Below are 57,671 nucleotides of genomic sequence, written 5' to 3'. Positions count from 1 at the left end.
CCGCATCGACGCGGATCTGCGCCTCGGCCGCCATGTCGAGGTCATCGCCGAACTCACCGATCTGATCGCCCGTCACCCGCAGCACGAGGGGCTGCACTCGCAGGCCATGGTGGCGCTCTACCGCTCCGGCCGGCAGGCGGCGGCGCTCGGCATCTATCACCGGCTGCGCGGCCGGCTCATCGAGGAGCTCGGTGTCGAACCCGCGCCGCAGCTCCAGCGCCTGCACCACGCGATGCTCGCCGTCGACCCGAAGCTCGACGTCATCTGCGGGCCCCGCCGCTCCTCCACGTTCGACCTGTACGCCGCCTGACGGCCGCTGCGGTGCGGGTGGGCGGCCGGTTCAAGTCGTTCTCCAGGCCGGTCGGCGAGGCTCGGGTCCCATGGACGTAAGGCTGTACTGCTTCGCGCACGCCGGCGCCGGGGTGACGAGCTTCGGCCGCTGGCAGCAACGCTGCGGGCCGGGCATCGACATCGTCCCCATGCTGCTCCCGGGGCGTGAGGCCCGGCGCCGCGAGCCGCGACCGACGGACCGCGACGCTCTGCTCGACGATCTGTTCGGCCCGCTCGCCGCCGCCGCCGAAGAAGGCCCGTACGCGCTGTACGGGCACAGCCTCGGCGGCATGGTCGCCCACACCCTCACCCGCGCCCTCCTCGACGCCGGCCTGCCCGGACCCCAGCTGCTGGCCGTCGGTGCCTGCCCCGCCCCGCACACCGTCGCGCCCGCCGCCGACCCGGGCGACATCACCGACGAGCAACTGCTGCGCTTCGTCGGGGACCTGGGTTCCGCGCCGGACGGAGCGCTCGCCGAGCGGGGCAGCGTCTGGCACCGCACCGTCCTGCCCGTGCTGCGGGACGACCTCAAACTGGCCCGCGCGCTGCGCGCCGCCGCCATGGACGACGTCGCCAAGGGCCCCCTGCCGGTGCCCGTGCTCGCCGTCGGCGGCCGCGAGGACCCCGTGGTCGGGCCGGCCGCACTGGCCGGCTGGCAGCGCTGGACCAGCAGTCGCTTCGTGCGCCGCACGGTGCCCGGCGACCACTTCTTCGTACGCGGCCCGGAACTGCCCCCGCTCATCGGGCGTGCCTGCCGCGTGGCGCGCCGCACCGCGCTCGTACCCGGACCTGCTGGAGGACAACTGTGAGGGGATACCGATGAGACGCGCCGTCATCACCGGCATCGGAGTCGTCGCCCCCGGCGGCGTGGGCACCGACAACTACTGGCAGACGCTCACGGCGGGCCGCACGGCCACCCGCGGCATCACCCTGTTCGACGCGTCCTCGTTCCGCTCGCGCATCGCCGCCGAGGCCGACTTCGACGCGGCCGCCCACGGGTTCACGCCCGGCGAGGCCGCCCGCCTCGACCGGGCCGCCCAGTTCGCGCTGACCAGCGCCCGCGAGGCCGTCGCCGACGCGGGCCTCGGCCACGAGCTCGACCCGGTGCGTACGGGCGTCACGCTCGGCAGCGCGCTCGGCTGCACCACCGGCCTCGACAACGAGTACGGAGTGGTCAGCGAGAACGGCTCCCGGTGGGAGGTCGACCACACCAAGGCCGTCGCCCACCTCTTCGACTACTTCGTGCCCAGCTCCATGGCCGCCGAAGTGGCCCTGGCCACCGGCGCCCAGGGCCCCGTCTCGCTGGTGTCCACCGGCTGTACCTCCGGCCTCGACTCCATCGGCCACGCCGTCGACCTGATCCGCGAGGGCAGCGCCGACGTCATGATCGCCGGGGCCACCGAGGCGCCGATCTCCCCGATCAGCGTGGCCTGCTTCGACGCCATCAAGGCGACCAGTTCCCGCAACGACGACCCGGCGACCGCCTCACGCCCCTTCGACCGCACCCGCAACGGGTTCGTGCTCGGCGAGGGCTCCGCCGTTCTGGTCCTGGAGGAGTTCGAGCACGCCCGCAGTCGCGGCGCCCACGTGTACGCGGAGATCGCCGGATTCGCCGGGCGCTCCAACGCGTACCACATGACCGGACTGAGGTCCGACGGTGAGGAGATGGCCGAGGCCATCAGGGCCGCGCTCGACGAGGCGCGCCTGAACCCGGCAGCCGTCGACTACATCAACGCCCACGGCTCCGGCACCAAGCAGAACGACCGCCACGAGACCGCCGCGTTCAAGCGCAGCCTCGGCGACCACGCGTACCGGACGCCCGTCAGCTCGATCAAGTCGATGATCGGGCACTCCCTCGGTGCGATCGGAGCCCTCGAGGTCGCCGCGAGCGCCCTCGCCATCGAGCACAACACCGTGCCGCCGACGGCGAACCTGCACGAGGCCGACCCGGCCTGCGACCTCGACTACACCCCGCTCACGGCACGCGAACAGCGCACCGACACGGTGCTCAGCGTGGGAAGCGGCTTCGGCGGCTTCCAGAGCGCCATCGTCCTGACCCGGCCGCGACTGCAGGAGGCAGCATGAGCACAGCGACCATGGAAGCGCCGGCTGCGCCGGCCCTCGCCCCGTCCACCACGGGCACCGTCGTCACCGGCATCGGCGTCGCCGCCCCCAACGGCCTGGGCGCCGAGGCCTGGTGGGCCGCCGTGCTGCGCGGCGAGAGCGGGATCCGCCGCCTGACCCGCTTCGACGCGAGCGGCTACCCGGTGCGCATCGCGGGCGAGGTCAACGGCTTCCTCGACGAGGAACATCTGCCCAGCCGGCTCCTGAGGCAGACCGACCGGGTCACCCGACTGTCGCTGGTCGCCGCCAAGGAGGCCCTGGACGACTCCGGAACCGATCCCGCCGACCTGCCCGCCTACAGCGCGGGCGTGGTCACCGCCAGTTCCGCGGGCGGCTTCGAGTTCGGCCAGCGGGAGCTTCAAGAGCTGTGGAGCAAGGGCGGTCAGTACGTCAGCGCCTACCAGTCCTTCGCCTGGTTCTACGCCGTCAACACCGGCCAGATCTCCATCCGGCACGGACTGCGCGGCTCCAGCGGAGTCGTCGTGTCCGAACAGGCGGGCGGCCTCGACGCGGTCGCGCACGCCCGCCGCCAGATCCGCAAGGGCGCCCGCGTGATGATCACCGGCGGGGTCGACTCCGGCCTGTGCCCGTGGGGCTGGGCCGCCCATCTGGCCGGCGGTGGCCTGAGCACAGTCGAGGACCCGGCCGCCGCGTATCTGCCGTTCGCCGCCGAGGCCACCGGACACGTCGTCGGCGAGGGCGGGGCGCTGTTCGTCCTGGAGGACGCCGCGGCCGCCCACGCGCGCGGCGCCGCCGCGTACGGCACCATCGCCGGATACGCCGCCACGTTCGACGGCCCCGGCACGCCCCGCCTCGTGGACGCCGCGCGGATCGCGCTCGCCGACGCCGGCGTGCGGCCAGACGAGATCGACGTCGTGTTCGCCGACGCGGCCGGCGAGCGGGACGCGGACCGGGCCGAAGCGGCCGCGCTCACCGAGGTGTTCGGCGCCTGCGGCGTACCGGTCACCGCCCCCAAGTCGATGACCGGCCGTCTCCTTGCGGGCGGCGCCTCGCTCGACCTGGCAGCCGCCCTGTTCGCCGTGCGCGACCAGGTGATCCCGCCGACCACCGGCACGGCGCGGCCCGCGGACGACTGCCCCGTCGACCTGGTCACCGTCACCCGCACCGGGATCCGGCTGCGGCACGCGCTGGTCCTCGCGCGCGGCCGTGGCGGGTTCAACTCGGCGGCCGTCGTCAGCGCCCCCGCGTAGGGCCCGTCCGGCCTCGCACCCCGCCCGACCCGCAGCTTCGCGACCCGAACGGAGAGACCATGGACCGCCTCGAACTGAGCGACCTGAAGACCCTGCTGCGCGAGTGCGCCGGCGAGGAGGAGGGCGTCGACCTGGACGGCGACGTCATCGACGTCACGTTCATGGAACTCGGCTACGACTCGCTCGCACTCCTGCAGACCACCGGACGCATCGAGCGCGAATACGGGATCAGCCTGGACGAGGACGGCCTCGACGAGGCCGAGACCCCGCGCGCCCTCCTCGCCCTGGTCGACCGGGCGCTGGCTGCCGCCAGGGCCGTGGCCTGAGCATGTCCGGGCAGACGGGGCGAGCCGCGCAGACGGAGCAGGCGGAGCCCACCACCCCCGCCACGCACCGCACCGATGTCTGCGTCGTCGGCGCGGGCCCGGCCGGCCTCGCCCTGAGCCTGATGCTGCTGCGCTCCGGTGTGCGCGTCACGCTCCTGGAGAAGTCGCGGGCCTTCGCACGCGACTTCCACGGCGAGATACTCCAGCCCGGTGGCCAGCGGATCCTGGACGAACTCGGGGTGCTGGCCGCCGCGCGCTCCCGCGGGGACCGCACCCTGCGCGGCTTCCAGGTCCTCGAGCGCGACCGCCTGCTGCTCGACATCGACTACCGGCGCCTGGACGCACCGTACGACCGGCTCCTGGCGCTGCCGCAGCGCCACCTGCTCGACGCCCTGCTCGCGGCCTGCCGCCGGCTGCCCGGTTTCACCTGTCTCGACGGGCACCGGGTCAAGGAGCTGCTCCAGGAGCGCGGCCGGTACGCGGGGGCGGTGGCGAGCGGACCGGGCGGGCGCCGGGTGGCTGTGCCCGCCCGGGTGGTCGTCGCCGCCGACGGGAGGTTCTCCAAGACCCGCGCGCTGGCCGGGATCGACGCCGGGCGCACCGAGGCGTTCGACCAGGACGTGGTGTGGTTCTCGCTGCCCGCGCCCGGCCGGGCCACCGGGCTCGTGCGCATCCACCGCGCGGCCGGCACGGCTGTCCTCGTCCACGACACCTACCCCGACCGGATCCGTGTGGGCTGGACGCTGCCGCACCGCGCCTGGCCCGAGGTCGCCGACGCCGGTCTCACCGCGATCAAGAACCAACTGGCCGTCGCCGTACCGCAGTTCGCCGACCTCATCGACCGGCACCTGACGAGCCGGGCGGATCTGAAGCTGCTCGACGTGTTCGCGGCGCGTGCCCCGTCGTGGGCCGACGACGGGCTCGTCCTGGTCGGGGACAGCGCGCACACCCACGGGCCCCTCGGCGCCCAGGGCATCAACCTCGCGCTGCAGGACGCCGCCGTGCTCCACCCCGTTCTCGTCGAGGCGCTGCGCGCGGGCGACGTGAGCCGCGCACGCCTCGCCCGTTTCCAGGAACTGCGTGCGCCCGCCGCCGACGCGGTGACCCGAGTCCAGCGCCTGCAGGCCAAGGCGTTCCTGGGCACCTCCGGACGCGTCGCGACGCTCGCCAGGGCGGGCGCCGCGAAGCTGGTCACCCGGACTCCGATCGGCCCGCGCATCACGTCCCGTATCGCCCACGGCCGAGTCCCCGTCCACGTACGAACGGATCTCTTCGACCGGCCCTAGCGCGTGTCCGGCGGCACCGGACCGGCTGCGGCAGCACGTCAGCGGGTCTCCAACTCCCGTATCAGGGCCAGCTCCAGCGACGTCAGCGGCACGTCCGGGCGCAGCCGCTCGGGATGGCCGGCGGGAGGCTGCGCCAGGAGTACGCGCGGTGTGCGCGAGCGGCTCGTCTCACCGGTCACGTACACCGCGCCGAGGGCGACTAGCCCGGACCAGACCTCCCGCAACAGTAGGGACGACCATCGACGCCGCTCGGCCATGCTGGCTCCCTCGCTCGGTGGACCCGTAGGCCGCAACGGTCCGGGGAAACGGTCGACGACCGCTCGAGACCGGCTCGCGCCGGGCCCGGCCCCGTCGCGCAGCCTTTGGTGCGGCCCGCTGTCCACCGCGATGCGAGGCGTGCGCAGCACGCTCGGTGGGACCGAGAACTGTGTGAGGAGACCGGCCGTGCAGCCCACTACCACCGTCCGTCCCCCGGTGACCGCCGTCGCTCCGTTCGGCCGGGCCGTCGAGGTCGGCGAAGGTGTCCACGCGTATCTCCAGCCGCCCGGCGGGTGGTGCCTGAACAACGCGGGCATCATCGTGTCCGGCGGCAAGAGCGCCCTCGTCGACACCACGGCGACCGAGGCCCGGGCCCGTCATCTGCGGTCCACCGCACTGGAGTTGAACCCCGCGGCGCCGCGCGCCGTCGTCACCACGCACTTCCACGGCGACCACGCCTTCGGCAACTTCGTCTTCCCCGAGGCCGTCGTCATCGGCCACGAGCGCACGCGTACGGAGATGATGGCGGCCGGGCTGCACCTGACGGGCCTGTGGCCGGACGTGGTGTGGGGCGGCATCGAGCTCGCGCCGCCCACCGTGACCTACCGCGACCGCCTCACCCTGCACGTCGGCACGATCCGTGCCGAGCTGGAACACACAGGGCCCGCCCACACCTCGAACGACACCGTGGTCTGGCTGCCCGGGCAGCGGGTCCTGTTCACCGGCGATCTCGTCATGAACGGCGTGACGCCCTTCTGCCTGATGGGCTCGATCGCCGGATCGCTGGCGGCGCTGGGGCGGCTGCGCGCGTTCGGTGCCACCACCGTCGTACCCGGACACGGACCGGTCGGCGGCCCCGAGACCTTCGACGCCGTCGAGGGCTATCTGCGCCTGGTGCAGCGGCTCGCACAGGAGGGCCTGCGGGCCGGCCTGACACCGATCCAGACGGCGCGCGGCGCACACCTGGGGCGCTACGCGGACCTCCTCGACCCGGAGCGGCTGGCCCCCAACCTCCGCCGCGCGTACGCGGAGCTGGAGGGCCTGCCCGCCGACGCCCCGCTGCCCATGTCCGAAAGGCAGGCCGCACTGGGCGAGATGATCGAGTTCAACGGCGGACCGCCCTGCTGCCTCGCCTGAACCGGCACCACCGGGACGACCCGGCTCACCCGAGGTCGTCGCGGGTGACCTTGCGCGTCGCCACGAGCAACCGCCCGTCCGCGCCGCGCACCAGCACGTCCTCGCACACGCACACCCGGTGCACGCGGGAGACGCCGCCGATCACCGAGGCGTAGACGGTCGTGTACGACCGCACGTCCAGGGCGCCGTCCGGGCGCTCCACCACATCGAACATGCCCATGAAGTGCCGGTGCCGCTCGCCCGCCTCCGCGAGCCGCGCCGCGGCGCCGCGGTTGGCCGCGACCAGACCGGGACGGCCGCGCACGGGCTCCGCGAGTGTCGGCACGTCGAAGACGGCGTCCTCGGTGAAGGTGTCCGCCCACCGCTGTGACTCGGCGCCGTCGAGGAGCTGCATCTGGTGCGCGTAGAACTGCTGCACCTGCGCGTACAGGGCGCCGAACGCCGTTGAGTGCGGGGCGGTTTCGAGCTGCGCGGTCATGGCCACTCCGTTCGGTGCGGCGGTGGACTCCGCCGGGTCCCCCCACCTTCTGAGGCCGGGGTTGAGCGGCTTTCGAACATTTCTCGAGCCCACGCGCCGAGCGTGGTGCGCAACCGCACGCACACAGCACGTCAACCAGTCAGCCCGTCGAAGGGGGCCGCACGCCGTGCCGCACTTCACGTACCCGGAACTGCCACTGGACGGCCTTCTGCGTCGCGCCGCCGCACGCGACCCCCACGCGCCCGCCCTCACCACCGGGCGAGGCACCGTCACCTACGGGCAGCTCGACGCCCACGCCGACCGGATCGCCCGCTTCCTCGCGCGCGCCGTCGGCCGCCGGGGCGCCGTGGTCGGCGTGGCCAACACGCTCGATCCGGTCTTCCCCGCCGCCTACTACGGCACCAGCCGCAGCGGCAACACCGTCGCGCTGATCAATCCGCTGGTGAACGAGCACGCGCTGCACCACGTCTGTGCCGCCGCCGGCGTCGAGATCGCCCTGGTGCCGGCAGCCACCGGCGAGCAGCTGATGAAGATGCGCGACCGGCTGCCCCTGCTGCACACCATCGTCGTCACCGACGCCGACCACGCGGTGGTCCCCGGTGACACCGTCCCCCTGCACGTGGCCCTCGACGAGACACCCGACGGGCCGTACGAGCGGGACGAACCGGCGGCCGTCGATCCGTCCTCGGTGGTGTGCATCCAGTTCACGACCGGGACCACCGGACGCCCCAAGGGCGTCCGCCTCACCCACCGCAACCTCGTCGCCAACGCCACGCAGACCGCCCTGGCCCAAAGCCTCGGCTGCGGTTCGGTCACCCTCAACCACCTGCCGCTGTTCCATGTGATGCACCTCAACTCGGCGGTGTGCGCGGGCGCTTCACAGGTCCTGTGCCACGACCCGGACCCGGTGGCCTCGCTCGCCCTGGCCGCCCGCGAAGGCGCCACCCACTACTACGGGCTGCCCGCCCGGCTGCACCGGCTCGCGGACGACCCGCGGCTGACCACCGCCTGTGAGGGTGTTCCGGCGGGCCCGCGGCTGACCGCGGTCATGTCCGGCGGCACCGCTCTGGCGCCGACGGCCGCCCGCCGCCTGCGGCAGGCGCTCGGTGTGCCCGTCGTCCAGGGGTACGGCCTCGCCGAACTCTCCCCGCTCTCCCACATGCAGCGCCCGGCCGACCCCGCGGTGCGCGGCGCCGTCGGCCCGCCCCTGCCCGGTACCGAATGCCGTGTCGTGGACCTCGGCTCGCGGGAGCCCGTCGCCGTGTGGGCCACCGGTGAGGTGCAGGTGCGCGGGCCGCAGGTGATGGCCGGATACCTGAACGACGACGAGCCGTCCCGGATCGACGCCGACGGCTGGTTCTCCACCGGTGACGCCGGCTGGCTCGACGAGGACGGCCGCCTGTTCCTGGTGGACCGGCTCGGCGATGTCTTCAAGTACGACAACGAACTCGTGTCACCGACCGGCGTCGAGCGGATCATCGCCGAGGACCCGAGGGTCGCCGAATGCGTCGTCGTCGGCTGGCCGGACGCGGTGCACGGAGCCGTCGTCTGGGCGGGCATCGTCCTGCGTGACCCGACCGGCACCGCGCGCCGCGCCGCGTACACCGGCCTCGACACGCTGGACGCGCTGGACGCGGTCGCCGAGGAGGCCAACCGGCGGCTCGCCCCCTTCGAGCGCATCCGCAGGGTCGAGGCCCTCGACGCCGTGCCCCGCACCCCCACGGGCAAACCCGAACGGCAGGCGCTCCGGCAGAAGGTGCGCGCCCTCGCCGCCGCCGAAGCCGCCGCCTGAACCCAACCACCCACCACGCACCCCCGGACAGGAGACCCGCCATGGTGACCTTTGTGAACAAGCTGACCGTCCACGGTGATGTCGAGGAGTTCCTCGCCGCCAAGGACCGTGTCACCGCCTACATGAGCGCCCAGCCCGGATACCTCGGCCACCGGACGCTGCGTCTGGCCGGCGGCGAGCCGGTGTTCCTGGAGCTCGCCGACTGGCAGGACGCCGCGGCCCACCGCGCCGCTGTCACGAGCCCGGCCTTCGGGGCGCTCGTCGGCGGCCTGAAGCAACTGGCCACTCCGGAGCCCGCCCTGTACGAGACCGTGCCCGAGCGCAGCGCCGGCACGGCCGCCGTGCCGATCGCGTCCGGTCTGTGATGAGCACCGGGCCCGCGGCACCCGGCCCGGCGGTCCTCGTCGTCGGCGCCGGTCCGGTCGGCCTGACCGCCGCCCACGAACTGGCTCGCAGGGGCCTGCGCGTCCGGCTCGTCGACGCGGCGTCCGGGCCCTCCCGCACCAGTCGCGCCGTCGCCGTCCACCCGCGCACCCTGGAGACCTTCGACCAGATGGGAACGGTCGACGGCATCCTTCGGCACGGCCGCAGGAACAGGGCGTTCACCATGTACGCCGGTGGCCGCCGCCTGGTCCGCCTCGACGCCGACTACACGTCGATGCCCACCCGCCACCCCTACAGCGTCATCATCGAGCAGACCCGCACCGAAGCCGTGCTGCGCGAGGCCGTGGCCCGGCTCGGTGTGGAGGTCGAGTGGGGCGTCCGGCTGGCCGGGTTCGAGCAGGACGGGACCGGCGTACGAGCGCGGCTGACCCGCGCCGACGGCACCGGAGAGACGGGGCAGACGGAGCAGACGGAGCAGAGGGGGGAGAGGGGCGAGACCGGGGAGACCGAGGAGATCTGCACGGTGCCCTGGCTCGTGGGCTGCGACGGCGGCCACAGCACCGTGCGCAAGGCCCTCGGCCTGCCACTGCTCGGCGAGAGCCGCGACACCTGGATGCTCGCCGACGCCCCCGTCAGCACCGACCTGCCGCCCGACAGCATCTACTGGGTCCACACCGGCGGCCAGGCCCTGATGATGGTCCCCTACGCCCGCGAGGGCCACTGGCGCCTGCTCGACACGGCCCCGGACAGGCCCGACGCGACCGGCGCCGCCGAGCGGTTCACCGCGAAGCTCTCCCGGGGCCTCGGCAGCGCCGTACGGGTCGGCGACCCCGAGTGGACGTCCGTGTTCACCTTCCAGCAGCGCATGGTTCCGCGGATGCACGAGGGCCGCGTGTTCGTCGCGGGGGACGCCGCCCACGTGCACAGCCCGGCCTCCGGGCAGGGCATGAACACCGGCGTCCAGGAGGCGTACAACCTCGCCTGGAAGCTCGCCATGGTCCACCGGGGCTACGCGGAGCGGCCGTTGCTCGACACGTACGGGGAGGAGCGTGTCCCGGTCGGCAAAGCCCTGCTCGGCTCGACCCGCACCGCCACGTCGCTGGTCCAGTTCAAGAACGCCCTGGCCGCGGTGGCCCTGCCCGTCGTCTTCTCCGTGGTACGCAACCTGCCCCCGCTGCGGCGCGCCATCCAGCGCAAGGTCCTCGGCGGTATGTCGGGGCTGCGCCTCGGCTACGCCCGGTCCTCCCTGACCACCGGCGGCGGGCCCGAACCCGTGCCCATCGTGACGCCCGTCGCCTCGCCCGTCATGGTCCCGCGGCGGGGGCACGTGCCGGCGCCCGGCGAGCGCGTGTCCGGGGCGGCGACGGTCAGCGACGCGCTGGTGCGTGAACTGCGCGACGTGCGCTGGACCCTGCTCGTCGCCCCCGGCGGCCACGACGCCGACGGCGTCCCCGTGCGCGCGGCCCGCGACGCGGCCGGGCAGCACGGCGCGTGGCTGTCCGTGCGCTCCGTCGGCGGCAGCGGCGCGGGGCCGCGGCCGCTGCCCGACCCGGACGGCGCCCTGTGTGCCGCCCTGGGCCTGGCGGCGGGCTCCTGGGCGCTCGTCCGGCCCGACGGCTACCTCGCCGCGCGCGGCGACTTCCTGACCGCCGGCGCGCTCGCCGAGGCGCTCGCCCCCGTACGTCCCCGTGCCGGTGATCGTGCAGCACCTATCAAGCGCCGCTCAGGTGGCTTTCGAGCCGTTCAGGACACGGTCGAGACCGAGACCATCACCGGCGCCATGGAAATGGAGAGCACACCATGACGAGGACGACGACGCAGGAGTCACCGCCGTCACCGCCGTCGCCCGCGAAGCCGGTCGCCCTCGTCACGGGCGCCACGAGCGGCATCGGCCTGGCCGTCGCCCGTGAACTGGGCCGTCGCGGCCACCGCGTCTTCATCTGCGCGCGGACCGCCCAGCAGGTCAAGCAGACCGTGGAGGACCTGCGCGAGGAGGGCCTGGAGGTCGACGGCACCGCCGCCGACGTGCGTTCCGCCGAGTCCATGGCAGCCCTGGTCCGCTCCGCGGTCGACGCGTTCGGCCCGATCACCGTCCTCGTCAACAACGCCGGGCGCAGCGGCGGCGGCCCGACCGCCGGCATCACCGACGACCTCTGGTACGACGTCATCGACACCAACCTCAACGGAGTCTTCCTGCTGACGCGCGAGGTGCTCAACAACGGCGGCCTGGCCGACGCCCAGGGCGGCCGCATCATCAACATCGCCTCGACCGCCGGCAAGCAGGGCGTCCCCCTCGGTGCCCCCTACTCCGCCTCCAAGCACGGCGTCGTCGGCTTCACCAAGGCGCTCGGCAAGGAGCTCGCCCCCCGGGGTGTCACCGTCAACGCGGTCTGCCCCGGCTACGTCGAGACGCCCATGGCCGAGCGGGTCCGCCAGGGCTACGCAGACGCCTGGGGCACCACGGAGGACCACGTGCAGGAACAGTTCGAGGCGAAGATCCCGCTCGGCCGTTACTCCACACCGCAGGAGGTCGCGGGACTCGTCGGCTACCTGACCACCGAGCACGCCGCGTCCATCACCGCACAGGCGCTCAACGTCTGCGGTGGCCTCGGCAACTTCTGACCGCCCCCCAAGCCGCCTCCTGATCCGGAAGTGAGGAACTGGACATGTCCGCTGAGCGAGTGCACCGCACGACGCACGAGGTGAACGTGGGCGCGCCCGCGGGCGTGGTCTACGGCCTGATCGCCGACGCGGTCAAGTGGCCGCTGTACTTTCCGCCCAGCGTGCACGTGGAGCAGCTCGAGTTCGACGGTGGACACGAGCGGCTGCGCATGTGGGCGACCGCCAACGACCAGGTCAAGTCGTGGACATCGCGCCGCACTCTGGACCCCGAGCGGCGCCGCGTCGAGTTCCGCCAGGAGCTGCCCGCCGCCCCCGTCCAGTCCATGGGTGGCACCTGGATCGTCGACTCGCTCGGGGCCGACCGGTCGCGGCTGACGCTGCTGCACGACTTCACGGTCGCCGACGACGACCCGGACGAAGTGGCGTGGGTCGAGCGGGCCACCGCCACCAACAGCCGTGCCGAGCTGGACAATCTGAGCCGGCTCGCCGAGCGCTGGGCCCGGCTCGACGAGCTGGTCCTGTCGTTCGAGGACTCGGTGCGTGTCCACGGTCCCGCCGAGCTGGTCTACGACTTCCTCTACCGGATCGGCGACTGGCCGGAGCTGGTGCCCCACGTCTCCCGGCTCGACTTCACCGAGGACGAGCCGGGCGTACAGGTCATGTCGATGGACACCCGTACCGCCGACGGCTCGTCGCACACGACCGAGTCCGTCCGGGTGTGCTTCCCGCACGCCGGTCGCATCGTCTACAAGCAGACGGCCACGCCGGCGCTGATGGCGGCGCACACCGGTGAGTGGTCCGTGGTGCCCGACGAGACGGGCACCACGGTCATCTCGCAGCACAGCGTGGTGCTGCGCGAGGAGAACATCGCGAAGGTGCTCGGCGAGGACGCGGACATCGCGCGGGCCCGCCGCTACGTCCGCGACGCCCTGGGCCGCAACAGCACGGCGACGCTCAACCTGGCCAAGAAGCACGCGGAGAGCGCGGTCACTGTCCTGTGACCGGGACGCTGACGCCACGGGCACCCGCGGCCGCCGGTGCCGGCCCGCCCGCCCCGCCCCGGACCGCGGCCGACGAAGCGCCGCTGGACGGCGCCGAGCGCGCCGCCTGGATCGAGGCTCTCCTCGGCGACCCCGACGATCCGCACAACCCGCACGGCTACCGCTGTCTGCTCGACGCCGACGACCGGCGCCGCGTACCGGAAGCCACCGAGGAGCTGCTCACCGACGCCCGTCTCACCGCCGAGTTCGTCCCCCGGGAGCTCGGCGGCCGGCTCGCCCGCCCGGACGTGCTCGCCCGCGTCCTGCGGCCGGTGTTCCGGCGCGACGTGGCCCTCGGCTTCGGCTACGGGATCACGTCCCTGTTCGGCGCGTCCGCCGTCTGGGCGGCGGGCGACGACCGACAGCGCGCCCGTACGGCCGCGTTGCTGCTCGACGGGGGCGGTGGCCGCGTCACGATCCTGCACCACGAACTCGCCCACGCGAACGCCATCCTGCGGGACGAGTTCACCGCGCGCTCAGCGCCCGGCGGCTTCGTTCTCGGCGGCCGCAAGGACGTCGTCATCAACGCCGACCGGGCGGACGCGTTCGTCATGTACGCCCGCACGGCGACCACGGCAGGCCCAAGAAGCCACTCCGTGCTGCTGCTCGATCCCGAGCGGCTCCCGCCGGGCGGTCTGCGCCGGCTGCAGCGCGTTCCCACCCCCGGAATGCGCGGCAGCCGGTTCGCGGGACTGGAGTTCACCGACAGCCGCGTTCGGGCCGACACCCTCGTCGGCGAGGTCGGCGACGGGGTGTCCCTCGCCCTGCGCACCTTCATGGTCAACCGGTGCCTGATCCCCGGCACCGTCGTCGCCGGGGTGGACAGCGCGCTGCGGTTCGCGGTGCGGGCCGCCACCGCGGGTCGCCCCGCCGGGCAGCCGGCGCGCCGTCACCACACGGTGCTCGCCGGTGTCTTCGCGGATCTGCTGGCCTGCGACAGCATGGCCGTCACCGGGCTGCGCGCGCTGAGCCTGCTGCCCGACAGCGCCCACCTGATGGCCGCCGCCGTCAAGCTGACCATGCCGGACCTGCTGCGCGAGGACCTGGAGGAACTCGCCACCGTGCTCGGCTTCCACGGCTATGACCGGGGCCCGCTCTACGGCGGCTTCCAGAAACTCGTACGGGACCTGCCTGTCGCCGGACTCGGTCACGCCGGGAGCGCGGCCTGCCAGGCCGTGCTGATACCCCAACTGCGCACGCTCGCCCGGACGTCGTGGTTCCGCACCGAGGAGCCCACCGCGCGGCTCTTCCTGCTGTCCGCGCCCGTCCCGGCCCTCGACTACCGCAAGCTGACCCTGTCGGGCAGCGACGACGTGCTGACCGCGACCCTGGTCGGGGCCGGCGAGCGGCTCGGCGCGCTGCGCCCGGCCGGGCCCCAGTGGGCGGCACTCGCCGACCTCGCGGACGCGTTCGTCCAGGAGATGCGGGCACTGCGCGAACAGTGCGCCGCGCTCCCGGAGTCCGTGCGTGCCACGCTCGCCGACCCGCGCGCCTGCGCGCTCGCCGACCGGTACGCCCTGGTACTCGCCGCCGCCGCGTGCCTCGGGGTGTGGCAGGGCCAGGACGGCACCGACTCGTTCCTCTCGCAGCCCGCCTGGGCGGTTCTCGCCCTGTCCCGGATCGGCCGCAGGCTCGGCGTTCCCGTCCCCGAACTGCCCGACGGGGTGACGGAGTCGGTCCTGTCGGAGGTGCTCCTGCGGTTCCGCGAGGGCCGCAGTCTCGACGTGTACGACACACGGATCGCGGGCTAGAGGGAGGGGGAGACACCATGGACCATCCGGGGATCGGCGCACCCATCCATGTCCTGCCCAGCGGGCCGTGGCGGAAGGTGCACGAGAATCTGACGGAGTACGGCAACGCGGTGGCGTTCACGACCTGGGGCGAATGGCTGCCCACCGCCCTCACCCACACCCGGCTGCGCCATCTCCTCGGCCGGGACTGGACGCGCTACCGCCGCATGACCGACCCGACGGTCCGCTACCGCTTCGTCGCCTCGCGGCTGCTGATGAAGTACACGGCGGCCGCCGCGCTGCGCACGGAGGCGGAGTCGCTGGATCTGTCCTACCGCCTTGGCGGACGCCCGTATCTGCGCGGCTTCGACCAGATCGACGTGAGCCTCACGCACACCGGTGACCTGATGGCGGTCGGGCTCAGCAGGGACGGCCGGATCGGTGTCGACGCGGAGCCCGCCGACCGCCGCATGCGCTTCGACCTGCTGCAGGCCCAGATGTGCACGCCGACGGAGGCGGCGGAGCTGGCCCCGCTGCCGGAGGTCGAACAGACCGCACAGACACTGAGGCTGTGGACGCTGAAGGAGGCCTACACCAAGGCGCTCGGCCAGGGGATGCGGCTGGGATTCACGGAGTTCGGGTTCGGTCTTGACACGGGCCGTCTCCTCGCCCCCGACGGCACCTTCGCCTCGCGTGACGAGTGGACCTTCGCCACGCACCGGGCGCTCGGCCGCTATCTCCTCAGCACCGCCTGCCACGACACGGGACTCGACGCGGCGAACGACACCTCGGCGCGCACCATGCTCGACCCGGGCTTCGCGGCGGCCATGGCGGACCCCGTGCCGGAGCCCGGGTAAGGCCGGCGCGCGGCGTGCCCGGCTCCGGAAGCACTTGCCGGGCCCTTGAATCCGGCTGGAGAGAGGGCGGCAGCGTGCCGCGCGCCGGATAGCGTGCTCGGCGTCCACGAGTGCGTGAGGGGGCGCGTCATGCCGGAAGCGGGAATCGACTTCGTACCGTCCGCCAAGCTGCGGGTGCTGCCCGGCGGTGCCGCGGCGTCCGCGCCCGGCGGGGTGCGGCTCTTTCTCGTGGGCGGCGACGCCCTCGCGCGGGCGGGGGTGAGGTCGCTGCTCGACAGCCATGACGACATCACGTTCGTCGGCGACGACGAACCGGGGCCCCGTGCCGTGGCGTCGCTGCGCGCGCACCGCCCCGATGTGCTCGTGCTGCACGGCCTGCGGGAACCCCGCGAGGTCGCCGCGGTCCTCGAGGACGTCGACCCGGCGCTGCCCGTCCTCACGGTCGGCGGCTGCGAACCCGACGCGCGCACCGCGCCCGCCCTGCACGGCCACCTGCCCGCCACGACCACGGCGCGGCAGCTCGCCGCCGCCGTGTCCCTGGCCGCGGCCGGCTATGCCCTGGCCCGCGGTCCGCTGCCGGCCGCGGCGGGCGCTCCCGCCCGACCGCGGGGCACCACCTCCGTCTCCGACGTGCCGCCGGACGCGCTGACCGGCCGCGAGGGACAGGTGCTCGACCTGGTCTCGCGGGGGCTGTCCAACACGGAGATAGCGCAGTCACTGACGCTGTCCGAGCACACGGTCAAGACCCATGTGCAGAACCTGCTGCACAAGCTCCACCTGCGCAACCGCGTCCATGTGGCGATCTACGCCTTCGAGGCCGGCCTGCGCTGACGCGCCCCGCATCAGGTCCGGGTCAGCGTGCCGTCAACCCGCCGCGTGAGGCTGGACCGGTACTGCGCCGACCAGCAGCGGACGGCCCGGACTTTGGGGGAAGAGTGTCTGTTCCCGTTCCTGACGGCACGCGTCTGCCACTGACGGCGGCCCAGCTCGGCATCTGGTTCGCCCAGGCCCGGGACCCGCACAGCCCCGTCTACAACACCGGCGAGTACGTCGAACTCACCGGCCCGCTGGACGCGGACCGCTTCGAGAGGGCGCTGCGCGACGTCATCGCCCGCACCGACGCGCTACGGCTGCGCTTCCACCCCGAAGCCGACGGGACCGTCACACAGAGCGCCGACGCGGACCCCTCCTTCACGGTCCACCGGATCGACGTCAGCGCCTCGCCCGACCCGGCGGCCGCCGCCGACGCCTGGATGCGGGACGTCATCGCGCGCCCCCTCGACGCCGCCGGCGGCGGGCCCCTGTTCACCCAGGCGCTGTTCAAACTGGGGGAGGGGTCCCACCGCTGGTTCAGCCACGTCCACCACCTCCTCATCGACGGCTACGGGTTCCGGCTCGTCGCCGAACGCGTCGCCCGCGCCTACACCGGTGCCGCCGCCGGACCCGACTGCTCCGCACGCGAGCTGACCGACGCCGAGGCCGCGTGGCGCGACTCGCCCGCCCACGACCGGGACCGCGCACACTGGCTCGCCGCCCCGCGCCGCACTCCCGTCACTCTCGCCGGGTCCACCGCGCCCGCCGCGCCGCACGCCCGGCGGCACACCGCCTTCGTGGGCCGTGACGTGCTGGCGGGTCTCACCGCCGTCGCCGCCGCCGCCGAGACCGGCTGGCAGGTCGTCGCGCCGGCCGCTGTCGCCGCGTACGTCCAGTGGCTGACAGGAGAGCCGGGCATCACCCTGGGAATGCCGGTCACCGCGCGCCTCACCCCTGCCGCCCGCCGCACCCCCGGCATGGTCGCCAACGTCCTCCCGCTGTACGTCGCACCGCGCCCCGCCGCCCCGCTTACCGAGCTGGTCGCCGACGTCCGTGACGCCCTCGTCCCCGTGCTGCGGCACCAGCGCTACCCGTACGAGGAGGCGCGCCGCGACCTCGGTCTGGTCGGTGAGCGCGGCTACGGGCCCGTCGTCAACGTGATGCCCTATCAGCGGGCCCTGGACTTCGGCGAGGCGGCCGCCTCCGTGCACCCGGTGTCCACGGGACCCGTCGACGACCTGAAGTTCTCCGTGTACGAGGAGCCGGGCGACACCGGGCTGCGCATCGATGTCGAGGCCAACCCGGACCTGTACGGCGAGGCGGAGACCGCGGCGCACCTGGAGCGCTTCACCCGCTTCCTGCGCGCCCTCGCCGCCGCGGACCCCGACACGCCCCTGGCCCGCCTGCACGCCGGGGAGACGCCGGCCGACGGCGACCCGCAGGAGGCGGCCGCCACCGGCACCCTGCACGCACGGTTCGCGGCCCGCGCCGCCGCCACCCCCGACGCGGTCGCCGTCAGCCACGAGGGCGACCACCTCACGTACGCCGAACTCGATGCCCGCGCCAACCGCCTGGCCCACCGCCTCGTCGCGGCCGGCGCCGGACCCGAGCGGCTCGTCGCCCTCACCCTGCCGCGCTCGCCCGACCTGGTCGTCGCCCTGCTCGCCGTCCTGAAGTCCGGCGCCGCCTACCTGCCGCTGGACCCCGACTACCCCGCGGACCGGCGCACCTGGATGCTCGAGGACGCGCGGCCCGTCCTCGTGCTCGACCCCGAGGCGATGCGCCAGGACCTGAGTGCGTACCCGGACACCGACCCGGGGGTCCGGGCGGACGCCTCGCACCCCGCGTACGTCATCTACACCTCCGGCTCGACCGGCCGGCCCAAGGGTGTCGTGATCCCGCACGCCAACGTGCTGCGGCTGTTCTCCGCCACCGGCCGCTGGTTCGACTTCGGCGCCGACGACGTGTGGACCCTGTTCCACTCCTACGCCTTCGACTTCTCCGTCTGGGAGATCTGGGGAGCGCTGCTCCACGGGGGTCGTCTCGTCGTCGTGCCGTACACGGTCAGCCGCTCGCCCGACCGCTTCCTCGACCTGCTCGCCCGCGAACGGGTCACCGTCCTCAGCCAGACCCCGACCGCCTTCCACCAGCTCGACACCGCCGACCGTGAACGCGGCGCCGACGCCCCCGAACTCGCCCTGCGCCAGGTGGTGTTCGGCGGCGAGGCACTGGAGCCCGCGCGGCTGGCGAACTGGTACGCGCGGCGCGGCGCCGACGCGGCCCGGCTGGTCAACATGTACGGCATCACCGAGACGACCGTGCACGTCACCTGCGCGCCCCTCGGCCCGGAACACGCCGTGCCCGGCGCCCGGTCCTTCGTCGGCGGCCCCCTCACCGACCTGCGCACCCGCGTCCTCGACGCCGCGCTGCGCCCCGTTCCCGCCGGATTCACGGGCGAGTTGTACGTGTCCGGCCCCGGCCTCGCCCGCGGCTACCTGGGCCGCCCCGACCTGACCGCCGACCGTTTCGTCGCCGACCCCTACGGCCCGCCCGGCACCCGCATGTACCGCACCGGTGACCTGGTGCGGCTCCTGGACGACGGCACCTTCGACTATCTGGGCCGCGGCGACCACCAGGTGAAGATCCGCGGGTTCCGCATCGAACTCGGCGAGATCGAGTCCGCGCTCGTCGCGCACCCCGGCGTCGCCGAGGCCGCGGTCGTGGTCCGGGAGGACCGGCCGGGCGACAAGCGGCTCGCCGCCTACGCGGTGCCCGCCACCGGACACACCCCCGACCCTGCCGACTGGCGCCGCCTGCTCGCCGCGACGCTGCCCGCACACTGCGTGCCCGCCTCCTTCACCCCGCTCGACGCGCTGCCGCTGACCGCCAACGGCAAACTCGACCGGGCCGTGCTGCCAGCGCCCGCCGCTCCCGACGAGCCCCGCGAGGCCGCCGCGCCCGCCGCAGGACCCGAGGAGGAGGCACTGCGCCGGATCTTCGCCGACGTCCTGGGCGTCGGCGACACCGCCCGGGTCGGCGGCGACAGCGACTTCTTCACCCTCGGCGGCCACTCCCTGCTCGCCGGGCGGCTCATCGGCGCCGTGCGCGAGGCGCTCGGCGCCGAGATCACCATCCAGGACCTCTTCGAGGCGCCGACGCCGGCCGGCCTGGCCGCACGCGTGGCCGGGGCAGCGAGGGCCGCCCGGCCCCCGCTGCGCCCCGCGGCGCACGGTGACGAGCCCCCCATGTCGTACGCCCAGCACCGCATGTGGGTCCTGCGCGAGGTGGAGGGGGCCGCGCCCACCTACAACATGCCGATCGCCCTGCGGATCACCGGCGCCCTCAACCGGATCGCCCTGCGCGAAGCCCTGCACGACCTGGTCACCCGCCACGAGAGCCTGCGTACGGTCTACCCCCGCGGGGAGCGTGGCGCCGCCCCGCGGCTGCTGCCGCCCGAGGAGGCCAGGCCCTGGGTGATCGAGTCCCGGATCGAGCCCGAGAGGCTGCCGGACGAGCTCACCGCCGCGGCCCGCACCCCGTTCAACCTCGACTGCCAACTCCCCATCCGGGCCTACCTGTTCACGCTGCCCGACGGGGACAACGTACTGCTGCTGCTGATGCACCACGTGGCCGGCGACGGCTGGTCGCTGCGCCCCCTGCTCGGCGACCTGTCCGCCGCGTACGCGTCCCGGCTGGCCGGGCACGCGCCCGGCCTCCCGCCGCTGCCGGTCAGCTACGCCGACTTCGCCCTGTGGCAGCGCGACCTGCTCGGCGACGAGCGGGACCCGGGCAGCCTCGCCGGACGCCAGCTCGCCTACTGGGAGCGGAACCTGGCCGGCGCGCCCGACCAGCTGGAACTGCTCGCCGACCGGCCCCGCCCGCCGGTGGCCGAGCACCGCGGCGGCTCCGTCCCCCTCGACATCGCACCCGCACTGCACGCCCGCATCGACGCGTTCGCCCGCACCCACGGATCCACCTGCCACATGGTGCTCCAGGCCACGCTGACCGCGCTGCTCAGCCGCCTGGGCGCGGGCACCGACATCTCCATCGGCTGCCCCACCGCCTCACGCCCCGACAGCGCCCTCGACGCCCTCGTGGGCTTCTTCGTCAACCCCGTCGTGCTGCGCACCGACACCTCGGGCGATCCCTCCTTCACCGAACTGCTCGCCCGCGTCCGCACCGCCGCGCTGGCCGCGTACGCCCACCAGGACGTGCCCTTCGACCGCGTCGTGGAGCGCCTCCAGCCCGAACGCTCGGCCGCCCGCCATCCGCTGTTCCAAGTGGTCCTCTCCTACCAGGACTTCGAGGCCCCCGCCGAGCTGCGGGGCGTCGAGGTCCGGCGCGAGCCGGTCGACTTCGGCGTCGCCAAGTTCGACCTCACCTTCAACGTGGTCGAGCACCGCACCGGCGCGGGGGAGTTCGCGGGAATCGACGGCGATCTCGAGTACGACGTCGCGCTGTACGACCGGGCCACCGCCGAGACCGTCGTACGCCGCTTCCTCGCCCTGCTCGACGCGGCCGTCGCCGCCCCCGACACGCCCGTCGGCGCCCACGAGCTCCTCGACGCCACCGAGAGCGCCCTGCTCGCCCACTTCAACGACACCGCGAGGCCCGTCCCGGCCACCGGGCTCGCCGAGCAGTTCGCCGCGCAGGCCGCCCGCACCCCCGACGCCGTCGCCGTGGTCGGCGACGACGGCACCGAACTCACCTACGCCGAGCTCGACCTGAGGTCCGGGCGGCTCGCGCGGCGGCTCGCCGCGTCCGGCATCGGCCGCGAGTCGGCCGTCGCCGTCCTTCAGCAGCGCTCGGCCGACCTGGTCGTGTCCCTGCTCGCAGTGCTGCGCACCGGTGGGTTCTACGTGCCGCTCAACACCCGCTACCCGGCCGCCCGGATGAGCCTGATCACCGGCGACGTCGGCGCGCGCGTCCTGCTCACCGACCGTGTCACCGACGCCGAACACGCCTGCGCGTCCTGGGCGGGCGACGCCGAAGTACTGGTGGTCGACGCGCTCCCGGACGAGGGCGACGCGCTGCCCGTCGTCCCCGCCCACCCGCACCAGCTCGCCTACGTGATGTACACGTCGGGCTCCACCGGCAACCCCAAGGGCGTCGCCATCACACACGGCGACGTCGGCGTCCTCGCCGCCGACCACTGCTGGCGCACCGGCAACCAGGAGCGCGTGCTGCTCCACTCCCCGTACTCCTTCGACACCTCCCAGTACGAGCTGTGGGTGCCCCTGCTGTCCGGCGGTGCCGTCGTCGTCGCGCCCCCCGGGGACCTGGACACCCGGGCCCTGGAACGGGCGATCGTGGACGGCAGGGTCACCGGCATGTGGCTCACGTCCGGCCTGTTCAACCTGCTCGCCGAGGAGTCCCCCGGCTGCTTCACCGGCGTACGCGAGGTGTGGACCGGCGGCGACGTCGTCTCCCCGGCCGCCGTCAGCCGGGTGCTCGCGGCGTCCCCGACGACGATGGTCGTCGACGGCTACGGACCCACCGAGGCCACCACCTTCGCCACCCACCACTTCATGCGGGCCCCCTGGGAGCAGGAGAGCACCGTCCCCATCGGCACCCCCCTGGACAACACCACCTGCCACGTCCTCGACGACCTGCTGCGCCCCGTACCGCCCGGCGTGAGCGGCGAGCTGTACATCGGCGGCGCCCGGCTCGCCCGTGGCTACCTCAAGCGGCCAGACGCCACCTCGGAGCGCTTCGTCGCCGACCCGTTCGCGGCCGCGCCGGGCGCCCGCATGTACCGCACCGGCGACCTGGTGCGCCGCCGCCCCGACGGCATCCTGGAGTTCCTCGGCCGCGCCGACCACCAGGTCAAGGTGCGCGGCTTCCGGATCGAGCTCGGCGAGATCGAGTCCGTGCTCGGCGCCCACCCGCGCGTCGCCCAGTGCGCCGTCCTCGTCCGCGAGGACGGGTCCGTCGCGAACAACGCCAAGCGGCTCGTCGCCTACGTCGTCGCCGCGCCCGGCGCCGACGTCGACGCCTCCGTGCTGCGTCAGCACGTCGCGGCGGCGCTGCCCGACTACATGGTGCCCGCCGCGTTCGTGGGCCTGGACGCGCTGCCGCTCACCGCCAACGGCAAGCTCGACCGGCGGTCCCTGCCCGCCCCCGACTTCGGCGCCGCCGAATCGGCCGGGCGCGCCCCGCGAACCCCGCGCGAGGAGCTGCTCGCGGTGCTGTTCGCCGAGGTGCTCGGCGCCGACGGCGTCTCGATCGACGACAGCTTCTTCGACCGCGGCGGCGACAGCATCATGGTCATCCAGCTCGTCGGCAAGGCCCGGCGCGCAGGGCTCTCGCTGACCGCCACGCAGGTCTTCGAGCACAAGACGGTCGCGGCACTCGCCGGCGTCGCCGAGACCCTCGCCGAGGAGCCCGCCCCACCCGGGCAGGGAGCCCTCGCGTCGGCGGCGACGGGCGATGTCCCGCTCACCCCGATCATGCACTGGCTGCGCGAACGCGGCGGCCCCGTCGAGGCGTTCAGCCAGTCGATGGTGGTCGCGGTCCCCGCGGAGCTCGACGAGGCCCGGCTCGTCGCCGCGCTGCGCACCCTCATCGACCACCACGACGTGCTGCGCGCGGTGTTCACGCGCGACGGCGACAGCTGGTCGATGCGGATCGACGCCCCCGGCGGCGCACACGCCGAGGACTGGGTGCGTCGCGTGGACGCCGCCGGACTCGACGACGCGGCGCTGCGCGCCCTGGCCGCCGAGGAAGCCGCGGCCGCCCGGGACCGCCTCGACCCGTTCGCCGGTCGCAACGGCCGGGCCGTCTGGCTGGACGCGGGCCCGGGCCGGCCGGGCCGGCTCCTGCTGACCCTCCACCACCTGGTCGTCGACGGCGTCTCCTGGCGCATCCTGCTGCCCGACCTGAAGGCGGCCTGGGAGGCCACGGAGCCGGGCGTCACCGGGTCCCTGCCGCCCGTCGGCACGCCCTTCCGCGCCTGGGCGCGCTATCTCGCCGAAGAGGCCGCGCGGCCCGAACGGACGGCCGAACTCGCCCTGTGGACCAGGACGCTGGCCGGCGGCGCCGCGCCCGTGACCACGCAGCCGCTCGACCCGGGGCTGGACACCGCCGCCACCGCCCGCAGCCTGAGCATCGACCTGGACGGCGCGACCACCTCCGCGCTGCTCACCACCGTCACCGCCGCGTTCAACGGGCGCGTCGACGACGTCCTGCTCACCGCGTTCGCGCTCGCCGTCGCCGACTGGCGCCGCCGCCGGGGCCTCGGTGACGTCGACGCCGTCCTCATCGACCTCGAAGGACACGGCCGTGAGCCCGGCGGCAGCGGCGCCGAACTCTCCCGCACCGTCGGCTGGTTCACCAGCATGTACCCCGTACGGCTGGCCCCCGGCGCGCTCGACCGCGCCGACGCCCTCGCGGGCGGCCCCGCCGCCGGGCAGGCCGTCAAGCGGATCAAGGAGCAGCTGCGCGAGATCTCCGACGGCGGCATCGGCCACGGCCTGCTCCGTCACCTCGACGTCCGCACCGGCCGCAGCCTCGCCGCGCTCGCCCGGCACGGCACGCCCGACCTCGGGTTCAACTACCTGGGCCGGTTCCTCGGTGAGGAGGGCGGTCTGTGGACGGCCGCCCCCGACGCCGACGCGATCGGCGACGGCACCGACGCCGATCTGCCCCTGGCGCACGCCGTCGAGGTCAACGCCCTCACCCGTGACGGGAGTTCGGGCCCCCGGCTGCAGGCCGTGTGGACCTGGGCGGGCCGGCTCCTCGACGAGGCCGCCGTGCGCGACCTCGGCGAGACCTGGTTCCGCGCTCTCAAGGCCCTCGTCACCCATGCCGAACGTCCCGACGCGGGCGGCATCACTCCCTCCGACCTGTCCCTGGTCTCGCTCAGTCAGGACCAGATCGACCAGCTCGAAGCCGCCTGGAAGGTAGCCCGATGACGCAGTCCGGACTCGCCGACGTTCTGCCCCTGTCCCCGCTCCAGGAAGGTCTCCTCTTCCAGGTCACCTACGGCGCCGAGGCCGAGGGCACGGACGTCTACACCGTCCAGATGGTCTTCGAGCTGCGCGGCCCGCTCGTGGAGGACGACCTGTCGGCGGCCGCCGGCACCCTGCTGCGCCGCCACCCCAACCTGCGCGCGGGCTTCTGGCAGCAGAACGTCGAACGGCCCGTCCAGTTCGTGCCCCACGAGGTGCCGCTGCCCTGGCGGACCCGTGACCTCACCGGGCTCGGCGACGAGGAGCGCGAGCGCGCCGTAGCGGCGTACGTCGCCGACGACCGCGCCGAGCGCTTCGACCCGGGCGCCCCGCCGCTGATCCGCTTCGGGCTGCTCGCCCTCGCCCCCGAGCACCACAAGCTCGTCCTCACCACGCACCACCTGCTCCTCGACGGCTGGTCGATGCCGCTGCTCGTACGCGAACTGTTCACGCTTTACGGGCAGTCCGGCGACGACGCGGGCCTGCCGCCCGTCACCCCCTACCGCGCCTACCTGGGCTGGCTCGCCGGGCGCGACGACGACGCGGCACGCGCCGCCTGGCGCGCCGCCTTCGCGGATCTCGAGGGACCGAGCCTGGTCGCGGGCGCCGGAGCCGGCCGGGGCGCGGCCGGCGGGTCCGCCCTGCCCGGCCAGATCTGGCACGAGATCGACGCCGCGACCACCACTCGGCTCACGGCGCTCGCCCGCTCCCGCAACATCACCCCCAACACGCTGGTGCAGGGTGCCTGGGCGCTGCTGCTCGGCCGTGAACTGGGCCGCGACGACGTCGTGTTCGGCGCGACCGTCGCCCACCGCCCGCCGGAGATACCCGGCATCGAGTCGACGATCGGCATGTTCATCAACACCCTGCCGGTCCGCGTCCGCGTCCGCCCGTCCGAGACCCTCGGCGAGCTGCTCGGCCGCGTCCAGCAGGAGCAGGCCGCTCTGATCGAGCACCGGCACCTGTCCCTCACCGAGGTGCAGGCGGCGGCCGGCACCGGCGAACTCTTCGACACCGTCGTGGTGTTCGAGAACTATCCCCTCGACCCGGCCGTCCTGCGCGCCGAGTCCCGGGGCCTGCGCCTCGCGGGTTTCGAGGTCGGCGACGCCACCCACTACCCGCTGAGCCTGCTCGCCATCCCCGGCGACACCATCCGCTTCCGCCTCGACCACCGGGGCGACGTGGTGGACGAGGCGGGCGCGCGCAGGCTGCTCGGGCGGCTCGACGCGCTGCTGTCCGACATCGCCGAGCACGGCGCCGACCTGCCCGTGGGCCGCTTCGACCTGCTGTCCGGCGACGAACGCCGCCTGGTCGTCGAGAAGTTCAACGCGAGCGGCGCCCCGGCACCCGAGCGCACCCTGGCCGCACTGTTCGAGGAGCAGGCCGCCCGCACCCCCGGCGTCACCGCCCTGGCCGTGGGCGACGAGTCGCTGACGTACGCCGAGCTGAACGCGCGTGCCAACCGGCTGGCGCGCCGGCTCGTCGAGCAGGGCGCGGGCCCCGAGGAGACCGTCGCGCTGCGGCTGCCGCGCTCCCTCGACCTGTACGTGGCGCTGCTCGCCGTCCTCAAGACCGGCGCCGCCTACCTCCCGGTGGACGTCGCCTACCCGGCCGAGCGCATCGCCTTCATGATGGACGACGCCCGGCCCGCCGTGGTCCTCACCGGCGAGGAGAGCGGCCAGGACCTGCTCACCTACGCGGACACGGACCTCACCGACGCCGAACGGACCACGCCGCTGCTGCCGCACCACCCGGCGTACGTCATCTACACGTCCGGTTCCACGGGCACCCCCAAGGCCGTCGTCATGCCGGGCAGCGCCCTGGTCAACCTGCTCGCCTGGCACCAGCGGGAGATACCCGGCGAACCGGGCACCGCCGTCGCGCAGTTCACCACCATCGGCTTCGACGTGGCCGCCCAGGAGATCCTCGCCACCCTGCTGCACGGCAAGACCCTCGCCGTCCCGGCCGAGGATGTGCGGCGCAGCGCGGAGCAGCTCACCGCCTGGCTCGACGAGCACGACGTCGCCGAGCTGTACGCGCCCAGCCTCGTCATCGAGGCCGTCGCCGAGGCCGCCGCCGAAGCGGGCCGCACCCTGCCCGCCCTGCGCCACATCGCCCAGGCGGGCGAGGCCCTGTCGCTCGGCCCCGCCGTGCGCGACTTCGTCGCCGCCGTGCCGGGGCGGCGGCTGCACAACCACTACGGGCCCGCCGAGACCCATGTGATGACCGGCGCCGCCCTGCCCGACGACCCGACGGCCTGGACCGAGCCCGCCCCGATCGGCCGCCCCGTCTCCGGGGCCCGCGTCTACGTCCTCGACAGCGCGCTGCGCCCGGTGGCGCCCGGCGCCGTCGGCGAGCTGTACCTGGCCGGCGCGGGCGTCTCACGCGGCTATCTGAACCGGCCCGTGCTGACCGCCGAGCGGTTCGTCGCCGACCCGTACGGCGCCGCGGGCACCCGTATGTACCGCACCGGCGACCTCGGCCGCTGGAACGCGGACGGACAGCTGGAGTTCGCGGGCCGCGCCGACCACCAGGTCAAGATCCGCGGCTTCCGCATCGAGCCCGGCGAGATCGAGTCCGCGCTCACCGCGCTCCCGGCCGTCGCCCGTGCCGCCGTACTCGCCCGCGAGGACGGTCCCGCCGGAAGCAGTGACAAGCGCCTGGTCGCCTACGTCGTCCCGGCGAACGGCCCCGGCAGCCTCCTCGACACGACGGCCCTGCGCACCGAACTCGCCCGCTCACTGCCGGAGTTCATGGTCCCCGCCGCGATCGTCGCCCTGCCCGAGCTGCCGCTCACCCCCAACGGCAAGCTCGACCGGGCCGCACTGCCCGCACCCCAGGTGACCACGGTCCGGCGCGGGCCGCGCTCGCCCCGCGAGGAGATCCTGTGCACCCTCTTCGCGGCCGTCCTCAAGGTCCCGCAGGTCGGCATCGACGACAACTTCTTCGACCTGGGCGGGCACTCGCTGCTCGCCACCCGGCTGATCAGCCGCATCCGCACCGTCCTCGGCACCGAGGTCTCCCTGCGCGACCTGTTCGACGCGCCGACCGTCGCGGGCCTGGGCGGCCGCCTCGACCAGGCGTCGGGGGCCCGCCCCGCCCTGGCCCCGGCCGAGCGCCCCGAGCGGCTGCCGCTGTCGCACGCGCAGCGCCGGCTGTGGTTCCTGGGCCGCCTCGACGGCCCCAACAGCACCTACAACATCCCGCTGACGCTGCGGCTGCGCGGCGACGTGGACCGGGCCGCGCTGCGAGCCGCCCTCGCCGACCTGACCACCCGCCACGAGACACTGCGCACCGTCTACCCGAGCCACGAGGGTGAGCCCTACCAGCACATCCTGCCGCCCGGTGAGGCCGCCCCCGCCCTGGACGTCGTACCCGCCGAGGAGGCCACACTCGGCGAGCGGCTCTCCGGGGCCGCCGCGCAGCCCTACGACCTCACCCGCGAACTCCCGCTGCGCGCCACGCTGTTCGAGCTCGGCGAGCGCGAGCACGTGCTGTTCCTGCTGCTCCATCACATCGCGGGCGACGGCTGGTCCCTGGCCCCGCTCGCCCGTGACCTCGGCCGCGCCTACGCCGCGCGGTGCGCCGGGCGCGCCCCCGACTTCGCGCCGCTGCCGGTCCAGTACGCCGACTACACGCTGTGGCAGCGCGAGCTGCTCGGTGACGCGGACGACGACGGGTCGCTGCACGGTGCTCAACTGGCCCACTGGCGCGAGGCGCTGAAGGGGGCTCCCGCACATCTGGAGCTGCCCACCGACCACGCGCGGCCCGTCGTCGCGAGCCACCGGGGCGAGACCGTGCCGTTCCGTATCGCCGCCGAGCTCCACGAGAAGCTGACCGCGCTCGCGAAGGCCTCGGACAGCAGCCTGTTCATGGTGCTGCAGGCCGCGTTCGCGGCGCTGCTCACCCGGCACGGCGCGGGCACCGACATCCCCGTCGGCAGCCCCATCGCGGGCCGTACCGACGACGCGCTCGACGATCTCGTCGGCTTCTTCGTCAACACGCTCGTCCTGCGCACCGACACCTCCGGCGATCCGTCGTTCGCCGAACTGGTCAAACGCGTGCGGCAGTTCGACCTCGCCGCGTACACGCACCAGGACCTGCCGTTCGAGAAGCTCGTCGAGGAGGTCAACCCGGAGCGCACCCTCGCGCGCAACCCGCTCTTCCAGGTCGTCCTCGCCCTGCAGTCCATGCCCGCCGCCGACCTCGCCCTGCCCGGCCTGGAGGTCGCCGCCGAGCCCGTCCGCGTCGGCTTCGCCAAGTTCGACCTCGGCCTCGCCGTCGTCGAGGAGCACACCGCCGACGGCGTCCGCGCCGGCATCCGCGGCGACTGGGAGTTCAGCACCGAACTCTTCGAGCGCGCCACCGTGGAGGCACTCGGCGAGCGGCTGGTGCGATTCCTCGACGCCGTCGCCGACGACCCGCAGCGCACCATCGGCTCCGTCGACCTGCTCGGCCCCGCCGAGCGCCACCACGTGCTCGTCGACTTCAACCTCCCCGCCGACGCGCCCGACAGGACGGAGCGCACCCTCACCGCGCTCTTCGAGGAACAGGCCGCCCGCACCCCCGACGCCACCGCGCTGGTCATGGGGACCCGGTCGCTCACGTACGGGCAGGCCGACGCCCGCGCCAACCGGCTCGCCCGCCACCTCGTCGCACAGGGCGCGGGACCGGAGCGCATCGTCGCCCTCCGACTGCCCCGCTCCCTCGACCTGTTCACCGCGGTGCTCGCCGTGTGGAAGTCCGGCGCCGCCTATCTCCCCATCGACCCGGACTACCCGGCCGACCGCATCGCGCACATGCGCGCCGACGCCCGCCCGGCGCTGGTCCTCGAATCGCTCCCGCAGGACCTGAGCGAGTACCCGGACACGGCCCTCACCGACGCCGACCGCCTCACCCCACTCCTGCCCCAGCACCCGGCGTACGTCATCTACACCTCCGGCTCCACCGGCCTGCCCAAGGGCGTCGTGGTGCCGCACCGCGCCGCCACGGCGACGCTCCCCGCGCAGGCCGCCGCCTTCGGTCTCGGTCCGCACAGCCGCGTCCTCAACTTCGCCTCGATCAGCTTCGACGCGGCCCTGTGGGAGCTCACCTCCGCCCTGCTCACCGGCGCCGGTCTGGTCATCGCCACGCCGGACGAACTCCTGCCGGGCCCCGGCCTCGCACGCCTCGTACGCGACCAGGGCGTCACTCTGATCGCCCTCCCGCCGAGCGCTCTTCCCGCCCTGCCCGACGGCGCGCTGCCGCCCGGCACGGACCTGATCGTCGCGGGCGACACCACGGCCGCCGACCAGAGCGGGCGGTTCGCCCCCGACCGCCGCATGGTCAACGCGTACGGGCTCACCGAGACGACCGTGTGCGCCACCATGAGCGCACCGCTGGCCGGGGCCGTCGTCCCGCCGATCGGCCGCCCCGTCGACGGCGCGCGCGTCTATGTCCTCGACGAGCGGCTGCGGCCCGTGCCGCCCGGCGTCACCGGCGAGATGTACGTCGCAGGCGCCGGCCTTGCCCGCGGCTATCTGGGCCGCCAGGAACTGACCGCCGAGCGGTTCGTCCCCGACCCGTACGCGCTCCTGTTCGGTGAGACCGGCGCCCGCATGTACCGCACCGGCGACCTCGCGCGGCTGCGGACCGACGGGCAGCTCGAGTTCGCCGGCCGCGCCGACCAGCAGCTCAAGATCCGCGGCTTCCGCATCGAGCCCGGCGAGGTCGAGGCGGCGCTCACCGCGCACCCGTCCGTCGCCACGGCCGCCGTCGTCGCCCGCGAGGACGGCCCCGCCACAAGCGGCGACAAGCGGCTCGTCGCCTATCTGGTGCGCGACACCCAGGGCGGCACCGAGGACGAGGCGCGCGGCACCGAGCAGGTCGGCATGTGGCAGGAGACGTACGAGCAGCTCTACGAGGCCGAGCCCGGCCGCGTGTTCGGCGAGGACTTCTCCGGCTGGAACAGCAGCTACACCGGTGAGGAGATCCCCCTGGACGAGATGCGGGAGTGGCGGGCCGCGACCGTCGACCGGGTCCTCGCGCTGCGCCCGCGCCGGGTCCTGGAGATCGGCTGCGGCACCGGCCTGATCCTCTCGCAGGTGGCCCCGCACGTGGAGGAGTACTGGGGCACGGACCTGTCGACGAGCGTCGTCGCCCAGCTCCGGACCCACCTGGACGCCCGGCCCGAACTGTCCGCGAAGGTCACCGTCCGCGCCCGGGCCGCGCACGAGACGGAGGGCCTGCCCGAGGGCCGGTTCGACACCGTCGTCGTCAACTCGGTGGTCCAGTACTTCCCGAACGCCGGCTACCTCGCCGACGTCCTTCGCGCGGCCGCGCGACTGCTCGCCCCGGGCGGCACCGTCTTCCTCGGCGACCTCCGTAGCCTGCGGACCCTGCGCACCTTCCGCACGGCCGTCGAACTGCGCCGCGCGGGCGCCTTCGCCGACCCGTCGGCGGTGCGCCGCGCCGTCGAGCAGTCCCTGGTCACCGAGAAGGAACTTCTCCTCGACCCGGACTTCTTCACGGACCTCGCCGCGCGGGAGCCGCTGTTCGCCTCGGCGGACGTCACCCTGCGCGACGCCGCCCACCACAACGAGATGAGCCGCCACCGCTACGACGTCACCCTGCGCCGTTCCGCCGGGCCCACGGCAGCCGCGGCGCCGGAGCGGACCCTGCGCTGGAACGCCGACGTGAACACCTTCGACGGCCTGGCCGAGGCACTGGGCGAGCGCCACGTGCGCGTCACCGGCATCCCCAACGCCCGGCTCGTGCGCGAAGGCGCGGCGCTCGCCGCGCTCACCGGCGGCGGGGCCGCCGAGGCCGCCGGCCTCCTCGACGGACCCGTGCCCGAGGGAGCCATCGACCCCGCCGCGGTGCGCGGCCTCGGCGCCGTGTGCACCTGGGGCGCGCAGGACGACACCTTCGACGCGTACACCGGCGACGGCCCCGCCTACACCCCGCGCGGCGGCGACCGCCCCCTCGCCAACGATCCCGCCCGCGGCCACGAGGACTCCCGCCTCACCGGCGAGCTGCGCGACCTCGTCGCCGAGCGGCTGCCCGCCCACATGGCCCCCGCCGCCTACGTGCTGCTGGACGCGCTGCCGCTGACAGCCAACGGCAAGCTCGACCGGGACGCGCTGCCCGCCCCCGACTGGGGCACCGAAGCCACCGGGCAGGCCCCGCGCACCCGCCGCGAGGAAATCCTGTCCACCCTGTTCGCCGAGGTGCTCGGGCTGCCGAAGGTGGGCATCGACCGCAGCTTCTTCGACCTGGGCGGGCACTCGCTCCTCGCGACGCGGCTGCTCAGCCGCATCCGCACCGTCCTCGGCGCCGAACTCGCCGTCCGCGACCTGTTCCAGGCGCCGACCGTCGCCGCGCTCGCCGAACGCGTCGACGGCGCGCACGACGCGCGCCCGGCACTGACCGTACGCACCCGTCCCGACGAGATGCCGCTGTCCTTCGCCCAGTACCGCCTCTGGTTCCTGCACCGCATGGAAGGCCCGAGCGCCACCTACAACATCCCGATGAGCCTGCGGCTCACCGGCGACCTCGACCAGGACGCCCTGCGCGCCGCCCTCACCGACCTGATGCGGCGTCACGAGACGCTGCGCACCGTCTATCCGGAGCGCGGCGGCGTCCCCCGCCAGCAGGTCCTGGACGCCGAGCGGCCCTCCTTCGAGACCGTGTCCACCACCGCCGAGCGCCTCGGCGCGGAGCTCACCGAGGCGGCCCGCCGCGGCTTCGACCTCGCCGGTGAACTCCCGCTGCGCGCCACCCTGTTCCGGCTCGGCGAGCAGGAACACGTCCTGCTGCTGCTCATGCACCACATCGCGGGAGACGGCTGGTCCTGGCCGCCGCTCGCCCGCGACCTGACCGAGGCCTACGCCGCGCGTCGCGCCGGGCGCGCCCCCGACTTCGCGCCGCTGCCGGTCCAGTACGCCGACTACACGCTGTGGCAGCGCGAACTGCTCGGTGACGAGCACGACCCCGACAGCCGCTACGCACACCAGCTCGCCTACTGGACCGACCGGCTCGACGGCATCACCGAGGAACTGGAGCTGCCCACCGACCGGCCCCGGCCCGCCGTCGCCACCCACCGCGGCGACACCGTGCCGTTCCGGATCACACCCGAACTGCACCAGCGCCTGGCCGCGCTCGCCGGCACCAGCCGCGCGAGCCTGTTCATGGTGCTGCAGGCCGCGTTCGCGGCGCTGCTCACCCGGCACGGCGCGGGCACCGACATCCCCGTCGGCAGCCCCATCGCGGGCCGTACCGACGACGCGCTCGACGATCTCGTCGGCTTCTTCGTCAACACGCTCGTCCTGCGCACCGACACCTCCGGCGATCCCACCTTCCGTGAACTCCTGGACCGGGTACGGGAGTCCGACCTCGCCGCGTACGCGAACCAGGACGTGCCGTTCGAGAAGCTCGTGGAGCGGCTGCGCCCGCAGCGCTCCCTCGCCCGCCACCCCCTGTTCCAGGTCATGCTGGCCTTCCAGAACAGCGGGGAGGCCCGCCTCGCGCTGCCCGGCCTCGAGGCCGAGGCCCTGCCGGTCGGCGTCGGCGTCGCCAAGTTCGACCTGCACCTGAGCATGGTCGAACTGCGCGCGGGGGACGGCGGTCCCGGCGGCATCCAGGCCGCCCTGGAATACAGCACGGACCTGTTCGAGCGGGCCACCGCCGAGGCGCTCGTCACCCGGCTCGAACGACTCCTCGACGCCGTCGCGGACGACCCCGACACCACCGTCGGCAGCGTCGAACTGCTGCACCCCGCCGAACGCCGCCGGGTTCTGGACGAGTGGAACGAGACCGATGGAACGGAGAGCGACACCGATGCGCGCGTACCCCACCTTCTCGAACGCCAAGTGGCGCGTACGCCGGATGCTCTGGCACTGGTGCACGGCAATGAGTCGCTGACGTACGCCCAGTTCAACGCCCGGGCCAACCGGCTGGCACGCCGCCTCGTGGAGCTGGGCGCCGGGCCCGAGCGGATCGTGGCGCTGCGGATGCCGCGCTGCCCGGACCTGTACGTGGCGATGGCCGCCGTCCTCAAGACCGGTGCGGCGTACCTGCCCGTCGACGTGTCCTACCCCGCCGAACGCATCGCCTTCATGATCGACGACGCCTGTCCCGCGATCGTGCTCGACTCGATGCCGCAGGGCCTGTCCGCCTACGCGGACACGGACCTCACCGACGCCGACCGGACCACGCCGCTGCTGCCCCAGCACCCGGCGTACGTCATCTACACCTCCGGGTCCACCGGCACCCCCAAGGCCGTCGTGATGCCCGGCAGCGCCCTGGTCAACCTGCTGACCTGGCACGCCCGCCGTTTCCCCGGCGGGCAGGGCGTGCGCACCGCCCAGTTCACCGCGATCGGCTTCGACTTCTCCGTCCAGGAGATCCTCTCCCCGCTCGTCATGGGCAAGACGCTCCTCGTGCCGTCCGACGAGGTCCGCCACAGCGCCGAGCTGCTCGCCGGCTGGCTCGACGAGCACCACGTCTCCGAGCTGTTCGCGCCGAACCTGGTCGTCGAGGCGGTCGCCGAGGCCGCTGCCGAAGCGGGCCGCACCCTGCCCCACCTCACGGACATCCTCCAGGGCGGCGAGGCGCTCACCCCGACCGAGCGGATGCGTGACTTCGCGTACGCGGTTCCGGGGCGGCGCCTGCACAACGTGTACGGCCCCGCCGAGACCCACGCCGTCACCACCCACACCCTGCCCGCCGACCCCGCGAACTGGGCGCAGGCCGTACCGATCGGGCGCCCCGTCGACCACGACCGGGTGTACGTCCTCGACAGCGCGCTGCGCCCGGTGCCGCCGGGCGTCACCGGCGAGCTGTACCTCGCCGGCGCGGGCGTCGCCCGTGGCTATCTGGGACAGCCCGCCCTGACCGCCGCCCGCTTCGTCGCCGACCCGTACGGCGCCGCAGGAACCCGTATGTACCGCACCGGTGACCTCGGCCGCTGGAACGCCGACGGACAGCTGGAGTTCGCGGGGCGTATCGACCACCAGGTGAAGATCCGCGGCTTCCGCGTCGAGCCCGGCGAGGTCGAGGCGGCGCTTACCGCGCACCCGCACATCGTCCAGGCAGCGGCCCTGCCGCACGGCGACCGGCTCGTGGCCTACGTCGTCACCCGAGAGGGCGCCGACCTCGGCGACGTACGGGCCCACCTGGCCGCACGGCTGCCGGACTTCATGGTCCCCTCCGCGTACACCGTCCTTGACGCGTTGCCGCTCACCCCGAACGGCAAGCTCGACCGGGCCGCGCTGCCCGCGCCGGAGGCCCCCGACGCAGCGGGCCGCGCCCCGCGCAGCCCGCGCGAGGAGATCCTGTGCGGCCTGTTCGCGGAAGTCCTCGGCACCGGACAGATCTCCATCGACGACAACTTCTTCGACCTCGGGGGACACTCGCTCCTCGCGACCCGGCTGCTCAGCCGCATCCGGACGGTCCTGGGCGCCGAGGTCTCGCTGCGCGACCTGTTCGAGGGACCCACCGTGGCCCGGCTCGGTGAGGCCGTCGACGCCGCCGGGCGCGGCAGCCGCCCCGCACTGCGCCCCATGGAACGGCCGGCCGAGCTGCCGCTCTCGCCCGCCCAGCGTCGCCTGTGGTTCCTCGGCCGCCTCACCGGCGACGACCCCGGCTACAACATGCCCGTGGGCCTGCGCCTGACCGGAACCCTCGACGCCGACGCACTCACCGCGGCCCTCGCCGACGTGAGCGCCCGGCACGAGACGCTGCGTACCGTCTTCCCCGAGGGCCAGGACGGCAGCCCCCGCCAGCACATCCTCGCCCCGGCCGACGCGCGCCCCGTCCTGCACCGGCGCGACACCACCGAGGACGACCTGGCAGCCGACCTGGCCGCGGCGGCACGGCACTCCTTCGACCTCACGGCCGACCTTCCGCTCAAGGCGGTCCTGTTCCGCCTCGACGAGCAGGAGCACGTACTGCTGCTCCTGCTGCACCACATCGCGGGTGACGGCTGGTCCCTCGCCCCGCTCACCCGAGACCTGGTCACCGCCTACGAGGCCCGCGGAAAGGGCCGCGCCCCCGAGTTCGCGCCGCTGCCGGTCCAGTACGCCGACTACACGCTGTGGCAGCGCGAGGTGCTCGGCGACGAGTCCGACCCGGCGAGCACGATCGCCCGGCAGAGCGCGTACTGGAAGGAGGCCCTGGCCGGGCTGCCCGACGAACTGCAACTCCCCGCCGCCCGGCCCCGCCCGGCCGTTCCCGCGCACCGAGGCGAGGCGGTCTTCCGTACCCTCGACGCCGACCTGCACCGGCAGCTCCTCGCGCTCGCCCGCTCCAGCGGCGGCAGCCTGTTCATGGTGCTGCAGGCCGCGCTGTCCGCGGTCCTGACCCGGCACGGCGCGGGCACCGACATCCCGGTCGGCAGCCCCGTCGCGGGCCGTACCGACGACGCGCTCGACGATCTCGTCGGCTTCTTCGTCAACACGCTCGTCCTGCGTACCGACACCTCCGGCGATCCCACCTTCCGTGAACTCCTGGACCGGGTACGGGAGTCCGACCTCGCCGCGTACGCCAACCAGGACATGCCGTTCGACAAGCTCGTCGAGGAGCTGAGTCCAGGGCGCTCCCTGGCACGCCACCCGCTCTTCCAGGTGCTGCTCGCCCTCCAGAACACCCCCGAGGCCGTCCTCGAACTGCCCGGGCTCACCGCACGGCCCGAGGTCGTCGCTCTCGGCGCCGCCAAGTTCGACCTGACGTTCAACCTGGCCGAACGGCACGGCGCGAGCGGTGAACCCCGGGGGATCGACGCCGTCCTCGAATACAGCACCGACCTGTTCGACGCGGCCACCGCGCAGGCACTCACGGACCGCCTCGTGGCCTTCCTCCGGTACGTCGCCGCCGACCCCGACGCCACCGTCACCGATGTGCCGATCCTGGGCACCGGCGAGCGGAACCTGGTGCTGACCGGCTGGAACGACACGGCGCACCGCCCCGGCCGGGCCGCCGCCGACGCCTCGCTCCCGCAGCGCGTCGCTGAACGCGCCGCCCGCACCCCGCACGCGATCGCCGTCGCCGAACCCGGCGCCACCACGCTCACCTACGCCCAACTCGACGCACGGGCGAACCAGTTGGCGCACCGTCTCGTCGCCGAGGGCGTGCGGACGGAGACACCGGTCGCCGTCCTCCAGGAACGCTCCGCGCACCTCGTCGTCAGCACGCTCGCCGTCCTCAAGGCGGGTGGCGTGTACGTGCCGCTGCACACCGGCTATCCCGAGGACCGGATGCGGCACGTCCTCACGGACACCGGCGCCGCGCTGCTGCTCACCGACGCCTTCCACGAGGAGACCGCTGCCCGCCTGGGCACCCGGACCCTCGCCCTGGACGACGGGCCGCTCACGGGGGAGCCGGCCACCGCCCCCGAAGTCACCGTGCTGCCGGACCAGTTGGCGTACATCATGTACACCTCCGGCTCCACCGGCCTGCCCAAGGGCATCGGCATCACCCACCGCGACGCCATCGCCCTCGCCGTGGACCGCTGCTGGGAGACCACCGCCGAGTCGCGGATCCTCATGCACTCCCCGTACGCCTTCGACATCTCCACCTACGAGCTGTGGAGTCCGCTGCTCGCGGGCGGCCGCATCGTCGTCGCCCCCCGCGGGGACGTCGACGCGACCATGCTGCGCCGCGTCCTGCCCGGGCAGGGCGTCACCTCGCTGCTGCTGACCGCAGGCCTGCTCGGCGCCGTCGCCGACGAGGCCCCCGAGGTCTTCGCGGGCGTCAAGGACGTGTGGACCGGTGGCGACGTGGTCCCGCCCACCGCCGTCCGCCGGGTGCTTCAGGCCTGCCCCGGCACCACGGTCAAGGCCCTGTACGGGCCCACCGAGATCACCCTCGGCTGCACCTGGCACCGGTTCACCGAGGCCGGGCAGGTGCCCGCCGCCGTGCCGATCGGCCGCCCCCTGGACGAGACCCGCGCCTACGTCCTCGACGAGAAGCTGCGGCCGGTGCCACCCGGCGTCCCCGGCGAGCTCTACATCGCCGGCGCCGGCCTCGCCCGCGGCTACCTGGCCCAGGCGGCCCGCACCGCCGAGCGCTTCACGGCCGACCCCTACGCGGAGCTCTTCGACGACGCGGGCGGCCGGATGTACCGCACCGGCGACATCGCCCGGCGCAATGCCGACGGGGCCCTGGAGTTCCTCGGGCGCGCCGACCAGCAGGTGAAGGTCCGCGGCTTCCGCATCGAACCCGGCGAGATCGAAACCGCGCTCGCCACCCACCCGGGCGTCACCCGTGCCGTGGTCGTCGCCCGCCCGCGCGGCGGGGACAAGGTGCTGGTCGCCTACGTCGTCGGCCAGGACGTCCGCCCCGGGGAACTGCGCGCCGAACTGGAGCAGTTGCTGCCCGACTACATGGTCCCGGCCGCGTTCGTGCCGATGACCGCCCTGCCGGTGACCCCCAACGGCAAGCTCGACCGTGCGGCGCTGCCGGAGCCCGAGTGGGGCGGCGGCACCGGACGACTGCCGCGCGGGCCGCGCGAGGAACTGTTGTGCGGCCTGTTCGCGGAGGTCCTCGACGCCGAGCGGGTCGGCATCGACGACAACTTCTTCGAACTCGGCGGACACTCCATGCTGGCCACCCGGCTCGTCGGCCGCATCAGGGCCCGGCTCGGCACCGAGGTCGGCGTCCGCACCCTCTTCGAGGCACCCACCGTCGCCGCGCTCGCCGCCCGCATCGACGGCGGCTCACCGGCCCAGCACGATCCGTTCGGCGTGGTGCTCCCCCTGCGCGCCACGGGCAACGGCACCCCGCTGTTCTGTGTCCACCCGGCCGGCGGCTTCGGCTGGATCTACTCCGGACTCCTGCGGCACATCGACCGTGACCAGCCCCTGTACGCGCTCCAGGCACGCGGCCTGAGCCACGAGGAGCCGCTGCCCGCCGACATCGACGCCATGGCCCGCGACTACGCGGAGCAGATCCGCAAGACGGTGCCCGAGGGCCCGTACGAGATCCTCGGCTGGTCCTTCGGCGGCCTGGTCGCCCACGCCGTCGCCACCCGGCTCCAGGCGGAAGGCGCCGAAGTGACGCTGCTCGCCGTCCTCGACGGCTATCCCGACGCCTACGACGGCACCGAGCACGAGGTCGGCGAGGAACAGGTCCTCGCGATCCTGCTCAACGCCGCCGGCATCGACCGCACCGAGACCTTCGGCGACGCGCCCCTGGAGCGGGCCGCCGTCCTGGAGCGCCTCGGCGAGAGCGGCAGCGCACTGGCCAACCTGGACGACGCGTCCGTGGGCCGCATGGTCACGGTCTTCCTCAACAACACGCGGCTCATCACGGACTTCAGGCCGCAGCCGTTCGCCGGCGACCTCGTCTTCTTCGGGGCCACCGTCGGACGCACCGACCCGGCGCTCACCCCGGACAGCTGGCGGCCCTACGTCAGCGGCCGGGTCGAGGAGCACCACCTGGACACCGACCACGCCGGTCTTGCCCGGCCCGAGGCCCTGGGCGTGATCGCCCGCACCCTGGCGGACCGCGGCGCCACGCGGGCCGGCAACTGAACGATCGGAGACACACCGTGCGCACACCCACGCTCGCCGCCCCCGCCGTGCTGCTGCGGACGGCACCCGGCCACCCGCCCAACCTCAGTGGTGACTTCGCCAAGGACCGCGGCCCGGTCACCGCCCATCTCGAGTCCGTCGTGCGGATCGTCGAGGCGATGCCGCCGCGCACCGAGCGCACCGCCGCCGAACAGCGCGACGCCGCGGCCCTCCACGACGAGGCGAGCAGCCTGCGCCGCCGGTTCCTCGCGGCGTACGCCGAGCGGATCTACGCCGAGCTCACGGACGGCCTCACCCGCAGCCCGCGCCTGGAGGAACTGACCGGCCTGGCCGCCGCGCACTTCCCGGGCCTGGTGCCCACCCGAGCCCAGCTCGCCGCGGAGTCACGGCACACGCAGCGCAACAAGGAGGGCTGGGAGATCGCCGTCGGCATCTTCCTCCAGGCCGTCCTGAACGCCCCCACCGCAGGCAACCACCTGCTGCGCTCCATGCTCCGCCCCACCGCGCGCGCCCGTGCCGCCCTCCTCGACTACCAGCTCACCGGCCACGCCGACCTGGGCATCGCCACCGTCACCCGCGAGGACGGCATCGCCCAACTGGAGCTGTGCAACGCCGAGTTCCTCAACGCCGAGGACGACGCCGCCGTCGAGGCCCTGGAGACCGGCACCGACCTGGTGCTGCTCGACCCCGCCAGCCACGTCGGCGTGCTGCGCGGCGCCCCCCAGTCCCACCCCGCCTACGCGGGCCGGCGCGTCTTCAGCGCGGGCATCAACCTCACGCACCTCTACCACGGCGACATCTCGCTGCTCGGCTTCCTGCTGCGCCGCGAGGCCGGATACATCGCCAAGTTCGTGCGCGGCCTGTGCCTGGACGACACGGCGGGCGACGGCTGGTGGCCGGACGCCGACAAGCCGTGGGTCGCCGCCGTCGACGCCTTCGCCATCGGCGGCGGCATGCAGATCCTGCCCGCCATGGACCGGGTCGTCGCCGCCGACGACTCCTGGTTCAGCCTGCCGGCCATGGAGGAGGGGCTGGTCCCGGGCGTCGCCAACATGCGCCTTCTGCACCTGACGGGCTCGCGCCTGACGCGGCGCCTGATCTTCTGGGGCAGGAAACTGCGGGCCACCGACCCCGAGGCGTCCCTCTTCGTCGACGAGACCGTGCCCGCGGACGCCATGGACGGCGCCGTCCGCGCGGCCGCCGGGCACCTCGACCACCCGGCCGTCGGAGCCAACCGGCGCATGCTCAACCTCGTCGAGGAGCCCCTCGAACTGTTCCGCCGCTACCTGGCCCAGTACGCGTACGAGCAGGCCCGCCAGCTGCACAGCCCAGGCCTCATCACCACCCTGGAGAACACCTGGATCAACCGGAACCGGGGCGGGGCCGACGCCGGCGCGAGCGGCGGCGAGAAGCGATGACGGTGCTCGACGCGCCCGCACCCTCCGCGCCCGGCACGGCCGCGGCCCTGACCGGGCTCCAGCTGTACCGGGCGATGGTCGTCGGCCGTGCCTTCGACCGGACGGCCACCACCTTCACCCGGCAGGGCAGGCTCGCGGTCTATCCGTCCTCGCGCGGCCAGGAGGCGTGCCAGACCGCGTCGGTGCTCGCCCTGCGCCCCACCGACTGGATCTTCCCGACCTACCGCGAGAGCGTCGCCCTGCTGACGAGGGGCATCCCCGCCGAGGACGTGCTCACCCTGTTCCGGGGCGACCGCCACTGCGGATACGACCCGGCCGCCCACCGGGCGGCGCCCCAGTGCACCCCGCTCGCGACCCAGTGCCTGCACGCGGCCGGACTCGCCGACGCGGCCCGGATGCGCGGCGACGACGTGGTGGCCCTCGCCTACATCGGCGACGGAGCGACCAGCGAGGGCGACTTCCACGAGGCCGTCAACTACGCGGCCGTACGCCGGGCACCCGTCGTGTTCTTCATCCAGAACAACCAGTACGCGATCAGCGTCCCGCTGAGCAAGCAGACCGCGGCCCGCTCCCTCGCCGACAAGGCCGAGGGCTACGGAGCCACCGGAGCCGTCGTCGACGGCAACGACGCGCTCGCCGTGCACGCGGTCGTCGCCGAGGCCGCCCACCGGGCCCGTACCGGCGGCGGCCCCACCCTCGTCGAGGCCCTCACCTATCGCATGGAGGCCCACACCAACGCCGACGACGACACCCGCTACCGCTCCGCGGACGAGGTCGCCGCCTGGGCCGACAAGGACCCGGTCGCCCGCCTGGAGCACACCCTCGTCGACGACGGCGTCCTCGACCGGGCGGGGATCGCCGAAACAGCGCGGGCGGCCGAGGAGCTGAGCGCCGCGCTGCGCCGGGACTTCGCCGAGCCGCCGCGGCGCGACCCGATGGAGATGTTCCAGCACGTCTACCACCACCCGCCGCACCACCTGCGCGAACAGTCGGCGCTGCTCGCGGACGAACGGGCCGCGGACACCGGTCCCGCGGCAGAAGGAGCCCGGCGATGACCCCGGCCACCGAGGTCACCCTGGCCAAGGCCCTCAACTCGGCGCTGCGGCACGCGATGCGCGAGGACGAGCGCACCCTGGTCTTCGGCGAGGACGTCGGCACCCTCGGCGGCGTCTTCCGGGTCACCGACGGCCTGGCCCGCGAGTTCGGCGACGAACGCTGCTTCGACACGCCGCTGGCGGAGTCCGCCATCATCGGCGCCGCCGTGGGCATGGCGATGTACGGCTACCGCCCCGTCGTGGAGATGCAGTTCGACGCCTTCGCCTATCCGGCCTTCGAGCAGCTCGTCAGCCACGTCGCCAAGTTCCGCTCCCGCACCCGCGGCTCCCTGCCGCTGCCCATCACCGTGCGCATCCCCTACGGCGGAGGCATCGGCGGCGTCGAGCACCACAGCGACTCCTCCGAGATCTACTACATGGCCACCCCCGGCCTCACCGTCGTCACGCCCGCCACCGTCGCCGACGCGTACTCGCTGCTGCGCCGCGCCATCGCCTCGCCCGACCCGGTCGTCTTCCTCGAACCCAAGCGCCTGTACTGGCACAAGGAGGAGGTCACGCTCCCCGTCGACACCGGGCCGCTCGGCTGGGCCGCCGTCCGCAGGCCCGGCACCGACGCCACCCTCGTCACCTACGGGCCCTCGCTGCCCGTGGCCATGGCGGCCGCCGAGGCCGCGGCCGAAGCGGGCATCAGCCTGGAGGTCGTCGACCTGCGCACCCTGTCGCCGTTCGACGAGGAGACCGTGTGCGCCGCCGTCCGCCGCACCGGGCGTGCCGTCGTCATCCACGAGGCCCACGGCTTCGCCGGGCCCGGCGCCGAGATAGCGGCACGGATCACCGAGCGCTGCTTCTACCACCTGGAGGCCCCGGTGCGCCGCGTCACCGGATTCGACGTGCCCTACCCCGCCCCGCTGCTCGAAGCCCACTACCTCCCGGACGTCCAGCGCGTGCTCGACGCCGTGGCCCGCCTTGAATGGCCCGCGCGGTCAGGAGCGGCCGCATGAGCACCACCGGTGTCACCGCCGCCTGGTACCGCTGCCCCGTGCCCCGGCCGGCCGCCCAGGTGCGGCTCATGTGCTTCCCGCACGGCGGCGGCTCGGCCACCGCCTACTGGAACTGGCCCGCCCTGCTGCCCGAGACCGTCGAGCTGCACGCCGTCCAGTACCCCGGCCACACCGACCGCATCGCCGAACCGCTGCACACCGATCTGCACGCGCTGGCCGACGCCGCCGCCGACGCGGCCCGGCCCCTGCTCGACCGCCCCGTCGTCCTGTACGGGCACAGCCTCGGCGCCCTCGCCGCCTACGAGACAGCGCGGCGCCTGCTGGCCGCGGGCCACCCGCCGCTGCGGCTGATCGTCTCCGGTATGCCCCCGCCGCACCGGGTCAGGCCCGGCAGGGTCCACCTCGGCAGCGACCGGGAACTCATCGCCGAACTGCGCCGTCTCGAGGGCGTTCCCGACGAGGTCCTCGCCCACCCCGACCTGCTCGACCTGGTGCTGCGCACCGCGCGCGCCGACTACGCGCTCGCCGAGACCTACGTACAGCCCGCCGGGCCCGCCCCGGACCTACCCCTCACCGTGCACCGGGCCACCGGCGACCCCGAACTCACCGCGGACGAAGCCGCCGACTGGACCGCGGCCACCACCGGTCCCGTACGCCACCGGACCTTCTCCGGCGGCCACTTCCACCTGGCCGACGAGCCCGCGCCCGTACTGCTCGAGCTGGTCGACGACCTCGTCAGCGACATGTCAGCCCCGCGTCGGCCCTCCCGGCCAGCCTGGATGGGGACCACTGCAACCGCCGTCCCACCACGCCTAGCACAAGGAACCGGGAGACCGTCATGAGCAACCCCTTCGAGGACGCCGAAGGCACGTATCTCGTCCTGGTCAACCACGAGGGCCAGTACTCGCTGTGGCCGTCCTTCGCCGAGGTCCCCGCCGGCTGGAGCATCGCCCTGCCGGCCACCGACCGCGAGAGCGCGCTCGCCCACATCAGCGAGAACTGGACCGACATGCGGCCCAAGAGCCTCGTGGACGCCATGGACGAGGCCGCCGCATGAAAGCGGCCGCGCTGCTCGAAGCACCCCGGGCCGCGCCCCTGTTGGCCGTCGCCGACCTGCACACCAGCCTCGCCGACCCCGCGCTGACCTCGATGACGCTGCTCAACGAGGTCACCGGGAACTACCCCGACGCCGTGTCGTTCGCGGCGGGCCGCCCCTACGAGGGCCACTACCGCACCGAGGCGCTGCACCGGCATCTGCGGCGGTTCACCCGGTACCTGGAGCAGGAGCGCGGACTCGGCGAGGAACAGGTGCGCCGGGCCCTGTTCCAGTACGGCCCCACCAAAGGCATCATCAACGAGCTGATCGTCCGTCAGCTGGAGGTGGACGAAGGGATCCCGGCCGACCCGGACGCGGTGCTCGTCACCACCGGCTGCCAGGAGGCCATGGTCCTGCTGCTGCGGGCACTGCGCCGCGACGAACGCGACGTCGTGCTCGCCGCCGCACCGACTTACGTCGGCTTCACCGGCGCCGCCCGGCTCACCGAGACCGCGGTCCACCTGGTGCCCGAGGGCCCCGGCGGTCTCGACCCCGACGACGTGGCGCGCAGCATTGCCCGGGCCCGCGCCGACGGCCTGCACCCGCGGGCCTGTTACGTCATCCCCGACTTCGCCAACCCCGGCGGCTCCCGGATGTCCCTCGACGACCGCAGGCGCCTGCTGCGCGTCGCCGAGGAGCAGGACATCCTGCTGATCGAGGACAACCCGTACTCGATGTTCCACGACGGCCAGGGCCGGCTGCCCACTCTCAAGTCCCTGGACACCGCGGGACGGGTCGTCTACATCGGCTCGTACTCCAAGACCGCCTACCCCGGCGCCCGCATCGGGTACGTCGTCGCCGACCAGCCGGTCGCGCAGGGCGGCTTCTTCGCCGATCAGCTCGCCAAGCTCAAGAGCATGTTCACGCTCAACACCTCGGCGCTCGCGCAGGCGGCGATCGGCGGACTGCTCCTCGAGCACGGCTGCAGCATGGAACGGGCCTGCGCCCGCGAGGCCGCCGTCTACCGCCGCAACCTGCGCACCCTGCTCGACGGCCTCGCCGCGCGCTTCCCGCAGGGCGGGGGCAGCGGGGTGAGCTGGAACGTGCCCACCGGCGGCCTGTTCGCCGTGGTCACCGTGCCGTTCACCGCCGACGAGGAGGCACTGGAGGAGTCCGCCCGGCGCTTCGGCGTGCTGTGGACCCCGATGTACCACTTCTACGCGGGCACCGGCGGACTGCGCCAGCTGCGGCTGTCGTACTCCGTGCTGACCGCCCAGGACATCAACGTCGGCCTGGACCGCCTCGCGGCCCTGGTCGAGGCCCGCTCGGGCCGCAGCTGACACCCCGGCCGTCCGGCACAGCGGGCGGTCCGCCGTCGCGCGCTGCATCAGCCGCACGTCAGCGACGTGTCGGCGGCGCGCACCACACTCGTGCCCGGACCGTGCGGACCACCGGGCCGAGGTGTGCCCGGACGAACCCAAGCCTCGGATTCCGACTCAGGAGACACCTGATGACCATGCTCCAGCGCTCAGGCGCGCAGACCGCCGCGACCGCCGGCCCAGGGGCGGCCGAGGCGGGCACCGTACCCCTGACCGAGGACCAGCTCGGGCTGCTGCTCCAGCACCGGGCCGACCCGCAGAACTCGCCGTACAACGTGCCGCTCGCCATCGACCTGCGCGGCCCGCTCGACGACGCCGCGCTGGAGGCAGCCCTGGCCGCTCTCGTCGCCCGCCACCCGCTGCTCTCGGCGCGCGTTTGCGACGACGACACCGGCAGCGGCGACGGACTGCCCTTCCTCGACGTCGACCCGGCCCGCGCCCCGCGCATGGAGCGCCGCGGCGCCGCCCGCGACACCGGTCACGGTCCGGCCCGGGCCCTGCTCGCCGAAGCCCGCCGGGAACTCGACCTGGAACGCGACGGCGTGCTGCGCGCCGTGCTGATCGCGCACGCACCCGATCACCACACGCTGCTGCTCGTCGTGCACCACCTCGTCGTCGACGGAGAGTCCACCGGCCTCCTCCTCGCCGACCTGCTCGGCGCGTACGAATACGGCGAGGTGCCCGGCGCCGCCCCCGCCGGATTCGGCGCCTACGTCACCGCCCGCGCCCATGAGGCCGGGCAGGACACCGCCGCCGCCGAGGAGTACTGGCGCGGCCGGCTCGACGGCGCCGACCTCACCGTCGACTTCCCGCTGGACACCCCGGGCGCCGACGCCCCCCGCGAGGCGATGGTGCCGCTGGACCTGGACGCCGGACTGTGGGGCGAGATCAACGCGTTCTCGCGGCAGCACCGGGCGGGTGCCGCCGCCGTGCTGCTCGCCGCCTACCTCAAGGCCCTGGGCACGTACGGCCGCCAGCAGGCGCCCACCGTCGGTGTCCCGCTGGGCGCCCGTACCGACCCGCGCTTCGACCGCACCGTCGGCTACTTCGTCCGTACCCTCCTGGTGCGCGCCCCCGCCCAGGACCCGGACCTGACGGCCGCCGCGTTCGTCGGCGGCGTGCAGCGGGAACTGGCCCGCGCCGTGGACCACTCGCGCCTTCCGTTCCCGCGCATCGCGAAGCTCGCCCCGGGCGGCGCCGCGGCCGACCCGTTCAACTGCACGTTCGTGCTGCACAGTTGGGCCGACCCGGGCGCCGCCGCCGACGAGGGCGTCGAGCTGCGCGGCGGACTGCGCGCCCGGTGGCGCCAGGACGTCCCCACTCCCGGCCTCGGTCTGCTCACCCTCGAGCTGTACGAGGGCGGGGGCACGCTGCGCGGCCGGCTCAAGTACGACGCCGCCCGCATCGAGACCGCGACCGCCGAGGCCTTCACCGAGCACGTCTGCGAGCTCGCCCGGCAGCTGGTGCGCGGGCCGGACCGTGCCGTCGCCGAGCTCGACGGGATCGGGCCGCGCGCCCGCGCCACCCTCGACCACCTCAACGCCACCGACCACCCCCTCGACGACACGGACATCGACACACTGATCCGCGCCGCCGCGCAGGCACGCCCGGACGCGGTGGCCGTCGAGTTCGGCGACCGCCGCTGGACCCGTCGCGAACTGGACGCCCGTATCGAGGGGTACGCCGCCGGACTCGTCGCCCGCGGCGTGCGCGCCGGCGACCGGGTCGGCGTCCTGCTGCCCCGCAGCGACGAGGCCGTCGCCGCGATGCTCGGGATCCTGCGCACCGGTGCCGCATACGTGCCTCTGGACGCCGCCCACCCCGAGGCGCGGCGCCGCCACATCGTCGACAGCAGCGGGATCCGGCTCGCGATCGTCGCCCCCGACACCGCCGGGGCCTGCCCGGCGGGCCCGCAGCAGGTGCCGCTGGCCGACCTGGCCAGGTCCGGCGTGGCGGCCGTGCAGGGGCCGACGTCCGCCGACGCGCTGCACGTCCTGTACACCTCCGGCTCCACCGGCACCCCCAAGGGCGTCCAGCTCAGCCATCGCGCCCTGGTCACCGACGTCCTCGCCGCCGTCCGGCACTTCGGCATCGGCTCCGACGACGCGATGCTCCTCAAGGCGCCCTTCACCTTCGACGTCAGCGCCCACGAGATGCTCGTCGCCCTCGTGTCGGGCGCCCGCCTGGTCGTGGCGCCACCGGACGCCGAACGCGACCCGGACCTGCTGGCCGAGGCCATCGAGCGGCACGGCGTCACGCTGCTGCACGCCGTCCCCTCCCAACTGCGTCTGCTGCTGGAGGCGGAGGCGTTCACGGCCAACCGCACCCTGCGCACGGTCGTCTCCACCGGCGAGTCACTGCCCAACGAGCTCCGCATCGCCTTCGAGGCGGCGCACCCGGCCCGGCTGCACAACGCCTACGGGCCGACCGAGACGTCGTACTCCACGGTCTTCTCCTGGGGCCGCGGGGACGACTCGTTCTGGACACGCCGCGGCGAGGTGCCGATCGGAGTGCCCTTCGACAACATCCGCGCTTACGTGCTCGACGAGTCCCTGCGCGAACTGCCGCCGGGCGCACCGGGCGAGCTGTGGATCGGGGGCGGCACCGTCTCCGACGGCTACGTAGGGGACCCCGAGCGCACCGCGGACCGCTACCGCGCCCTGCAGGTGGGCGGCCGCACGGACACCGTGTACCGCACGGGGGACCTGGTCCGGCTCCTGCCGGGCGGCGCTCTCACCCACCTGGGCCGCCTCGACGACCAGGTCAAGATCAACGGAAACCGGGTCGAACTGGGCGAGGTCCGCGCGGCGTTGATGTCGCTGCCCGCCGTCCAGGACGCCTCGGTCCAGGTCTCCCGCCATGCCCGGGGCAGCCTCCAGATCGTGGCCCATGTGGTGACGCGGGCCGAGGTCACGGACGTGCGCGCGGCTCTCGGGCCGCTGCTGCCGTCCCACATGGTCCCGGCCCACTTCCATCGGGTGCCCGGCATCCCCGTCCTGCCGAACGGCAAGACCGACCGCCGGGCCCTCGATCAGCTGGCGACGCAGGGCGAGCCGGCCGTCGAGGCCGAGCCCACCGGGCCGGTCGAGCCCGCCGGGCCGGTCGAGCCCGCCGCATCGCCCGAGGCCGCTACCGCGCCGGCTGTTTCCGCGCCGACCGCTCCCGCACCGGCCGCTTCCGCGCCGCGCGCCGACGTCAGGAGCTCGCTGCCGGCCGTCCGTAGCGTCTGGGGAGAGCTCCTCGGGGACGTGCGCGACGACGCGCAGTTCTTCGAAGCCGGAGGCGACTCGATCCTCGCCATGCAGATGGTCTCCCGGCTGCGCCGCGAGGGCTTCACCCTCGCCATGCGCGAGATCTACCGCCATCCCGTGCTGGCCGATCTCGCCGCACACCTGGACGCCGGCGCACCGCAGCCCACCGGCGAACCCGCCGCCGCCGGGGCGGCCGCCGACGTACCGGCCGCCGCGGACCCCACCCGCGGCAGCAGTGTCTCTCCGCTCGCACCGGTGCAGTCCTGGTTCTTCCGGCACATCAGGACGGACCTGCACCAGTGGAACCAGTCGGTGCTCCTGGAACTCAACCGCCCCGTCGACCCCACCGTGCTGCGCCTCGCCATGCAGGCCGTCGTCGCGGCACACCCCGCGCTCAGCGCCCGCTTCACGGCGGACGCACACGGCGACTTCTCCGAGGGCCACATGACCGGGGCCGCGCCGTTCTCCGCCTACGACCCACGTGACGTCCTGCGCGAGCGCGACGTCACCGACGACGGCGAACTCGACGCGGCCCTCGAAGAGATCGAGCGCAGCCTCGACCCGCTCAAGGGCGTCCACGTCCGCGCTCTCCTCGCCCACGACCGGCGTCGGCCCGAGGACAACGGTCTGCTGCTCGTCGCCATCCACCACCTGGTCGTCGACGGCGTCTCCTGGCGCATCCTCCTGGAGGACCTGGAGCACGCACTGGCGTCCCTGTCCGACGGCACACTGCCCGCCCTGCCCGACGAGGCGTGCCGCTACGAGGAGTGGGTCGCCTCCCTCCCCGCCGTCGCCGCACGCCCCGGCGAGGCCGACTACTGGCGCGCCCTGGCCGCCGCCCGCGGCGAGGCCCGGAGCCTGCTGCTCACCACCCCGGCGCCCGACGAGCAGGACATCCGCCGCGTCGAGTTCTCCCTCGACCCCGAGGCCACCACCCGCCTCATCGGACCGTTGCCCCGCAAGCTCGGCCTGCAGGTCCACCAGGTGATGACCGGCGCCTTCGCCCAGGCACTCGCCCGGTGGCGGGGTACCCGTGAGGTGACCTTCGACGTCGAGACCCATGGCCGGCACGGCCGCGACGACCTGTTCCGCACGGTCGGCTGGTTCACCTCCATCCACCCGGTCGTCCTCGCCGCCGAGCGCGCCACGGACCCGGAGCGCTGGCTCGCCCAGGTCGCCGACGGCCTGACCGGCGTGCCGGACGGCGGCGTCGGCTTCGGCGCCTGCCGCGAGTTCTCCTCCGATCCCGCGCTTCGCACCCAGCTGCGTACCCTGCCGCCCGCCCTCGTCTGCTTCAACTACTACGGCCAGGCCGACCAGTTGAGTGCGGACGGCGGCTTCACCATGTCCGGCCGCCCCATCCCGCGCGAGCACTCCGCGCGCTGCGAGCGGGTGTACGGCATCGAGGTGTACGGCATCGTCCACGGCGGCCGGCTGCGCATGGGGCTCACCTGGGTGCCCAGCCCCGCCGACGGTGTCGACGAGGCTGGTGTCAAGGCGCTCGTGGACCAGATGCGCTGGGTCCTGGCCACCCTCGCGGGAGCCGACCCGGACGCCGTGTCCGCGGGCGAGATCACGGCTCCGGGCCTCCCGGCCGCTCTCCCGGCGGCCGAGCCGTCCCGTGCCGGGGCGCTGCCCGACTCCAGCACCGCCGGCCCGTCCGCCGTGGACCCGCGGGAGACGGTGCCCGTCACTCCTCAGCAGCACGGCCTGCTCCTCGACGCACTCGCCCACTCCGGCAGCGGCCGCTATGTGGAGCAGCTGTTCTGGCGCTGGTACGGCCCCCTGGACACCGAGCGGTTCACCGCCGCCTGGCAGTCCGTCTTCGACCGCGAGACCGTGCTGCGGGCCGCGTTCGACTGGGACGACGCGCCGTGCCTGGTCCTGCACGACCGGGTCACCGCCGACGTCGTCCGGCACCCGGCCGGCAGCGTCGACTGGGACGAGCTGATGGAGCAGGACCGCGTGCGCGGCTTCGACCTGCGCGTGCCGGGGCTCCTGCGGGCCACACTCGTCGACGACCCGGACGGCGCCGGGACCCCGTCGACCCGCGTGCTGATCACGTTCCACCACGTACTGCTGGACGGCTGGAGTGTGTCGGTCCTGCTCCAGGAGTTCTACCGGGCCTACTTCGCCGACGGCACCCTGCCGGGCAGCGAGCGGCGCCCCGACATCCGCGACTACGCGCGCTGGCTCGCCGAGCAGGACACCGCTCCGGCGCGGGAGTTCTGGTCGGCGGCGGTGCCGGCCGCCGCTCCGCTGGTGCGGCCCGCGCTCCCCGGCCCCGCGACCGGCCAGAGCGGCTGGAGCCGCGCGGAGGTCCGGCTCAGCCGCCCGGAGGCCGACCGGCTGCGTTCCTGGGCGGCCGCCCGCGCCGCGACCGAGTCCAGCGCGCTGCAGGCCGTGTGGGCGCTGCTGCTGTACCGGGCGGGCGGCGGCCACGGGCCGTCCCCGGTCGGTTTCGGCGTCACCGTCTCGGGCCGCGGTATCGCCCTCGACTCCGTCGAGCGGCTCCCGGGACTGCTGATGAACTCGCTGCCCATGACCATCCAGGTCGACCCGGCGCACACCGTGCCCCAGCTGCTGACCGAACTGCGCGACCAGGCGCTCGACATGGCCGCGTACGAGTGGGTGTCGACCGGACAGATCCACGAGTGGAGCGGGCGCAGGGCGGACGAGAAACTCGTCGAGAGCCTGATCGTCTTCGAGAACTACCCACGCTCCTCCGAGGACCTGGAGTCCACGCTCGCCGCGCACGGCATCCGCGTGGAACTCCCGGAGGCCGCCGGTTCCCAGACCGCTTTCCCGGTCACCCTCCTCGCCTTCCGCGACGTGGACGGCAGCCTGGTCCTCACCGCCGTGTACGACCGCGGCCGGATCACCGACGCCGACGCCGCCCTGCTCGTCGACCAGTGCGCCGGGCTGCTGCGTGCACTGCCCGACACGGCCGACGAGTCGACGACCGTGGCCGACATCCTCGCCGGGCTGTCCCCGGCGGACCTGCCGAGGATGGCGGACCGCACCGAGCCCGTGGCCGACGCCGCCGGTGAGGCGGTGACCTGGCCCGAGGGACCGCAGACCCAGGTGGTGAAGGAGGCATGGCAGGCCGTCTTCGGCACCCCCGTCGCCGACCCCGGTGTGCACTTCTTCCAGGCGGGCGGTCACTCGCTCCTGGCGATGCGGCTGCTGCGGGAGCTCAACCTGCGCTCCGGACGCACCCTGCGCCTGGACGAACTCCTCGCCCACCCCAGGGCCGGTGAGCTCGCCCATCTGCTCACCCAGGAGCCGCGGGACACCACCGGCTCCGGTCCCGCCGATGTCCTCGTACCACTGCGCCCCGCCGAGCGGCCCGGCGCGGGAACCGTCCACCTCGTCCACCCGCCCGGCGGCCAGGTCGCCTGCTACGCGCAGCTCGCCCACTGCTACGAGGGCCCCGAGGCGCTGGTCGGCATCCGTGACCCGCGCGTGGACGACCCCGAGCCGGAGCATCTGTCGGCCGAGCAGCTCGCCGAGCTCTATCTCGAAGCGCTGCGCCCCGCCCTGGACTCGGGGGAGCGGATCGTTCTGGGCGGCTTCTCCGGCGGCGGTGTCATCGCCTACGAGATCGCGCGGCGGATCACCGAGGAGGGCGGCCGCCCGCCGCTGGTGGTGATGGTCGACGCCGGCGCCCCCGACGGCGAACTCACCGACGCCGACGCCGACGGCTCCTTCGCCAACCAGCTGCGCGCCGTCGCCGAGGGCCGCGCTCCGGCCCCGGACGCGGAAGGCCCCGGCGCACGGCCCTCGGACCCGGACGGCGAACAGGACGCGCGGACCGCCGAACCCGACGGCTCCGCCTCCTATCTGACCGAACTCGCCCAGATCGCCGAGTGGATGCGCGGCGACGGCGGCGGCGACCCGGTCGCGCTGATGCGCGACAGCGTCGAGGCGGTCCAGCGCTACCGGCCGGGCCCGTACGCCGGCCCCGTCGCCGTGCTGCGCGCCGGGGACACCGGATTCGGCAAGGGCACCGACTACGACGAGAGCGACCGCTTCCACGCGCGGGCCGGCCTCGGCTGGGAGGACCACGTCGAGGACCTGGCCATCCGGGTCGTCCCGGGCAACCACGTGACGATGCTGACCGGCGAAAACGTCCGCGCCCTCGCCCGGATCCTGGCGTCCGCCGTCAGGCACTGACGCCGAGCGCACCGAACCTAGGGAGAGAACCGAAACATGACCACGCCCCGTCGGCGCATCACCCTCGCCGGCATCATCGACGGCCCCGGCGGTCACGTCGCCGCCTGGCGCCATCCGTCGACCCAGGCGGACGCCCAGCTCGACTTCGAATTCCACAAGAGGAACGCCCGGACCCTGGAACGCGGCCTGTTCGACGCGGTGTTCATCGCCGACATCGTCGCCGTGTGGGGCACCCGCCTCGACTCGCTGTGCCGCACCTCGCGCACCGAGCACTTCGAGCCGCTGACGCTGCTCGCCGCGTACGCCGCCGCCACCGAGCACATCGGACTGTGCGCCACCGCGACGACGACCTACAACGAACCGGCCCACATCGCCCGCCGGTTCGCCTCCCTCGACCACCTCAGCGGCGGCCGCGCCGGATGGAACGTCGTCACCTCCGCCGCCCCCTGGGAGTCCGCGAACTTCGGCTTCCCCGAGCACCTGGAACACGGCCTGCGCTACCAGCGCGCCGAGGAGTTCATCGACGTCGTCAAGCAGCTCTGGGACAGCGGCGAGCGCTCCATCGGCCACCACGGCGAGCACTTCACCGTCGAAGGCCCGCTCGACATCGCCCGCCCGCCGCAGGGCCGCCCCGTCATCATCCAGGCCGGATCGTCGCCCGTGGGGCGGGAGTTCGCCGCCCGCCACGCCGAGGTGATCTTCACCAGGCACAACACGCTCCCCGACGCCCAGAGCTTCTACACCGACCTCAAGAAGCGCGTGTCCGCCCAAGGGCGCGACCCGGAGAAGGTCCTCGTGTGGCCGACCCTCGCACCGATCGTCGCCGCCACCGAGGCCGAGGCGCAGGCGCGCCTGCAGGAGCTCCAGGACCTCACCCACGACCATGTCGCGCTGCGCACCCTGCAGGACTTCCTCGGCGACGTCGACCTGAGCGCGTACCCGATCGACGGCCCCGTGCCCGACATCCCGTACACCAACCAGTCCCAGTCGACGACCGAGCGCCTGGTGGGGCTCGCCCGCAGCGAGAACCTGTCCATCCGGCAGCTCGCCCTGCGGCTGATGGGCGACATCGTCGTCGGCACGCCCGAGCAGCTCGCCGACCACATGGAGAGCTGGTTCACCGGGCGCGGCGCCGACGGCTTCAACATCGACTTCCCGTATCTGCCGGGCTCCGCCGACGACTTCGTCGACCACGTGATCCCCGAGCTCCAGCGCCGCGGCCTGTACCGCACCTCGTACGAAGGCAGCACGCTGCGCGAGAACCTCGGCCTCGACGCCCCCGCGCCGGGGCAGCCGGCCGACCGCACCACGGCAGGAGCCACCGCATGACCACCCCTCTTCTGGTCGGCCGGATCGCCACGCACGGCACGGACGCACCGACACTCGACGGGCTCACCGCCGTGGCACGCGCCGCGGAGGCCGCCGGTCTCGACGCGCTGATCCTCGACGACGCGGCCGGGGCGCCCGGCCGCCAGGCCCCGTTCGAGACGACCACGCTGGCCGCGGCCCTCGCCGCGCGCACCGACCGCATCGGCCTGATCGTCTCCCCGCTCCCCGCCGACCAGGCGCCCTACCACGTGGCCCGGATCGTCGCCTCGCTCGACCACCTGGGCCGGGGCCGCACCGGCTGGCTGGCGGGCGCCGCCGATGCCGAGGGCCGTACGGCCGAACTGATCGAGGTCGCCCGCGGGCTGTGGGACAGCTTCGACGACGACGCGTACGTCCACGACCGCGCCGACGGCCAGTACTGGCGCCTCGACACGATCCACCAACTCGACCACCGCGGACGCCACTTCGACGTGGCCGGCCCGCTCAACGTCGCCCGCCCGCCCCAGGGACACCCGGTCGTCGCCGTGCGGGGCCCCGCCCTCGCCGCGGACGCCGACCTCGTACTGCTCGACGACCCCGCGGACGTTCCCGCCGTACGGTCGTCGGCGCCCGGGGCCAAGGTCCTCGTCCCCCTGCTCGACCACGCCGACGCCGAGGGCCTGCTGGCCGCCTCGGGCGCCGACGGCCTCACCGTCGCGCTGAGCGGCGCGCACGACCCGTTCCTCACCACGACCGCCCCCACGCTGCGCCGCTCCGGCGCGCCGCAGCCGGCGGACACCACCCTGCGGGCCCGGCTCGGACTGAGCCGCCCCGCGAGCCGGTACGCCACCGGCACGGTCTGACGCACCGTCCGCCCGAGACTCTTTGGAGAAACATGTCCTCCTATCTGTTCACCTCGGAGTCCGTCACCGAGGGCCACCCCGACAAGATCGCCGATCAGATCAGCGACACGATTCTGGACGCCCTGCTGCGCGAGGACCCGACCTCACGCGTCGCCGTCGAGACCCTGATCACGACCGGCCAGGTGCACATCGCGGGCGAGGTCACCACCAAGGCGTACGCGCCGATCGCCCAACTGGTGCGCGACACCATCCTCGGCATCGGGTACGACTCCTCGGCCAAGGGATTCGACGGCGAGTCCTGCGGCGTCTCCGTGTCGATCGGCGCCCAGTCGCCGGACATCGCACAGGGCGTCGACGTCGCCTACGAGGCCCGCGCCGAGGGCGCCGCCGCCGACGGCGACGAGCTCGACCGGCAGGGCGCGGGCGACCAGGGGCTGATGTTCGGCTACGCGACCAACGAGACGCCGACGCTGATGCCGCTGCCCATCGAACTGGCCCACCGCCTGTCGCGCCGCCTCACCGAGGTCCGCAAGAACGGCACGCTCCCGTACCTGCGCCCCGACGGCAAGACCCAGGTCACCATCGAGTACCGGGGCAGCCGGCCGGTGCGCCTCGACACGGTCGTCGTCTCCTCGCAGCACGCGCCCGACATCGACCTCGACACCCTGCTCGCCCCCGACATCAAGGAGCACGTGGTCGAGCACGTGCTCGCCCGGCTCGCCGAGGACGGGATCAAGCTGGAGACGGACGAGTACCGCCTGCTGGTCAACCCGACCGGCCGCTTCGAGATCGGCGGCCCGATGGGCGACGCCGGCCTCACCGGCCGAAAGATCATCATCGACACGTACGGCGGAATGGCCCGCCACGGCGGCGGCGCCTTCTCCGGCAAGGACCCGTCCAAGGTCGACCGCTCCGCCGCGTACGCGATGCGCTGGGTCGCCAAGAACGTCGTCGCGGCCGGACTCGCCGACCGCTGCGAGGTCCAGGTCGCGTACGCGATCGGCAAGGCCGAGCCGGTCGGCCTGTTCATCGAGACCTTCGGCACCGGCAGGGTGGCCCAGACGCGCATCGAGCAGGCCGTCAGGGAGGTCTTCGACCTGCGCCCCGCCGCGATCATCCGCGACCTCGACCTGCTGCGCCCGATCTACGCGCAGACCGCCGCGTACGGCCACTTCGGCCGCGAACTGTCCGACTTCACCTGGGAGCGGACCGACCGCGCCCCCCAACTCAGGGCCGCGGCCGGTATCTGACCGGTCACGTCGCCCCGACGGGAGTGCCAACGTGCGTACAGCGGTGACAGGCTCGATCGCCACCGACCATCTGACCGTCTTCCCCGGCCGGTTCGCGGACCAGCTGATCCCTGATCAACTGGAACATGTCTCACTGTCGTTCCTCGTCGACAGCCTCGACGTACGGCGCGGCGGGGTCGCCGCCAACATCGCCTTCGGCCTCGGCGGCCTCGGCCTCGAACCCCTGCTGGTCGGTGCCGTCGGCGCCGACTTCGCCGAGTACGAGGTGTGGCTCAAGGAGAACGGCGTCGACACCGGTGGAGTCCACGTGTCCGACGAGCGGCAGACCGCCCGCTTCATGTGCACCACGGACCGCGACTCCAACCAGATCGCGTCCTTCTACACCGGCGCGATGGCGGAGGCCCGCGAGATCGACCTCACCCGGCTGCCCGTACCGGTCGCCGGACTCGACCTGGTCGTGGTCGCTCCCAACGACCCGGAGGCGATGCTGCGCCACACCCGGCAGTGCCGCGAACTCGGGGTCGCCTTCGCGGCCGACCCGTCCCAGCAGCTCGCCCGTCTGGACGGCCCGCAGGTCAGGGAGCTGGTGTCCGGCGCCCGTTGGCTCTTCACCAACGAGTACGAGGCCGCGCTGCTCCTTGAGCGCACGGGGTGGTCGCGTGAGGAGGTCCTGTCCCGGGTGGGCACCTGGATCACCACGCTCGGCGACCGCGGCGCCCTCGTCGAGAGCGAGGGACGGCCCCCGCTGACCGTGCCCGCCGTCGCCGGGGTGCCGGTGGCCGACCCGACGGGCGTGGGTGACGCCTTCCGGGCCGGCTTCCTCGGCGCCGTGGCCAGGGACCTGTCCCTGGTGACGGCGGCCCGGCTCGGCTGCGCCCTGGCCGCGCGGGCGCTGGCCACGGTCGGCTCGCAGGCCTACCGCGTGGACAAGGCCGCTCTGTTCGACACGGTGGCGCAGGCGTACGGAACCGAAGCGGCACAGCCGCTCGCGGGCTGCCTCGGAGGCACGGCATGACCGACATGTTCCCGCCCCTGTCCGACCGCGCCCGCGTGGCCGCCCTCCGCGAAGCCCTGGCCACCCGTGTGGTCGTGGCCGACGGTGCGATGGGCACCATGCTGCAGGAGCAGGACCCCACCCTGGAGGATTTCCAGGACCTCGAGGGCTGCAACGAGGTCCTGAATGTCACTCGCCCCGACATCGTGCGCTCCGTCCACGAGGCGTACTTCTCGGTGGGCGTGGACTGCGTCGAGACCAACACGTTCGGCGCGAATTCCTCGGCCCTCGGCGAGTACGAGATCGCCGACCGCATCGTCGAGCTCTCCGAGGCCGGCGCCCGGGTGGCGCGCGAGGTCGCCGACGAGTTCGCCGCGAAGACCGGGCAGCAGCGCTGGGTCCTCGGCTCGATGGGCCCCGGCACCAAGCTGCCCACCCTCGGGCACATCACGTACGACATCCTGCGCGACGGCTTCCAGCAGAACGCCGAGGGCCTGATCGCGGGCGGCGCCGACGCACTGATCGTCGAGACGACACAGGATCTGCTGCAGACCAAGGCCGGCCTGCTCGGCGCCCGCCGGGCCATGGAGGCACTGGGCGTCGGACTGCCCCTGATCTGCTCCCTGGCCTTCGAGACGACCGGCACGATGCTCCTCGGCTCGGAGATCGGGGCGGCCCTGACGGCCCTGGAGCCGCTGGGCATCGACCTGATCGGCCTCAACTGCTCGACCGGCCCCGCCGAGATGAGCGAGCACCTGCGCCATCTCGCGCAGCACTCGACGACGCCGTTGATGTGTATGCCGAACGCGGGACTGCCGGTGCTGACCAAGGACGGCGCCTACTTCCCGCTGACCGCGCCCGAACTGGCGGATGCGCAGGAGAACTTCGTCAACAGCTACGGCCTGTCCCTGGTGGGCGGCTGTTGTGGTACCACGCCGGAGCACCTGCGCCAGGTCGTGGAGCGTGTTCGCGGTCTGACGCCCGCTGTTCGTGAGCCGCGTCCCGAGCCGGGTGCCGCCTCGCTGTACCAGGCGGTCCCGTTCCGTCAGGACACCGCGTACATGGCGATCGGGGAGCGGACGAACGCGAACGG

General features: G+C 73.9%; 31 protein-coding genes (1 of these 31 running past the window's edge). 29 read left to right on the top strand and 2 right to left on the bottom strand.

Annotation, left to right across the window (positions count from 1 at the left end):
• The 6 genes from CG723_RS40110 to CG723_RS40085 all read left to right on the top strand — a co-directional run.
• Window positions 1-310 carry the end of an AfsR/SARP family transcriptional regulator gene (locus CG723_RS40110; protein ID WP_100598487.1) on the top strand. Its footprint begins 512 nt before the window's first position, so 310 of the gene's 822 nt are visible here — the last part of the coding sequence; its start codon lies beyond the left edge, outside the window; the stop codon is at window positions 308-310.
• A gap of 70 nt (window positions 311-380) precedes the next feature.
• Window positions 381-1,139, top strand: a complete 759-nt coding sequence (locus CG723_RS40105; protein WP_100598486.1) for a thioesterase II family protein — start codon at window positions 381-383, stop codon at window positions 1,137-1,139.
• A 10-nt stretch (window positions 1,140-1,149) separates the two neighbouring features.
• On the top strand, window positions 1,150-2,415 hold the full coding sequence (locus CG723_RS40100) for a beta-ketoacyl-[acyl-carrier-protein] synthase family protein (RefSeq protein ID WP_100598505.1): 1,266 nt from the start codon (window positions 1,150-1,152) through the stop codon (window positions 2,413-2,415).
• On the top strand, window positions 2,412-3,665 hold the full coding sequence (locus CG723_RS40095) for a ketosynthase chain-length factor (protein ID WP_100598485.1): 1,254 nt from the start codon (window positions 2,412-2,414) through the stop codon (window positions 3,663-3,665). Before CG723_RS40100 ends, CG723_RS40095 begins: the two co-directional genes overlap by 4 nt.
• A 59-nt stretch (window positions 3,666-3,724) precedes the next feature.
• Window positions 3,725-3,991, top strand: coding sequence for an acyl carrier protein (locus CG723_RS40090; protein WP_100598484.1), 267 nt, complete (start codon window positions 3,725-3,727; stop codon window positions 3,989-3,991).
• Between the two features lie 2 nt (window positions 3,992-3,993).
• Complete coding sequence (locus CG723_RS40085) at window positions 3,994-5,277, top strand: FAD-dependent monooxygenase (RefSeq protein ID WP_100598483.1); 1,284 nt, start codon at window positions 3,994-3,996, stop codon at window positions 5,275-5,277.
• Window positions 5,278-5,315: 38 nt separating this feature from the next.
• Here the strand turns inward: CG723_RS40085 and CG723_RS40080 are convergent, their stop codons facing one another.
• Window positions 5,316-5,534: a DUF6059 family protein gene (locus CG723_RS40080; RefSeq protein ID WP_234374773.1), complete on the bottom strand. Its 219-nt coding sequence runs from the start codon at window positions 5,532-5,534 to the stop codon at window positions 5,316-5,318.
• A 187-nt stretch (window positions 5,535-5,721) separates the two neighbouring features.
• On the opposite strand from CG723_RS40080, the gene CG723_RS40075 reads away from it, so the two are divergent.
• A complete protein-coding gene (locus CG723_RS40075; RefSeq protein WP_234374772.1) occupies window positions 5,722-6,672 on the top strand; it encodes an MBL fold metallo-hydrolase in 951 nt (316 codons plus the stop codon).
• 25 nt (window positions 6,673-6,697) lie between these two features.
• Here the strand turns inward: CG723_RS40075 and CG723_RS40070 are convergent, their stop codons facing one another.
• A complete protein-coding gene (locus CG723_RS40070) occupies window positions 6,698-7,150 on the bottom strand; it encodes a nuclear transport factor 2 family protein (RefSeq protein WP_100598481.1) in 453 nt (150 codons plus the stop codon).
• A gap of 166 nt (window positions 7,151-7,316) precedes the next feature.
• Here CG723_RS40070 and CG723_RS40065 point away from each other — a divergent pair, with 166 nt between their 5' ends.
• The 22 genes from CG723_RS40065 to CG723_RS39960 form a co-directional block, all read left to right on the top strand.
• On the top strand, window positions 7,317-8,942 hold the full coding sequence (locus CG723_RS40065; RefSeq protein WP_234374771.1) for a class I adenylate-forming enzyme family protein: 1,626 nt from the start codon (window positions 7,317-7,319) through the stop codon (window positions 8,940-8,942).
• Between the two features lie 41 nt (window positions 8,943-8,983).
• Complete coding sequence (locus CG723_RS40060; protein ID WP_100598479.1) at window positions 8,984-9,307, top strand: antibiotic biosynthesis monooxygenase family protein; 324 nt, start codon at window positions 8,984-8,986, stop codon at window positions 9,305-9,307.
• Complete coding sequence (locus tag CG723_RS40055) at window positions 9,307-11,130, top strand: FAD-dependent oxidoreductase (RefSeq protein WP_100598478.1); 1,824 nt, start codon at window positions 9,307-9,309, stop codon at window positions 11,128-11,130. The genes CG723_RS40060 and CG723_RS40055 overlap by 1 nt, the downstream gene beginning before the upstream one ends.
• Window positions 11,127-11,948 (top strand): 3-oxoacyl-ACP reductase FabG, encoded by an 822-nt coding sequence (fabG, locus tag CG723_RS40050; RefSeq protein ID WP_100598477.1) that lies wholly within the window; start codon window positions 11,127-11,129, stop codon window positions 11,946-11,948. Before CG723_RS40055 ends, fabG begins: the two co-directional genes overlap by 4 nt.
• 44 nt (window positions 11,949-11,992) lie before the next feature.
• The gene (locus CG723_RS40045; RefSeq protein WP_100598476.1) at window positions 11,993-12,949 is read left to right on the top strand and encodes an aromatase/cyclase; all 957 of its coding nucleotides are present in this window, start codon (window positions 11,993-11,995) and stop codon (window positions 12,947-12,949) included.
• Complete coding sequence (locus CG723_RS40040; RefSeq protein ID WP_100598475.1) at window positions 12,946-14,739, top strand: acyl-CoA dehydrogenase; 1,794 nt, start codon at window positions 12,946-12,948, stop codon at window positions 14,737-14,739. The genes CG723_RS40045 and CG723_RS40040 overlap by 4 nt, the downstream gene beginning before the upstream one ends.
• Before the next feature lie 17 nt (window positions 14,740-14,756).
• A complete protein-coding gene (locus tag CG723_RS40035; RefSeq protein WP_100598474.1) occupies window positions 14,757-15,575 on the top strand; it encodes a 4'-phosphopantetheinyl transferase family protein in 819 nt (272 codons plus the stop codon).
• 129 nt (window positions 15,576-15,704) lie between these two features.
• On the top strand, window positions 15,705-16,406 hold the full coding sequence (locus tag CG723_RS40030) for a response regulator transcription factor (RefSeq protein WP_159032639.1): 702 nt from the start codon (window positions 15,705-15,707) through the stop codon (window positions 16,404-16,406).
• 104 nt (window positions 16,407-16,510) lie between these two features.
• Window positions 16,511-24,301: a non-ribosomal peptide synthetase gene (locus CG723_RS40025; RefSeq protein ID WP_100598472.1), complete on the top strand. Its 7,791-nt coding sequence runs from the start codon at window positions 16,511-16,513 to the stop codon at window positions 24,299-24,301.
• Window positions 24,298-38,847 carry a non-ribosomal peptide synthetase gene (locus tag CG723_RS40020; protein WP_100598471.1) on the top strand — a complete coding sequence of 4,850 codons (14,550 nt, stop codon included), beginning with the start codon at window positions 24,298-24,300 and terminating at the stop codon, window positions 38,845-38,847. Before CG723_RS40025 ends, CG723_RS40020 begins: the two co-directional genes overlap by 4 nt.
• Before the next feature lie 17 nt (window positions 38,848-38,864).
• Entirely contained in the window at window positions 38,865-40,265 is a 1,401-nt protein-coding gene (locus CG723_RS40015) for an enoyl-CoA hydratase/isomerase family protein (protein WP_234374770.1), read from the top strand.
• Window positions 40,262-41,320, top strand: a complete 1,059-nt coding sequence (locus CG723_RS40010; protein ID WP_100598470.1) for a thiamine pyrophosphate-dependent enzyme — start codon at window positions 40,262-40,264, stop codon at window positions 41,318-41,320. The genes CG723_RS40015 and CG723_RS40010 overlap by 4 nt, the downstream gene beginning before the upstream one ends.
• Window positions 41,317-42,321 carry an alpha-ketoacid dehydrogenase subunit beta gene (locus CG723_RS40005; RefSeq protein ID WP_100598469.1) on the top strand — a complete coding sequence of 335 codons (1,005 nt, stop codon included), beginning with the start codon at window positions 41,317-41,319 and terminating at the stop codon, window positions 42,319-42,321. The genes CG723_RS40010 and CG723_RS40005 overlap by 4 nt, the downstream gene beginning before the upstream one ends.
• Window positions 42,318-43,163: a thioesterase II family protein gene (locus CG723_RS40000; RefSeq protein WP_159032638.1), complete on the top strand. Its 846-nt coding sequence runs from the start codon at window positions 42,318-42,320 to the stop codon at window positions 43,161-43,163. Before CG723_RS40005 ends, CG723_RS40000 begins: the two co-directional genes overlap by 4 nt.
• Entirely contained in the window at window positions 43,160-43,378 is a 219-nt protein-coding gene (locus CG723_RS39995; protein ID WP_100598467.1) for an MbtH family protein, read from the top strand. The genes CG723_RS40000 and CG723_RS39995 overlap by 4 nt, the downstream gene beginning before the upstream one ends.
• Entirely contained in the window at window positions 43,375-44,697 is a 1,323-nt protein-coding gene (locus CG723_RS39990; RefSeq protein WP_100598466.1) for an aminotransferase-like domain-containing protein, read from the top strand. The genes CG723_RS39995 and CG723_RS39990 overlap by 4 nt, the downstream gene beginning before the upstream one ends.
• Window positions 44,698-44,867: 170 nt before the next feature.
• A complete protein-coding gene (locus CG723_RS39985; protein WP_100598465.1) occupies window positions 44,868-52,163 on the top strand; it encodes a non-ribosomal peptide synthetase in 7,296 nt (2,431 codons plus the stop codon).
• A gap of 36 nt (window positions 52,164-52,199) precedes the next feature.
• Window positions 52,200-53,492, top strand: coding sequence for an LLM class flavin-dependent oxidoreductase (locus CG723_RS39980; RefSeq protein ID WP_100598464.1), 1,293 nt, complete (start codon window positions 52,200-52,202; stop codon window positions 53,490-53,492).
• Complete coding sequence (locus CG723_RS39975; protein ID WP_100598463.1) at window positions 53,489-54,334, top strand: LLM class flavin-dependent oxidoreductase; 846 nt, start codon at window positions 53,489-53,491, stop codon at window positions 54,332-54,334. The genes CG723_RS39980 and CG723_RS39975 overlap by 4 nt, the downstream gene beginning before the upstream one ends.
• Before the next feature lie 32 nt (window positions 54,335-54,366).
• A complete protein-coding gene (gene metK, locus CG723_RS39970) occupies window positions 54,367-55,584 on the top strand; it encodes a methionine adenosyltransferase (RefSeq protein WP_100598462.1) in 1,218 nt (405 codons plus the stop codon).
• 31 nt (window positions 55,585-55,615) lie between these two features.
• Window positions 55,616-56,599 carry a carbohydrate kinase family protein gene (locus tag CG723_RS39965; RefSeq protein ID WP_100598461.1) on the top strand — a complete coding sequence of 328 codons (984 nt, stop codon included), beginning with the start codon at window positions 55,616-55,618 and terminating at the stop codon, window positions 56,597-56,599.
• A partial coding sequence (locus CG723_RS39960) for a homocysteine S-methyltransferase family protein (RefSeq protein WP_199842081.1) occupies window positions 56,596-57,671 on the top strand: 1,076 nt, incomplete at its 3' end. The genes CG723_RS39965 and CG723_RS39960, both read left to right, overlap by 4 nt.

Origin of the sequence: Streptomyces sp. CB01635 (genome assembly GCF_002803065.1) — a bacterium.
Lineage (GTDB): Bacteria > Actinomycetota > Actinomycetes > Streptomycetales > Streptomycetaceae > Streptomyces.
Note: the sequence above shows the minus strand (reverse complement) of the source record. Positions and strands in the feature narration are given on the sequence as shown.

Coding starts and splice junctions, on each gene's coding strand:
- CG723_RS40105 (WP_100598486.1), top strand. CDS start 381: ATGGACGTAAGGCTGTACTGCTTCGCGCACGCCGGCGCCGGGGTGACG.
- CG723_RS40100 (WP_100598505.1), top strand. CDS start 1,150: ATGAGACGCGCCGTCATCACCGGCATCGGAGTCGTCGCCCCCGGCGGC.
- CG723_RS40095 (WP_100598485.1), top strand. CDS start 2,412: ATGAGCACAGCGACCATGGAAGCGCCGGCTGCGCCGGCCCTCGCCCCG.
- CG723_RS40090 (WP_100598484.1), top strand. CDS start 3,725: ATGGACCGCCTCGAACTGAGCGACCTGAAGACCCTGCTGCGCGAGTGC.
- CG723_RS40085 (WP_100598483.1), top strand. CDS start 3,994: ATGTCCGGGCAGACGGGGCGAGCCGCGCAGACGGAGCAGGCGGAGCCC.
- CG723_RS40080 (WP_234374773.1), bottom strand. CDS start 5,534: ATGGCCGAGCGGCGTCGATGGTCGTCCCTACTGTTGCGGGAGGTCTGG.
- CG723_RS40070 (WP_100598481.1), bottom strand. CDS start 7,150: ATGACCGCGCAGCTCGAAACCGCCCCGCACTCAACGGCGTTCGGCGCC.
- CG723_RS40060 (WP_100598479.1), top strand. CDS start 8,984: ATGGTGACCTTTGTGAACAAGCTGACCGTCCACGGTGATGTCGAGGAG.
- CG723_RS40055 (WP_100598478.1), top strand. CDS start 9,307: ATGAGCACCGGGCCCGCGGCACCCGGCCCGGCGGTCCTCGTCGTCGGC.
- fabG (WP_100598477.1), top strand. CDS start 11,127: ATGACGAGGACGACGACGCAGGAGTCACCGCCGTCACCGCCGTCGCCC.
- CG723_RS40045 (WP_100598476.1), top strand. CDS start 11,993: ATGTCCGCTGAGCGAGTGCACCGCACGACGCACGAGGTGAACGTGGGC.
- CG723_RS40035 (WP_100598474.1), top strand. CDS start 14,757: ATGGACCATCCGGGGATCGGCGCACCCATCCATGTCCTGCCCAGCGGG.
- CG723_RS40030 (WP_159032639.1), top strand. CDS start 15,705: ATGCCGGAAGCGGGAATCGACTTCGTACCGTCCGCCAAGCTGCGGGTG.
- CG723_RS40020 (WP_100598471.1), top strand. CDS start 24,298: ATGACGCAGTCCGGACTCGCCGACGTTCTGCCCCTGTCCCCGCTCCAG.
- CG723_RS40010 (WP_100598470.1), top strand. CDS start 40,262: ATGACGGTGCTCGACGCGCCCGCACCCTCCGCGCCCGGCACGGCCGCG.
- CG723_RS40005 (WP_100598469.1), top strand. CDS start 41,317: ATGACCCCGGCCACCGAGGTCACCCTGGCCAAGGCCCTCAACTCGGCG.
- CG723_RS40000 (WP_159032638.1), top strand. CDS start 42,318: ATGAGCACCACCGGTGTCACCGCCGCCTGGTACCGCTGCCCCGTGCCC.
- CG723_RS39995 (WP_100598467.1), top strand. CDS start 43,160: ATGAGCAACCCCTTCGAGGACGCCGAAGGCACGTATCTCGTCCTGGTC.
- CG723_RS39990 (WP_100598466.1), top strand. CDS start 43,375: ATGAAAGCGGCCGCGCTGCTCGAAGCACCCCGGGCCGCGCCCCTGTTG.
- CG723_RS39985 (WP_100598465.1), top strand. CDS start 44,868: ATGACCATGCTCCAGCGCTCAGGCGCGCAGACCGCCGCGACCGCCGGC.
- CG723_RS39980 (WP_100598464.1), top strand. CDS start 52,200: ATGACCACGCCCCGTCGGCGCATCACCCTCGCCGGCATCATCGACGGC.
- CG723_RS39975 (WP_100598463.1), top strand. CDS start 53,489: ATGACCACCCCTCTTCTGGTCGGCCGGATCGCCACGCACGGCACGGAC.
- metK (WP_100598462.1), top strand. CDS start 54,367: ATGTCCTCCTATCTGTTCACCTCGGAGTCCGTCACCGAGGGCCACCCC.